Genomic DNA, 57,671 nt, shown 5'->3' on the forward strand with positions numbered 1-57,671 from the left:
TGGTTGCTATCTGCATCGGCAACTTCAACTAAATCAAACGCCGGTGTGGCGGCTATATCTTTACTGTAATAACCATTTTTACTTTGCCACTGTTCATAACGGCCGCCCAATGCCAAATCCCAGCGCTCGTTCACACCCCAATTCATTTGCACAAAGGCGGCCGCGATATTGGTTTCACCACCGGAACGACTCGCGAAACCCGCGTTGTCGGCCTGCTGCCAATTGGCGGAATTAAATACATCCAAATTGAGTTCGTAGGTTTCGTAGCGAATGCCGGAAATAAGTTCCACTGCCTCTATACCGGTAAAAACAAATTTACCTTCCGCCGTTTGCCAACCTGTGTCCTGATAATCAGTAGTTTGGCCTCGACCGTTAAACAGAGGATCTTGCAATGAATGACTGGATGCGCGCGAGTTATCCTCCAAAATCCGGAAGTCACTCAGATTGCCTTCAAAGCGCAGCTGTTCGTTTAACTCGCCTTTGATGCGCAAACCAGTGGACAAACTCCGGCGATCCAATTCGCTAGCACCCAAGCGCGCTGCAGGCACACTAATCGCAATACCATCCTGAATAAAATTGCCCGACCAGACTTTATTGCCAGCGGAATTGGTTAGATAAGTATTGGGGGTATCGCGCAGGGTGTTGCGATCTTCGTAGGCGATATTTAATAAACTCGACCAGTTACCAAAATCGTGCCCCAATTTCATTTTGAAATTATCGGTCACCGCCTGCTCTACACCGGTATCGCCAAAATAGTAGGCCGGTTTACCCAATACATCGGTATCGCTGACCATACCTGTCACAGGCGTGGCGTTATTGAGCGTGCGCTTGCTATCAAAATAATAGGATTGCGGTTGGCTTTCATTTTCCAAACGGTTGTAAGAAAAATACAAGCTGAAATCGCCCAGGTTTTCACTGCGAAAGGTTTCGCCGTAGGAGACAAAAGTTTTGTAACCCTCAAGGCGATCACTAAAACCGTAGGCAGAAAAATCTTGCGAGAAATAATCCAGATCCACATGCACTTGTCGCTCTTGCGGAATCGCGGTTTCAATCAGAATCACACCGCCCATGGCGTTGCCGCTGTATTCGGCGGAGAAAGGGCCATACAGAATTTCTACCTGCGCAATTTCACTGGCACTCACCATGGTCCAACGCGGCGCGCCGCTCCAGCGGGTTTGCAGAAAATAATGCAGGGGCACGCCGTCGGCAAACACCATCGAGCGCGGTGTGGCAAACATATTGGAACCGCGCAAACCGAGGGTGCCATTGGAATCGCCAATGTAGCGTTTGCGAATCACCAGACTCGGCTCGTATTTGACCAGATCTTCGGTGGTCGTCGCGTTGATGCTGACCATATCTTCCTGAGTCAGCACACTGGTGGGGTTGGTATAACCGGCGTGACTGGCATCGCGCGCATCACCCCACACCCGCACCTCTTCCACTTCGGCAGCCTTAGCTTGTTTGGCTTTTTTAAGCACTCGCTCATGGGCCTGCGCCACACTCGCCAAGGCCATGCCCACCGCAATCACTACCGCCCAAGAACAACACTTGCTCACCACACCACCCTTCACAAAAACGCTAGTTACAGGGTTGGCACCTTAGGCAATTTAAACGCGGCGCAACAGTGACAAATTGTCGCAGGGGCACGCAGTGAAAGGAGTTATTGCACCTTGCTAGCAGGGAAAAACCTGGCGGAGACGCCATAGGCCAGTAATGCGATGATTAAGGCGGGCAAACCTAAATACAGATCACCACCAAAACCATAGCGGTGCAGGATAAGCACCGCACAGCAAGCCAGTGCCATTAGCCACAAAGCCAGTGTTTGGGTGAAGTGTTTACCAAGGCAAAGCAACAGAATCAGTGGCACAAATGCCGCCCCCAACATGGCCCAGGATAAAACCACTAACGCAAACACCGACTGCTGATTCAGAAGTGCCCAGGCAAGCGCGGCACAGGTGGAGAGTAATGTGGCGATTTTTATGCCGAGGATATTGTTACTGCGCTGTGATGAAAACCAACGCGGCGCCAGATCCTGCGAGATAAAAGACGAGCAACTCAGCAACAGTGAGTCCGCTGTAGAAATAGTGGCGGCAAAAATACCCGCGAGTACAACACCAACCAATAACGGCGGTAATAATTCCACCGCCATTTGTGGCAGCGCTAACTCCGCATCAAAACTTGCGGATTCAGGCAAATAAATACGCGCGAGCATGCCCACCGCAGTGGCCATGCAATAAAACACCAGAAACCAACCGTAGTACCACAGGCGGGTGCGCACCAAACCACGGCCGCTATCGAGCGCCATAAAACGCACCATAATATGTGGCTGGGCGATGACAGAAAAACCAGCGAGCAGCCAGCCAATAAAAAATATACCTACACCGGCCACGCCCGGTAGGACTACCGATGCGGGCGAGAAGGACAAAAAACCGGGAATCTCATTCATGGCAGCAACACTGGCGGATACTCCACCCATGGCTTGCACAGCGATAAATAACATTAAACCCATGGCGAGCATCATCACCAATGATTGCGCCGCATCAGTCCAAATAGAGGCGCGTATACCACCGGCAATGCAATAGAGCATAACCAATACGGCGCCTATAGCGGCGCCCATCCACACCGGCCAGCCCAATAAAACCTGTAAGGCTTTACTGCCCGCCACTAATTGCGCGGCGGCATAAGATAATAAAAACATCAGCGCAATCAGCGCAGCAACAACCCTAAAACGGCGACCTGAAAAACCGGCCCAAGCGGCCAATGCGCCGATGTAACTAGTCTCACCCTGCTGTAGCGCTTGCGCGCGCAAACGCTGATGCACCCAGAGCGATGCAAGGAAATCCCCCAGAATCCAACCGATCATTAATAAACTGGCCGACAAGCCCGCCGCATAGGTATAACCAATCACACCAATAAACATGTAGCCGCTGTTATTTGTGGCCACTGCCGATAAACCTACCAGCCACGGCGGCACACTGTGACTGGCGAGGTAATAATCCTGCGCGCTGTGTTTGCGCAACCGCGCCGATGCAAGACCGACTAGCAAAAAAAGAGCGAGACAAATAACAAAACTAATCAACATGTAAAACGTCAGCCCGGTGTAAATAGTGAATTTGTGTTACACCAAATCACTGCTGCCGCGCCGCACATCCACTAATAATTCGGCAAAGGCTGGCAGGTGATGTAGAGGTTGCAGTGCGGGATCTTTGGCAAAATCATCGAGGCGTGCATCGCCATTGATCAGTGCTTTAGTCAAAAAATTGATGGCATCGTCGTAATGGCCTAGCGCTGCATGGGCGCACGCCAATTGATAAAACGCATGGGCATTGGAGGCATCCAACTGCAGTGCGCGCTGGCATAAATTAATCGCCCACTGGGGCTCGTTGGATTCCAGCGCGGCATCGGCCTTGTAGGTGAGCGCTTCACAATCTTTGGGGTTGAGCGCAAGGATTTGATCGTAGAGTGCGATTTTATTCGCAGGCGCCGACTCCTGTGCAGCGCGCAGCCAGAGCGCATGAATTTCTTTGGTGCGTTCAATGGCTTCGCGGTTTTCATCTATATAAGTGGATTTCTCGCGCAACTGTTGCTCAATTTCGCGCAGGCGGTCTTCATAGGCGCCAATTAATTTGCGCAGCTCTTTATCGGCAAGGCTGCCCATTTTTTCTTTCATCTCGCGGATGGATGTCCAACCAATAATCACCAGCACTGAACTCACGGCGGCGATGATGTAAAAAAAATTGGAGACAGTATTGGTGGCGTAACTCACGCTGCGATCCACTGCTTCAATTTGGCGATCAGTAATTTGCTGGATAAATTCCACCCGCTGCGCAGCCATGTCTGTTCGCAGCGCTTTTAATTCATCCAAAATATAACGCTCGGTAAAGGCACTGTAGAGCGGCGCATCCAGCTGCTCTACAGTCTGTTGCGCCTGCTCTGCCGCAGCACGGACTTGTTCTTCTGGTAAACTTTGCGCCTGAATACCTGCCGCAAATAATAGCGGCAGGAGCACAATGAGCAGCAGAATAAACGCGCGCTTAAATGCGGAGTCTTGCTTCATACAATCACTTCCGCGGCGAGCGCGTAGGCGCCTTCGGCGTTGTGTACCTCGCGCCCCATGAGTGGCGGGTTAAAGACACAGGCCAATTCCATTTCTTCAAACGCACGTAAAATATGCTTGTCGTGTTTGTCCAAAATATAAATAGTGCCCGGCTCTATAGTATGAATTGCACCAGTGGCAACATCTTTAATTTCACCAAAGCCGCGAATGCAATACACAGATTCGATATGGTTTTGGTAATGCATAGGTAACACCGCATCTTTAAAAATACGAGTAATGTGGAATGAAAACCCGGCGCCATCGCTTTTTAACAGCAGGCGATTACTTTCCCAACCCTCTGCTTTAATGGTTCTGCCTTGCAGGCTCGCCTCGGATAATTTTCTAACAATCATAAATACCTCTTAGCTCATTTCAGGATTCAGGCTTCCAATTTAAGATTTAAAAAGAAGTGTTACGCCGTTTTGCGGGCCGTGTAGTCGCGCATGGTGGCGGCAAAACTGAGTGCCAAGAGTTTCAGCCCTTTGCGTAAATCTTCTTCACTGATGGTGAGTGGGCAAAACACCTTAACCACTTGCCCTTGATTACCCGCGGTTTCAATTACTACACTACGCTCAAAAGCATGGGCGCAAATTGCATCGGCAATCTCGCCGCTCGCACATTCAATGCCCTGCATTAAACCGCGCCCTTTTAAACGCAGCGCCAGTGGCTGATAGGCATCAAGCATGGCTTTTAATTCCTGCTGCACAATCACGGACTTCTGCGCAATTTCACGCACAAAATAATCGTCGCGCCAGTAGGTTTGGAGTGCTGCGGTGGCAGTAATAAATGCATGGTTATTGCCGCGAAACGTACCGTTGTGTTCACCGGGCAACCATTGATCCAGTGCCGGGTTTAACAACACAATCGACAGCGGCAAACCAAAACCACTGAGAGATTTGGAGAGGGTGACAATATCCGGTTTGATACCGCTGCTTTCAAAACTGAAAAAGCTACCGGTGCGGCCGCAGCCCGCTTGAATGTCATCCACAATCAACAGCATGTCGTGTTTGCGACACAATTTTTGCAGACCTTGCAACCAAGTATCGGCGGCAACATTTAACCCGCCCTCGCCCTGCACCACTTCCACAATCACCGCTGCAGGAATATCCACACCACTGGAGGGATCAGACAGTAATTTGTCCATCATTTTTAAAGTGTCAGTATCGCGACCGTGATAACCGCAAAAGGGCATGCGCTCAATATTATTCAGTGGTACACCCGCGCCACCGCGATGATGTTGATTGCCAGTTGCCGCAACCGCACCGAGTGATACGCCGTGGAAGCCGTTGGTAAACGCAATCACACCGCTGCGACCTTTGACTTTGCGCGCAATTTTTAACGCAGCTTCTACCGCATTGGCACCGGTTGGCCCGGTGAACTGCACGCGATACTCCAAACCGCGCGGCGTTAAAATAATATCGCGCAGATTTTCCAGAAAAGTAGCTTTGGCCTGAGTGTGCATATCCAAACCATGGGCGATACCATCTTGCTCTATGTAATCCAGCAAGGCTTTTTTAATCAGCGGATTATTGTGGCCATAATTCAAAGAGCCAGCGCCAGATAAAAAATCCAAATAGGCTTTGCCCTGTTCATCAAATAAATAACTGCCGCGCGCCTGTTTAAAGATCACCGGAAAAGCGCGTGAATAAGAGCGAACTTCCGATTCCATTTGTTGAAAAATATTCATCATTGTCATCCTCTTAATGAATCTGCACCCTTGTGCTGCAGATAAAAAATTGAAAGCAAAAAAATCAAAATAAAAATAGAAAGAAAACATGAAACACAAAATCCAAGGCAAAAGTTGCCCAGGCGATGCATAAACATCGCTAATCGGATAAGGGGGTTCAGGCTAAATACGCCCAGCCCTGTTTAGGGCATAGGCGCAGCGGCTAACGCAGCATCAACCTAACCAGCGCCGATTGGAGCTGCGTAAACTGCCGCGCAGGTCATCCAAATGCAGCGCCATGGGTTTGCCGGGGCGATTAGGTAGGGGAGCAATTTGCAGCAGGTATTCGTCCGCGTGTGCGCCTGCAAAATGGCGCTGGGATTCGAACAACATACTTTTTACGGGGATGGCGCCGCAGTCGCGGGCGAAGCTTTCAAACAGCGCCCAGGAAGCGCGGTTGTCGGGGGTAATACTGGTGGTGAGGCGCTGTGCGTGCTCGGTGGCGGGTTGCTCAATCAGCCAATTCAACATGCGTTTGGCCAGACCTGAACCGCGCAACTGCTCGCTCACCACTACCTGCCAGACAAACAGGGTTTCGCTGTCGCTGGGGGGGCAGTAGGCCGAAATAAAACCGACCAATTTGCCATTTAACAGCGCGGCTACCGAGGTGTCAGCAAAATGCTGGCATTGCAGCAGGTTGCAATAAACCGAGTTGGTATCCAGCGGCGGGCTGGCGGCTACCAGTTGGTTAAGGGCGTAACCATCGGTTGGCAAGGGGTGGCGCAGTTCCAGTTTGTCCCACAAAAGATCGTTTCTGGCGTTCATAAAACCTCCATAGTGCGTCTTTGATAGCGGCAATACTATTACAACACTAATCAATTGAGAGCCGATTTATTCTGGATAATTCCGTAACAAATAGAATAAAAGGCTTTAAGAAAGGATTTAATCGAGAAAAATAACGAATAATGCCGTTATGGATGCATTTCCCGATAAAACACTCTATTTTTTATACTAAAATATACTTAGAGTACAAAGTATATTTTTATGGTACAAAAATTATCCCTCCAGGTCTAGTGATAATTTTGTGACGGCGCTGCAAACCGCCACCACAGGTGACAAGATGCGCCACCACGGGCATGCTGCCGCTTTCCTATCCGCAGTTAACGATGACAACACCCATGAACCAGATAGATCAGGTACTCACCTCGCTGCGCCGTGTGATTCGCGCCATCGACCTTCACTCCAAACAACTGGTTAAAACCGCCAGCGTCACCGGCCCACAACTGCGCCTGCTGCAACTGATTCGCAGCCAGCCAGGCGGCACAGTGAAAGAACTGGCGGACGCCATGAGCCTGAGCCAGGCCACAGTCACCAGCATCATGGATCGCCTGGAGAGCCGCGGCCTGATTGTGCGAGTGCGCTCGCAAACCGACAAACGCAAAATCCACCCACAGCTCACCGACAGCGGCAGCGCCCTGTTGGACACAGCCCCCACCCCGCTGCAAGACAGCTTTGTGCGCAAGTTCGATCAGCTCCAGAGCTGGGAGCAACACATGATTATTGCCTCGCTCCAGCGAGTCGCCGAAATGATGGACGCCGAAGCCATTGATGCCTCGCCGTTTTTGGATATTGGCTCGCTGGATAGGACGGAAGCCCTTGAGCAGCCGGAAGCAGGCGATAACAAATAAATTGACGCACCGCCCTCCAGTCACAAAAACATCACCAAATCGTCCAAATCCCGCCACAGCTCCGTAACAAAGCCCACCTAAGCTGCGCCCTGTCACCAGTTCGCCCGCACAGGGCATTTGCCAAGGGAGCGCACACCATGAGTCGATTGCGAGTTATGCAACAATCGCTGGCCTGCTTGATTGCAGCAGCGAGTTTACCCGCCAGCGCCACGCTGTATTTTTCGGAATACCTAGAGGGCAGTAGCAGCAATAAAGCGCTGGAAATTTACAACAGCAGCGCCAATAGCGTTGATCTGGCCGGCCATAAAGTAGAGATGTATTTCAACGGCAGCAACAGCGCCGCACTGACCATCAACCTCACCGGCACCATTCCCGCACAAGGCATATTTGTGCTCGCCAACAGCGGTGCCAACGCCAGCATCCTGGCGGTTGCCAACCAAACCAATGGCTCCGGCTGGTTTAACGGCGACGATGCGATTGTGCTGAAAAACGGCAACACTATTTTGGATAGCATCGGGCAAATTGGTGTTGACCCCGGTAGCGAATGGGGCACGGGTTTTACCAGCACCGCTGACAATACCCTGCGCCGCAAAACCGCCATCACCCAGGGCGATATCAACCCCTTCGATATTTTTGACCCCGCAAGCGACTGGGAGGGCTACGCGCAAGATACCTTTGACCACCTTGGCAGCTATCAGGGCAGCAGCAATGGCGGCGGTAATAACGGTGGCAGCGATGGCGGAACAAACAACCAATGCGGCGCAACCGCAACGCACATCACCAGCATTCAAGGCGCAGGCACTGCCAGTTCAATGGTCGGCAACAGCGTCAGTGTTGAAGCCATAGTGGTTGCGGATTTTCAACATGCGAATCAACTCGGCGGATTTTTTATTCAGGAAGAGGATGCCGATAGCGATGGCAACGCCAGCACATCCGAAGGTATTTATATCGCCAGCACCAGCGCCGTTGCTGTGGGCGACCGCGTGCGTGTCACCGGTACGGTTGCAGAAACCTTTCAGCTAACCCAGCTCAATAATGTCAGCGTCACTGTGTGTGCCAGCGGCCAAGCATTACCAACCCCGGCCAACATTTCTCTGCCGGTGACTTCACTCAATGCGTTTGAAAATATTGAAGGCATGTCGGTTGCGATTGCACAAACACTCACCGTGAATGAAACCTATCAACTAGGTCGCTTTGGGCAAGTGCTGCTCGCCAATGGCCGCTTGCAACAACCGACCAATGTGGTTGAACCCGGTGCCGCCGCCAATGCACTGCAAGCGCAAAATAATTTAAACAAGTTGATGATGGATGACGCGAGTAATGTGCAAAATCCTGACCCGGTTATTTTCCCCGCGCCGGGTTTATCTGCAGATAACACTCTGCGCAGTGGTGATACCGTTGCGAATCTGCAAGGTATTATCACTTACGATTTTGGTGTGTATCGCATTCTTCCTACTGCTACGCCGAATTTTGTGCACAGCAATGCGCGCCCACTGGCACCGATTACCGATGCGGCAGCGAATCTAAAAATCGCCAGCTTTAATGTGCTGAATTTTTTTAATGGCAACGGCAGCGGCGGCGGATTCCCAACCTCACGCGGCGCAAATACTGCTGCAGAATTTGCGCGGCAAAAAGCCAAAATTGTCAGCGCCTTGGTTGGCTTGAATGCCGATGTTATCGGCCTGATTGAAATCGAAAATGATGGCTACGGTAGCACCAGTGCCATCGCTGAATTAACGTATGCCTTAAATACAGCAACCGGCACCAGCGCATGGAAATACATTAATCCGGGTGTGAATAAAATCGGCAACGATGAAATTGCGGTGGGCATTATTTATCGCAGCGACAAAGCCACAGCAATCGGTACAACAGCAATTTTGGATTCCAGTGTTGATGCACAGTTTATCGACACCAAAAACCGCCCCGCGCTGGCACAAAGTTTCCGCACAAATAGCAACCGCGCCATCGCCACGGTGGTTGTCAATCACCTGAAATCCAAAGGTTCGGATTGCAATGATTTGGGCGATACCGATATTGGCGATGGCCAAGGCAATTGCAATATCACCCGCACCCAAGCCGCAAGCGCATTGGTGAATTGGCTGGGCACCAACCCAACCGGTGTAAATGACCGCGATTATTTAATCATCGGCGACTTGAATGCTTACGCGAAAGAAAACCCCATCACCACAATCATTAACGCCGGTTACACCGATTTAATTAATCGCTTTGGCGGCAGCAGTGCTTACTCCTATGTATTTGATGGCCAAGCGGGTTATTTGGATCACGGCTTGGCGAGCAACTCACTGACACCGCAAGTGCTGTTTGCTGCTGATTGGCATATCAACGCCGACGAACCTGTCAGCCTCGATTACAACACCGAATTTAAATCCGCCGCGCAAATAAACAGTTTTTATGCGCCCGATGCTTATCGCTCATCCGACCACGACCCGCTTGTGATTTCACTCAAATTAATTCTCGACCTGGATGGCGACGGCGATGTGGATAAAAACGATGTGCAAATGGTTACCAACGCACGCGGAACAACAGCCAGCGCATTCGACCAACGCGATGTGAATGGCGATGGCGTCATTAATGTTAACGATGCACGTGCACTCAGCGTGCAATGCACCCGCACCGGTTGCGCCACTAATTAACTTTAAGGAGTTTGCAATGAAAAAATTCTTCGCCAGTTTATTAGCGCTTGGGTTAAGCCTATCGCTCAATGCCAATGCCAATGCCATCAGTATCGACCTGATTGCCGATAAAACTACCGCCAATATTGGTGACAATATCGAACTGCAAGTGCGCATCAGCGGCTTGGAAGGAGCGAGCGCACTCGGCAGTTACGATGTCAATGTTCATTACGATAGCGATCTATTCAGCATCAGCAACATCATTTGGGGCGATACAGTACAAGGCAACCAATTGGATCTGTTCGGCTTTGGCAGCTTGCAAGACAACAGCAGCAACCTTGGCTGGTTAACTATGCTGGAAGTCTCTTTTGATGAAATAGCCGATTTGGAATTGCTGCAAGCGGGAGAATTTACGCTGTTTAGTTTGTTTCTCAACGCAGTCGCAAGCGGCAGTGGAAATTTTTCGCTAACCACTAATGCAATAGGCGATGCTTACGGCCAGGATTTATTTATCGACACTATTAACAGCACAAGCATCAATGTAAGCGCAGCGACTGTGTCAGAACCAGCGGGTATGCTGCTATTGCTCGGTGCCCTTGCCTTTGTTGTATTGCGCAACAGGGCATCACAACCCAAACAATAATTACAACTAATGGAAATAAAAAAAGCCTGCCGCTTTCAATAGCGACAGGCTTTACAGCATTAACCATAGACATTAGGAATCCTTGATATACCCAAGAACTTTTTCCACCTCTTCTGCAAGCTCTTTGTTATTAAATTTCATTCGACTCATGTATGCAGCCAGCGACTGGGGATTATCTTTGTAACCGGTCTTTAAGGTCCATGCATAAGAAAATGCCTTTTCTGCAACAGAAACATCGCGCAGGTTGCCATCCATAATCTCAAGTAACTTTTCTACCGGGTAGCCAGCAATAGCCATTGACTGAGTGGCCGCGCTAACCGCCTTGAACTTTAACGACGGATCTTTAATTGACGCAACAAATTCAGTCACCTTTTCACTACCATAAATGTGAATTTTACTGGCCCCGTTTACCGCGACTGACTCCGCCATCTTTTTATCATTTAGGCTATCAATGAGCTGATAGGCGTCAGTAAAATAGGCGCGGCTAAATAAATTATCTAACAAAGCATTCACCGCCCATTCATCAGCGTAACCCTGATTTTCAAGGAACAATTTTTTTGCCTCCATCGGATCAGTTTTGGCATATATAGCCAAGGCGCTATTGAGCAACGTCACATCAACCAGTCCTTGATGTTGCGTTAGCGCATAATCAATTGCCGCCACCGGATTAGCTGTCGCCACAGTCTGGGCCAATCCCATCCTGCTCCATTTATCTTGCGGACGAACACTTTCCCTCACTAGCCGTATCCCCTCCTCATAAGCCATCCACTGCCAATCAGGGAAAACTGACAATGCCTGTAACAGCACCATTTTTCTCTCAAGCTGCTGTTCTGGAGCAGGAAACATAAATACAAAATCACTTTCGTGCTGCTGCAACCATTCATACATCATTTGAGGTTGATTAAGAGCCAAATTAGCAAACAAAGTTGTTGCAAGATCTTCGCCGATGGACGACTCCATCAACATAAAAGATTGTTCAGGAAACTTTCCCGCAAAGAACCAGGCAATCTGCCCCTTAAGCTGCGCTTGGGACTCATCCAGCGATAACAGGATATCTTGAATTGCTGAAGAAGATAAAAGCTCCAGCTGTTGAAGCGCACGATACCCCTCAAACTGGCTTTTAGGTGTCTGCACACTTAGACGACGGACAACTTCGTCCGTAGAGGGGGGTGACACTACAGGACGAGACCGCGCATTATTGTTGTCAACCTGCTGAACCGACGGCACCGCAGCCTCAACAGTAGAATCCAGTTCCACTTGGGCAGTGCCCCACTCGAGCTTAAGTGGAGCATCGCCCCCCAATTGATAGCCGCACAACCCGCCCAAACCAAATACTACCGTCAGTGTTACTGCCTTGTTCATGCAATGCCTCCCTTAACATTTTTCTGCGCTCCTCTGGTATCGAAGTTTTTTGATAAAAAACAATCGAAAAAGCAGAGGTACTCATGGGTTAACTCAACACCAAGTTATCGCGATGGATTAATTCGTTATCGTCGCGGTAGCCGAGAATTTCGGCGATTTGACTGCTGGGCTTGCCGATAATTTTGCGCGCTTCGTCGGCGTGGTAATTAATTAAACCGCGTGCGATTTCTTTGCCGTTCAAATCTTCGCAAATCACCATGTCACCGCGGGTGAAATCACCGCGCACGTCTTTGACTCCCACCGGCAAAATACTTTTACCCTGCTCGCGCACCACGCGCACGGCGCCGTCATCCAACACAATGGTGCCGCGGGTTTGCAACTGGCCGGAGATCCAGCGCTTGCGCGCGGCTTGTGGCTGTTGCTCGGCCCATAAAAACGTGCCCAGGTTTTCACCTGCGGCGATACGCAATAATGCATTTTCAATTCTGCCACCGACAATCACTGTGTCTGCACCGGAGCGCGCCGCCACTCGTGCCGCGCGCACTTTGGTAATCATGCCGCCGCGCCCCAACGCACCGCCGCTGCCACCGGCCATTTGCTCCAAGCGGCTATCATCGGCAGCGATTTCACTCAGCAATTGTGCATCGGGGTTGCTGCGCGGGTCGCTGTCGTACATACCTTTTTGATCGGTGAGAATCACCAGTAAATCGGCTTCAATCAAATTGGCAACCAGCGCCCCCAAAGTATCGTTATCGCCAAAACGAATCTCATCGGTGACGACTGTGTCGTTTTCATTAATGACCGGCACCACGTTTAAACCCACCAGGGTTTTTAAGGTGGAGCGCGCATTTAAGTAGCGCTGGCGTGAAGATAAATCATCGTGATCCAGAAGCACTTGCGCCGTGAGTAAACCATAGCGCTGGAATTCCACTTCATAGGTTTGTACCAAACCCATTTGCCCGACGGCTGCAGCTGCCTGCAACTGATGAATTTCTGTCGGGCGCGCCGCCCAACCCAGGCGGCGCATACCGGCGGCGACCGCACCGGAGGACACCAGTACCAGTTCAATACCGCGCAGGCGCAGCTCGGCCATTTGTTTTACCCAGCCGGCAATGGCTTCTGCATCCAGCCCCTTGCCATCATTGGTGAGCAGCGCACTGCCAATTTTTACCACCCAACGTTTTGCCTGCGGAACAATGTCTCTTTTACTCATGACGTAAATGCGCTTATCAAAATAAATAGGGAGTTTGTAGTGATTGGCGAATCCTGCGGCGCTTAATGCAAAACGCCCGGCGCAATGTCCGGGCGTGAGATTACACTATATTTGCACCGCACTCATGTCGCGGGTTTAGTGATTCACGTAAATAACTTCAACGTCATAATCGTCTTCGTTGAAATTATCATCATCCTCTTCACCGCGCGCACGGCGCGCCTCGCGCTGACGCTCACGCAATTCTTCAATACGATCACGCGCTTCCTGTGCCATTTGGTTTTGCATTTCCAACTCGCGCTCACGCACTTCAGGGTTGGTTTTTTCCTCCTCCCAAATCTGCTCCAGCAATTCCATCGCCTTGCCGGCAAGCGGCATAGTGCCTTCGCGATTCAACGCAGAAATACGAAACACCGGGCCAGTCCAACCCAGCTCATCCACCACTGCCTGACAGCGCGCTTCAACTTCATCGGGCGGCAACAAATCAATTTTATTGAGCAGCAACCAGCGGTCGCGCTTGGCGAGCGTCGGGCTGAATTTTTCCAATTCATTGGCGATGATACGCACGTTATCCGCCGGATTGGATTCATCTACCGGCGCCATATCCACCATGTGCATCAGAATACGGCAGCGGGTCAAATGCTTGAGGAAACGCACACCAAGACCCGCGCCTTCAGCAGCGCCTTCGATAACACCGGGAATATCCGCGATCACAAAACTGCGGTGCTGCTGCACTTTGACCACACCGAGATTGGGCACCAGGGTGGTAAAGGGATAATCCGCCACTTTGGGTTTGGCCGAACTCACCGCGCGAATGAAGCTGGATTTACCGGCATTGGGCAAACCGAGCATGCCAACGTCGGCCAACACTTTTAATTCGAGTTTCAGGTTGCGCATCTCGCCCGGTGTACCCAGTGAGGTTTTGCGCGGGGTGCGGTTGGTACTGGTTTTAAAACGGGTATTACCCAAACCGTGGAAACCGCCTTGCGCGACTTTTAATTTTTGGCCGTGCTCAGTCAGATCGCCAAAGACTTCATCGGTATCAGTATCAATCACTGTGGTGCCAACGGGTACAGGCAGAAATAAATCGGCACCTTTGGCGCCGGTACAATCTTTACTGCCGCCTTTCTCGCCGTTTTCAGCGCGATACTTGGGCACGAAACGGTAATCGATCAGGGTATTCAGGTTTTCGTCGGCCACCAGATACACACTGCCGCCGTCGCCACCGTCACCGCCGTCCGGGCCACCTTTGGAAATAAACTTTTCCCTCCGGAAGCTCATGAATCCGTTGCCACCGTTACCGGCTTCAACATGTATAGGGGCTTCATCAACAAATTTCACAACACACTCCAGAGGAATAAAAATAACAAAACAAAAAATAATTCAAACTTAAATATATCGTCGCTCCTGTGCATCCATGCACTCGCGACATACCATTCGTCCTGAATATAAAAAAGCCCTGACGGAAACGGCAGGGCTTTTTTATTGTTCTTTATCGCCCACTGCAAGCAGCAAGCTTGGCTGGTTTCAGCGCAGTATTAAACAGCAGGAATGATGCTGACGTACTGACGACCAAAAGCGCCTTTGATTTCGAACTTAACAGTACCGTCCACTTTCGCGAACAGTGTGTGGTCTTTACCCAGACCTACGTTTGGACCAGCGTGGAACTTGGTACCACGTTGACGAACGATGATGCTGCCGCCAGAAATCAATTCGCCGCCGTAGGCTTTAACACCAAGGCGTTTCGCTTCTGAATCGCGACCGTTACGGGAACTACCAACCCCTTTCTTGTGAGCCATTTTCTAGCCTCCTCAATTAACCGTTGATTGCAGTGATTTTCACTTCAGTGAACCACTGACGATGACCTTGACGCTTCATGTGGTGCTTACGACGACGGAATTTGATGATTTTCACTTTGTCAGCACGACCATGGGCAACCACTTCTGCAGTGATTGTTGCGCCTTCAACAACAGGAGCGCCAATCTTGACGTCTGCACCGTTGGCAACCAGGTAAACTTTGTCGAATTGAACAACGCCACCGGTGGCGAAATCGATTTTTTCGAGTTTGAGGGTTTCACCCACAACTACGCGATGCTGTTTGCCACCGCTTTCAAAAATTGCGTATGCGCTCATTTATTGCTCCAAACTAATCACCCATTACTGGGCTTGGACGACACGAAGTAGCCGGGCGAAATGCCTTGGCGTTTGGGACTAGCGTCGTATACCTGATTTCAGGGGCGGCGATTGTATGCCTTATGATCAATTGAAGCAACTACTGAAGCGACTCGTGCCAGTACTCTGCGTGAGCAGCCAAGTAAGCCCGCACTCCCAAACGCTACTTTTCTACTCAAAAAATATTCAACATGCCTTATTGCGGCAATTTAGCTCATTATTTCCTCAAAAATTCACTTGATTTTCAGGCAACCTCCGTTTCAAATACGCAAAGCGATACGATTCGTAACACAGAGGCAGAATAAACTGCCCATATCCCCATCAACAGTGCCCTCAAATCACCAAAGCTGCCACACGAACTGCCGGCATAACAACGGCAATGGTGCATGGCCTGCAACGCACTAACACAAGGACACAGGGGAGCACCTTTCATGTATTCAGCCATTTTTAAGCCGCAACTGGCGGGATTTATTTGCACATTGATCTGCGCCTTCGCGAGCCTAGCGGTAGCTGCTGATAAGCCTGCACCTATTTACGGATTGGATCATCCACTACGCATTCCCGATCAGTATGTGGTTGTACTAAAACCCCAAGCCAATGCCCAAAACAAAGCCACACTGAATGCGCTAAAACAGGAATTGGGTGACAAAGGCTTTGTTGTGGAGCATCAGTTCAAGCGCGCCCTGCAGGGCTTCAAAATCAATATCGGCAAGAGCAGTGGCGCCAGATTGGCCATTAACTCAAATAGCCTCGACGCACTATCACGCAACCCTCAAGTAGCTTTTATTGAAGCTGACCGCTGGGTATATGCCGACCAGATTAATACCAATGTGCGAACCCAAAGCCCGGTGGTCTGGGGTTTGGATAGAATCGATCAGGAACACCTGCCGTTAAGCAATAGTTACACTTACAACCGCACAGGTGCGGGCGTAAACGTATATGTCATCGACTCGGGCATACGGGCTGACCATCAGGAATTTACCGGGCGGGTAGCCGGAGGGGTGAGCTTTGCAAACAACCCTTCCGCACTGGATGACTGCACCGGCCACGGCACCCATGTGGCGGGCACCATCGGCGGCAATATGTTCGGTGTTGCCAAGGAAGTAACACTATGGTCTGTAAGGGTTTTTGACTGTAGCAATACCACCTCATGGAGCCAAATCCTTGCGGGATTGGAATGGGTTATCGCTAATCACCAACGTCCTGCAGTAGTAAACATGAGCTTGGGCGGCAGCCGCTTTAACAGCATCAACCTGGCGGTGGACAACGCAGTTTCGGCCGGGATCAGCGTGGTAGTAGCAGCAGGCAATAGCAACGAGGATGCCTGCAACACCTCACCTGCAAGCGCCAAGAGTGCACTCACTGTAGGCGCCAGCACACTCACTGACAGCCGGGCAGACTTTTCCAACTGGGGCAGCTGCATTGATTTGTTCGCACCGGGTCAGTACATAAGCTCCAGTTGGCACACCAGCACGACTGCCATCAATTCACAGAGCGGTACATCCATGGCAGCGCCCCATGTTGCCGGCGTTGTAGCGCTCTACCTCCAGCAACAACCACAGGCAGCCCCCGCACAGGTAGCACAGGCACTTGCTGATAAGGCCAACAAGAGCAAACTCCTCAATACCGGCAGTGGCTCACCCAACCTTTTGCTATCGAGCAACATCACCGGGTTCAACGCCAACTTTGAGCAACTGACGTTTCGCGGTGATGCCAATAACTGGGCCGCCACCCCCATGACGCTGGTGGCCGACAACACCTGGGAAATCCAGATAACGCAAGCCGCAGGCACCAGCATGCAGTTCAAATTTGACCTTCTGGGTGACTGGTATCAAAACTACGGCGATAACGAGGGCGACGGCCAAGCAGAGCCTTACGGGAATAATATTAAATTGCCCTGCGGCGGCAACCATCGCATTCGCTTCGATGACCGAAACCTGCGCTATTCAATAGAAACAACCCCAGCCTGCAGTAGGGCCGACTGGAAGCGCACAGTGATTTTTATCGAGGGCATCACACAAACTAATCAGAACTTGTTCATCCGCGGCGGTATAGACCATGCGTATGCAGCCCAGCAGGGAATTAACTGTACCGCGGAAAATCAGCACTGCGCCATTCCCATCCGCCATCTAAATCTACGCAACGCCACTAGCGCGCCCTGGAAACAAGGCGATGATTTTCTGGATTGGTATGGCGCCGAGGCCACCCAGAGTAGCAGCGCCCAAGGCTCGCCACTGGATTGGACCACCAATATCTGGCCCGCCGCCTGGGGGGCTGCACGTTATGTCAGCAGCGATGGCTATGGCTTAAGCCCACTGAACTTGTGGGGCAGTCATTACTGGATGCTGGATGTGGAAATGGACTGCTCGCGCACCCGCAACGGCTGGTTTGAATTTAAATCTTTCATCAGCAACGGTGCGGGCTGGGAGGGCAACATCAGCCAGCCCGGCGCGCCCTATGCGAGCAGCAACCATTTTGCGCAGTGTGGGCGGATCTCCAGCTTCCGCCGCAATCAGGACAATCAGGTTTGGGTCGGCGACTTCTAGCTCGCCGACTGGCATAAAAACGTCAATGCTTGCTGGCAGGCGCAGGGGATAACAGGCCCAGCGCCGCCAGCCAGGATTCCAATGCCAGCGGCCAGTTGGATACCGTGCCCTGCCCTTGGATCATGCCCACACCATGAATACCTGAGTTGTAGATATGCAGCTCGGATTGTTTATTGAACTTCTGCACTTCATTAAAAAACATCAGGCTGTTGCCCACCGGCACCGCCTGATCGCCCACACCATGCAACATAAACACGGGCGGAATATCCGCTTTCACTTGTGTCTGCAGGGAGTTTTCACTGAGCAACCTAGAATCGGGGTTATCTCCTAACAGCGCCTTGCGTGAACCTGCATGGGCATCAGCACCTTCGAGGGTGATAACGGGATAACCGAGGATGGCAAAATCCGGGCGGGCGCTGATCGCCGCGAGCGGGTCATTCTCAAACCCAAAATCATGGCGCGTGGCGACACTGGCCGCCAAATGGCCACCGGCTGAAAAACCGATTACACCTATTTTGCCCGGCTCTATGCCCCATGCCCCGGCATGTTTACGCACTTGCCGCACCGCGCGCAGGCCGTCCAACAAGGGCGCCGGAAAGCCGTGCTCCTGCATTCGATACTTGACCACAAACGCCGCCACGCCCCGCGCAGCAAACCATTTGGCAATGTCGTGCCCCTCGTGATTGATCGCCAGACGCACATAACCACCACCGGGAAAAATCACCACCGCCGCGCCATTGGCCTTGGCCGCCTCTGGCCAATAGGGCGTCATTGAGGCGTTATCCACCGCATAGACTCGCTGGTCTTTGACGTGCTCACGGTCAGGGCTGACCAAAGGTTTTTCATCCCAAAGGTAAAAAGCACCAACAGGGCGCGAAGCGGAAGGCTGATCGGCAAACACGTGAGGGGTTACTCCAATACAAAAAAAGCAAAACACAGGCAGGAAAATGCGATGAATAACAGACATAGGGAGATCTCGTCAGAAACGCCGGTTAATAATGACTGACCGGTTTGACCAATGCCGACATAAGTCGTTTGAGCGGTATGCCTTTTTTAAACTACCAGGCCTTTTAAGAAGATCGCCCGGTATTGGCCGGGCGATGAAATCATAGCAGCTGCAACCAGCTTCAGTGCAAATGGGTTTCGTCGTCACCCCACCAGTGATGCAACTGCCAATCCACCCGGGTTGGGTCGGCGGCGCGCAACAGCCAATCGCCGGCAATTAACTCCCACTCATACAGCCCCAATTTTAAATCCGACCAGACACTATGCGCATCCTCGCGGATGTAGGCCTTAGCCAGATCCACCTCTTCACCCAGCATTTGCTCTGCCGTTAGCTCCAGCTTGACCAGCTCATCCACCTCTTGTTTTAACGCCCCCAGAGCCCCTGTCTCTTCCGGGCTAAAGGGCAGATCAAGCTGGTTGACGTGATAGGGATTGCCAGCCTTTTTGGGGCTCGAATTGTCAGTCGGCTTCATGGTAAATAGCTCCCGTATACGGATTAGATATTTATACCCACACAGGCAGTACAGCCTCTATAATCTCCGCCTTTCTCATAGTCTATCTATTGTATAAAACTTCACCTTCAGTATAGGCCCTAGATTCCAATGCACGAGCGCCCCATGCAAGAACAATACTCCCCCGCCGATGTAGAAGCCCAAGCCCAGCAGTACTGGGAAGCCAATAACAGCTTCAAAGTGGTTGAAGACCCCAGCAAAGAAAAATTCTATTGTCTGGCGATGTTCCCCTACCCCAGCGGCAAGCTACACATGGGGCACGTGCGCAACTACACCATTACCGATGTGATCGCCCGCTACCAGCGTATGCAGGGCAAAAACGTGCTGCATCCTATGGGCTGGGACGCCTTTGGCCTGCCGGCAGAAAACGCCGCGCTGCAGCGCCAAACTGCACCGGCTGCCTGGACTTATTCCAACACTGATCACATGCGCAACCAGCTCAAACAGCTGGGTTTCGGTTTTGATTGGTCGCGCGAGCTGACCACCTGTAAACCTGAGTACTACAAATGGGAGCAGTGGTTCTTTACCCGCTTGTACGAAAAAGGGCTGGTGTACAAACGCATGGCGACAGTGAACTGGGACCCGGTAGATCACACTGTACTGGCCAACGAGCAGGTGATTGATGGGCGCGGCTGGCGTTCAGGCGCATTGGTTGAGCGCAAAGAGATTCCGCAGTGGTTTATCAAAATCACCGCCTATGCCGAAGAACTGTTGAATGATCTGGACAAGCTGCCCAACTGGCCAGAGCAGGTCAAAACCATGCAGCGCAACTGGATCGGTAAAAGCCGCGGCTTGGAGATGCATTTTGATTTGGCATCGCCGGTGGGCGAGTTTACCGGTTTTGATATCTACACCACCCGCCCCGATACCATCATGGGCGTGACCTACGTGAGCCTTGCGGCTGAACACCCTATTTCCAAACTACTGTCAGAAAGCAATCCGGCACTGGCGCAATTTATCGCTGAGTGCAAAGTGCAATCGGTAGCGGAAGCCGATATGGCGACCATGGAAAAACGCGGCATGGATACCGGCATCAAAGCCCTGCACCCGATTACCGGCGAGCCAGTATCTGTATGGGTCGCCAACTATGTGCTTATGGACTACGGCTCAGGCGCAGTGATGGCTGTACCAGCGCACGATCAGCGCGATTACGAATTTGCCAAGAAATACAACCTGCCAATCTCTCAAGTTATTGCTCCGCAGAATGGCGAAGCCATTGACTTGGACAAAGCCGCCTTCACCGAAAAAGGTGTGCTGGTCAATTCCGGCGAATACGACGGCCTGGACTTCAACGCTGCCTTTGACGCCATCGCCAGCACCCTGGAAATGGCTGGTAAAGGTCAGGTGAAAATCAACTATCGCCTGCGCGACTGGGGTGTTTCCCGTCAGCGTTACTGGGGCGCACCTATCCCTATGTTCAACTTGCCCGACGGCGGTGAAATTCCGGTTCCGGCGCACAAGCTCCCAGTATTGCTGCCGGAAGATGTGGTGATGAACGGTGTGCACTCGCCCATCAAAGCCGACCCGGAATGGCGCAAAGCCGAGTTGGATGGCCAAGCGGTTGAACGCGAAACCGATACCTTCGATACCTTTATGGAATCCAGCTGGTACTACGCGCGCTACACCTGCCCCAACTTTGAAGGCGGCATGCTCGACAAAGCCGCGGCCGATTATTGGCTTCCAGTGGACCAATACGTTGGCGGCATCGAACACGCCATCCTCCACCTGCTCTACTCGCGCTTCTTCCACAAGTTGATGCGCGACGAAGGTCTGGTGAGCTGCGACGAGCCCTTCGAGCGTTTGCTCTGCCAAGGCATGGTACTCAAAGACGGCACCAAGATGAGCAAATCCAAAGGCAACACCGTTGACCCGGAAGAGCTGATCAACCAATACGGCGCCGATACCGTTCGTTTGTTCTCCATGTTTGCTGCACCACCAGAGCAGAGCATGGAGTGGAGCGACTCCGGCGTTGAAGGCGCCAACCGTTTCTTGCGCCGTTTGTGGAAAGCAGTGGAAGGCCATATCAACGCGGGCACACCGGGCAAGCTTGATGTCAACGCACTGCCGCAAGCGCAAAAAGACTTGCGCCGCAAAACCCATGAGACCATCCAAAAAGTCAGTGACGACTATGGCCGCCGCCAAACCTTTAACACGGCGATTGCCGCCACCATGGAATTGCTGAACGAGACCAGCAAACTCGCCGACCGCGCCAATCCACTCGGATTAGCCGTTGAACGCGAAGCGCTGGAAGCGGCGATTTTGTTGCTCGCCCCGATTGTGCCGCACATTAGCCATTCACTCTGGCAAGCGCTCGGCCATACCACTATTGCGCTCAATGAAAAATGGCCAACATTGGACGAGAGCGCTCTCACCCGCTCCACCATCGAAGTCGTTGTGCAGGTGAACGGCAAGCTGCGCGGCAAGTTGGATGCGCCGGTAGATGCCCCCAAAGAGCAACTGGAAGCACTGGCGCTGGCGCAAGAAAATGTGCAGAAGTTTTTGGAAGACATCAGCGTGCGCAAGGTGATTGTTGTGCCCAACAAACTTGTAAACATTGTTGCCAATTGATTATCAACGGCGGGTTGCCACGCGAACCCGCCCTACGGATTTTTTATGCAAAAAATTATCGCCAGTCTATTAATTCTCACCCTCTCTGCTTGCGGCTGGCATTTGCGCGGTTCAACGGCCGATGGCGACAAACTGGCAATGACCACACCGCTCAATCTGATTATCACCAGCGAGGACAACCACACCCCGCTTACCGATGCGCTGCGTCAATCGCTACAGCCATTTAATATCACCGAAATAAACAGCCCTACTGCCGATTCATTAACCTTGTCGCTGCAGGCAGAAATAATGGATAAACGCACCGCGGGTGTGGGCAGCAATGCACTGACCAGCGCCTATGAAATTATCCTGACTGTGGATTATGCGGTGAGCAATCAGGCGGGAGTGATTACTCCGCTCAATACCCGCGCACGGGTTTCACGCAGCTACGATTACAACGTGAATAACGCCAACAGTGCAGCGCGGGAAGAGGAACTGGTACTGCGGGAAATGCGTCGCGAATTGGCGCAAACTATTTTGCGCCGCACCAAAACCCTCTCTACCAAACCCGTCAAACCTGCGGCAACGAAATAGTCATGCCCAAGCTGCGCCCGGAACAATTATCCGCCGCCCTGAATAAACAGCTGGGCGCTATTTATTTGGTCTCTGGCGATGAACCTTTATTGATTCAGGAATGCTGCGACCAGATACGCGCCGCCGCGCGCAAAAATGGTTTTAGTGAGCGCGAGCTCTACCACATAGATACCCATTTTGACTGGGGGCAACTCTTAGCCGCTGCCAACAGCCTATCGCTCTTTGCTGAAAAAAAAATCATTGAAGTGCGCATGCCCAGCGGCAAACCGGGCGACAAGGGTGGGAAAATTCTGCAGGAATATGCGCAATCACCGGCACCGGATAATTTGCTACTAATCGTCACCGAAAAACTGGATGGTGCCACCCAAAAAAGTAAATGGTTCAAAGCGATTGAAGATACAGGCCAGCACATTCAAGTCTGGCCAGTCTTGCCTGCACAATTGCCGCGCTGGATCGGGGTGCGCCTGCAGCAATCCGGCCTGCAAGCCGATAGCGATGCCATAGATTTGCTCGCTTCACGTATCGAGGGCAACCTACTCGCCGCCGCGCAGGAAATTGAAAAATTAAAATTGCTCGCGACCGATAATCGCATCAGCTATGAACTGATGGCGTCAGTGGTTGCTGACAGTGCGCGCTATGATGTGTTTGGTTTGACCGATAAAGCCCTGCATGGCGATGCGCGCGCTGCAGTGCGCACCCTGCAAGGGCTAAAAACCGAAGGCACTGAACCCATCAATGTACTCTGGGCCGTCACACGCGAAATTCGCGCGCTGGTGCAAATCTCCCAAGCCGTTGCCCAGGGCAAACATTTTGAATGGGCCGCCAAACAAGCCGGAGTATGGGATAAACGCCAGCCGCTGATTCAAGCGGCACTGCGCCGTTTAAAACCGGCGCAACTACAACAGCTATTGCGCAAAGCCAACGGTATAGACAAGGCCGTAAAAGGCATGCGCAATGCCGAACCCTGGGACGAATTACTGGATCTGATTTTAAATATCGCCGGGGTACAAAGTTTAAATGTGCAAAATGAACGACTAAGCTTGAAGCAATAAAAGAACCAAAAAAACAAAAACAAAAACAAAAACAAAAACAAAAACAAAAACAAAAAAACGATTTTAAAAAAACACACAGCCTGCGCAATTAACTGCCTGACATCGCCAACAGGAGATGGTCATGCGTTTTTTAACCCAACTGCAGGAATTTTTTATGCGTTCAGGTCTCACCCGCTTTCTTTCCATCGCCAGTTTCACGCTGGCTGCTGCCACAAGCCAGTTTAGTCATGCCACCAATGTTTCGGGCGGGCTAATGCCGGCCAAACGCGCCGTAGATCACTCCTGGATGTCTATAGCCGATTGGGATCGCCTGCATGCGGAGGACGTATTGGTCGCCGCCCATGACAAGGTAGAGGTTCTTTTTATTGGCGATTCGATCACCGCTGGCTGGGATTGGCAATTGTGGGAGCAACATATTAAACCCCTCAAGGCCGCCAACTTTGGTATTGGCGGGGACGGCACCGGCAACCTGTTATGGCGCCTGCAACACGGCAGTATCGGCCAACTGCAACCTAAATTAATTGTGCTGTTGATTGGTGTAAATAATTTCGGCCTCTACAACGAAACACCCGAGCAGGTTGCCGCCGGTGTAACGGCGGTTGTCCAACAATTACAACTGGCCTGGCCGCAGAGCAAAATTTTATTAAATGCTGTTTTACCCTTTGAGGAAAAAGCCAACTCACCGAAACGCGCCATGGTAAAACAGGTCAATAACATCATCGCCAAACTAGGTGATAACCAGCTTATTTTCTTTAAGGACTATGGCACAGCACTGCTGCAAAAAGATGGCAGTATTTCGCCCGACATAATGGCCGACTTCCTCCACCCCACACCCAAGGGTTATCAAGCCTGGCTTAATGTCATGCTGCCCGACATTAAAACACTGTTGCAATAATCCTTTCGCGCTTGCGCTCTGCAAGCGCGGCTTCAACAACCCAGACCGATACACTCAATAAAAACCTGACGGTCACTCCATTACAAACAACAGAGACAAACACACCATGAACAATTTGCGCCTGTTATTTTATTTTTTTATCGCCCTCACCTTGCACGGCTGCACCAGTATGAAAACAAACGCACCCACCCATCAGCTAATTAACATAACAGCGGCCCAGGCCCCGTTGGCTATTATGGGGCGCAACTACAGCGCTGCAGACCAGAGTTATGTATTTGGTTTTCCCGGCGTCAGTTTTAGTGCTCAGGTGATTGGCAGTTCACTGAAAGCCGATCTGCAAAGTTCAAATGGCAACTCCTGGATTGATGTGCTGGTAGACGGCCAACTTCAAAGTACGCAAAAAATCAGTCAGCAATGGCAAACCATTGAACTGTTTAATTTTCCCGAGGTGAAAAGGCATAGGGTTGACATTATTCACCGCTCGGAGAATTGGCATGGCAGCGTAAAACTGGGAAAACTGGAATTAACCGGTGAAAAATTTTTACCCGCACCGGAATTGCCCGCGCGAAAAATAATGCTGTTGGGCGACTCGGTGACTTGTGGTGAAGCCATCGATAGAGTTGCTGGCGAGGAGAAAAATACACGCTGGTGGAATGCACGCGAGTCCTACGGCATGCTCATCGCCAGGAGTTTAAACGCTCAAGTCAATTTGGTTTGCTGGGGCGGACGCGGTTTGGTGCGCAGCTGGAATGGAAAAACCGATGATAAAAATCTGACTGATTTTTATGAATTTACTCTGGGTGATAGCGACCCAAAAATGCAGTGGAATCACCAAAACTATCAACCGGATGTTATTTTGATTGCCATAGGCACCAATGATTTCAGCCCCGGCATTCCCGCACGTGAAACTTATGTCAGCGCTTATGTGCAACTCATTAACAAACTGTTGCGCAACCACCCCCAAGCCCAAATAGCCTTAACCGAGGGCGCCATTTTAAACGGTGAGAAAAAAGCGGCCCTCATCGACTATTTGCGCGAAACTATTTCACGGGTGAACAACAATCGCGTCCATCAGCTGGTATCCAACCACTACCCCGGCGATGCGCAGGATGCACACCCAACCAAATTACAACATGCAGCCATGGCAAAAGATCTAACGCCGCAAATTAAAGCGCTGATGCATTGGTAGTTTAACGCGCAACAATATAGTCGCAAAAAATAAAAAGGGCGCGATAAATCGCGCCCCTGTAAAAATCAAAACAACGTCAGAAATTAAACCCAAGCGCTATTTTCCCGGCCCAAATGGTTTTATTAACAAAATTAATTTAGGCAGAAGTGTGAGCGAGCCAATCACCGCCATCAACATAGCAAACGCCGTTAACACACCAAAATAGATAGATGGAATAAATTCCGACAACATCAAAATTGAAAAGCCCACAATGATTGTGACCGAGGTGTAATACATAGCGCGGCCAATCGATGCATGGGAGCGATGCATGGCTTCCACATAATTACCATCGTGCGCAAACTCGGTGCGGAAGCGATAGAAATACTGGATGGCCTGATCGACACCAACACCAACCACAATCGCGGCAATGGTGGTAGTCATCATATCCAGCGGAATTCCCGCTAATCCCATAGCGCCCAGCACTGTACCTGCTGCAATCATATTGGGCAGTATGGCGATAAAGGCGATTTTTACCGAGCGGAACAACAGCATCATCATTAACATAATCGCTACAAACACTACGCCAATGGTGGCAATTTGTGAGGCGAATAAACTTTGCAGCATGTTGTTATAAAGCACCAACATACCGGTAAAGTTTACCTGCTCTGGCTTAAAACCACCTTCGGTGATTGCATACTGGCGAATGCGCTCAACCAGCTCGGCGCGCTTTAAATCAGGTGTGGTTTCAATCACGCGCAAAGTAATACGGGTTTGCTGCACATCATCAACAAGGTAGGGTTTGATCAGGAAGTTTTTAATATCGTCCGAGAGCATATTGCGCAGCACATTCAACTCAAAGTCGTTGAGTTTTCCTTTATTGATGTCATGCGCCAACTGATACACAGTTGCAAGTGATTGCACCTTGCCCACTTCCGGCAGGGATTCCAAATAATTGTGTAATTTTTTAATTTGATCCAAACCATTCACGCTGAACCAATAACTGGGCTGAGTTTTACTGCTGCTCTCAGAGTCGGCGAAGGCGTCTTCGTCACCCATTTCAGCAAAGGGATCTTCTTCATCGAATGCTTCAGCGCCCGGGCTATCGCTTGCAGCCTCGGCAAAGGGATCATCCTCTCCAGAATCACTGACAGCATCAGCCTCAAGTACTTCGACAGTATTTTTTTCTGCATCCAGAATAATATCCAGAGTGACTGTACCGCCTAACTGGCGATCTATCACACTGAGCCCCTGATGAATTTCACTGTCGCTTTTAAAATAATCGACAAAGCGATTTTCGACTTCCAGTTTGGTAATACCCCAGACGCTGATCAGCACCGCCAGCAATGTCACCAATAATATTTTACCGCCGTGGAATTCCGCTAAACGTGAAAACTTCACCGTCAGCGCAGCGGAGTTATCGCCGCGATCCTTAGGCTCGCCTTTAGGCAAAATCATTAACCCGGCAGGCAAGACCACAAATACCAGAATAAAACCAACCACCAAACCGATAGTCATCATCCAACCAAAATCGATAACCGGCCGAATGCCACTCATCACCAGCGACATAAATGCCACTATGGTAGTGAGTGCGGAGTAAAGACAGGGAACCGCCATGTCACGCACGGTTTGCAATACCAGATCAGCTTGATCCATATCCGGATCAATCGCGTGTAATTCGCGGTAGCGCACCACCATGTAAATGGTAAAGGCAAATACCATGATCAATAACAAGGCGACGAAGTTGGATGAAATTACCGTGAGCCGCCAATCAATCCAACTCAACCAACCGAGCATCAAAGTCACTGACATTAAACAGGCAGTGAGCGGCAGTATGACAAAACGCCATTGGCGAAATAAAAATGCCAACATAAACACCATGAATAACAACAGCGCCGAACCAAACACCACCAAATCGCTTTTGATATAGGCAATCATGTCGGAGGTAATCATGGTGACACCGCCGAGGAAAATCTGCGCGCGGTCGCGATACTTCTCCACTATGCCACGCACAATTTCCACACGTGTTGCATCCTGTGCGGCGGTCGCTGTGCGGTAGTCGAGAAACTCAGCGGTTACACGTTCCAACTCGCGCATTTCCGCTTCATTCAATTCGCCATTTTTCGCTTTAAGGCGCAGCGCATCGCGGTGACGCGCCATTTCAATATATTGGTTGTTAACTTTGAGGTTGAGCAGAATCGCCGATGTTGTGCCATCCGGGCTGAGCAACATGTCGCGGTAGATTGGGCTGGTAAGAAATTCCTGCTTCACCTGCGCGCGATCCACGCCGGGTGTAAGCAGTGTGAGGGTAGATTCCTTTTGTTCCGCCAGGGAGCGCATAGGGCTGTATAACAGCGGTACATCAATCATTGAATATACGCTGGCAACACCATCAACATTCGCCAACTCATCGCGCAATTGTTTTAGCGTGTTGATCGATTCGTCAGAAAAAATATCCGCCTTGGGCGTGTAGGTCAGTACAAGAAAATCACCGCTTTGATAGCGCTTGGAAATTTCCCGCAAGTAATCAATCGAGGTATCGTTTTCCAGGGTGAGCGAATCGGCCGAGGCATCGAGTTTGAAGTTGGTCATGCCAAAGGCAGCCAGAATGGTGAGCACCACCAAACCGGTAAATACATGATAGGGACGATTGATAACCAGAGCGCGATAAGCGCGATTCAGCGACCAATAAAAACGTTTCAATGTGTGCATGAAATAATCCGGTGGAGTTGAGTCCTTCAGAGGGTGCGACCGGGCGCCGGCCGCGAGCGGCGCCATTATGCCAGCCGCCCCGGGCTAAAACAGTAAAAAGGCCATCAAGCGATAAGCGCAAAAAGGCAAAAGTTACAAAAGTCAGCCCGCTGCTTGCGGCTCATTGCGCTGGTGTCCATCCGAGTGGCCGAGCGAGCGATCAGGACAGAGTAGATCGCGCACCCGTTGCTTTAGTTCCTTGGCCTCAGGGAACCCGCCATCGCGCACCCTGTCCCAGATAAGCTCACCGTTGAGCCAGACATGAAAAACGCCGCCGGTGCCCGGATGCAAAGTCACCTCGTCCAGCTCGCCATCAAAGGTGGTCAATAGCTCCTGGGCAAGCCAGGCGGAGCGCAACATCCAGCGACACAGGTTGCAGTAATGGATAACCACCCGGTTGCTTGCATCCGGCAGGCTTGGCACCGGGGGTAAAGTGATATCAGTCATATGTTTGCCCTTTGGGATTGGAGTTAATAGAATTCGGGTGGAGACGTCACACAGTTCAGCAATTAGGCGTCAAAAACTACAAAAGTCTGACACTTTGCCATCAAAAAAGATGACTAAGGCGACAAACGGAACCTTCGATGCTTAAACTCCATTTCAAGGATAATCGCCAGCCGCCGCTCTGGGTTGTGGAGAAAGTCTTTTTTATCGGCAGCGCGACCGACAACCATCTGGTCATTAGCGACCCCGGGGTAGCCGATCACCACGCCAAAATACTGCAAGAAAACAATAAATATTTTCTCAAGGACAACAACAGCCCGAGCGGCTGCTTTGTTAACGGACAACGTATCACCCAACGCGAAATTTTACCCGGCGATATTATTAAACTGGGCCGGAGCGAAATCATTGTGCTTGACCCCCGCAGCCTCGCCGACCGCCCGAAGGACGCCTATGCCCTACCCTGGCGCCTGATTTCAGATAGCAGCTGGCTGCCGGGCAAACAATTTATCCTGCCGCCTGAACGCAGTATGGTGATAGGACGCAGCAACCAATGTGACATTGTCATTCCCGGCACCCATCTCTCGCGCCGCCATACCGAAATCAGCATTGAAGGCAATCATCTGCGCATCAAGGATCTGGGTTCGGCCAATGGCACCTTTCTCAATGAACTGCGCATAGATAACGCCACCGCCAACAATGGCGACCGCCTGCGTTTGGATGTTTACAGCTTTCGCATAGTGGCACCCAGTCTGGATGAAACCAAACAGCGGTTGCGCAAACCTATCGATGAACTCAAACCGGTCGAACGCAAAATCCCCAGCAGCGAACCCAAGCGCTGGAAAACCCGCCCCACATCTCCCGGCAATCGCGTTGAACCCGGCCCCAGCCGGGGCCGCCAACAAGCCTGGCTGGCATTAGCAGCGGCCGGCATAGTTGCAGCGGCTATCCTGCTGTTTTTGTTGTGGTAGAATCCGCTGCCTATTTGCGCACCCGCTGCGCTATTCAAACCCAGTTCATCCATTCACGCTTTAATTCACCAGACCTCAGGAAATCACTATGAGTTTTGAACTTGTCCCTGCGGGCAAAAGCCTGCCCGACGACTTTAATGTTGTTATCGAAATCCCGATGAATTCCGGCATCAAGTACGAAATCGACAAGGACAGCAATGCACTTTTTGTTGACCGCTTGGTGAGCACCGCCATGTACTACCCCTGTAACTACGGCTATATTCCTCACACCCTGTGTGGCGATGGCGATGCCGCAGACGTGTTGGTCGTATTCCCTCAGCCAGTGCAAGCCGGATCAGTCATCCGCTGCCGTCCGCTGGGCGTGCTGAAAATGACCGATGAAGCCGGTGAAGATGCAAAAATCGTTGCCGTTCCGCACGATAAACTCACCACCATTTACAGCAATGTAAAAACCCTGCAAGACCTGCCTGAAGTTACCCTCAAACAAATCGAACACTTCTTTGAACACTACAAAGATTTGGAAAAAGGTAAGTGGGTAAAAGTAGCTGGCTGGGGCGATGTGGAAGAAGCACGCGCAGAAATTTTAAAAGCCGCTGAAACTTACAAAGCCGGCAAATAAGCTCCACCGACCTGTGCGTTTATCAGATCGTAACAATGAATTCGCAACAGGTCGGCATAAAAAATTTTTAAAAAAGAATTAACACCCAAGTAGCATCAACCGCTTGATCAGGTGAGAGAGATCACAGAGGCCACCCGGAGTGGCCTCTGTTCCAAAAGCGTTAGACACAGCTACAACCGGCAGGGATTAAGCCACCAACAAAAAACCAGAGGCAGTGAGTAACACCCATAAGCTTTCAGTAAAAAAGCGGGTTGTTGCCACCAAAAAATAACAGTAACCATATCAGGATATTTCCTATGAGTTCTGCCCCTGCGACCAAACACCCTTTACTTTGGGTGCCCTCTGGCTATTTTACGATGGCACTCACCTACAACATGCTCACCGCCGCCGCCGTCGTCATGTTCAGCAACCTTGGCATGGATAACGCCAGCGCTGCTGCCTATGCCAGCGCCCTGGGCCTGGCTTATACCATCAAGCCTTTTTTTGCCGCCTTTTTGGAAATGTATAAAACCAAAAAGTTTTTTGTATTGCTGTGCCAAATATTGCTCGGTGCAGGTTTTATTGGCGTTGCGCTGGTGATGAACCTGCCTAATTACATCACCTTGATGCTGCTATTTTTTTGGGTCCTATCCTTTATTGGCTCATCCCAAGACATCACCACCGATGGCGTTTATGTCACCGCGCTGGACGCCAAATCACAGGCGCTTTATTGCGGTTGGCAAAGTCTGAGCTGGAACCTGGGCAAACTGGCCATGATGAGTGTTATGGTGGTTTTGAGCGGGGTTTTGCACGAACATTACTTCGGCCTTGACCCCCATGTATCCGGCCCCGAGTGGATTAAGTCCTGGCAAATTGTGTTTGGATTATTGGGCGTATTAATGCTGTTGATGGCCGCCTGGCACTGGCGCGTCATGCCCGATGGCGCGCGCGCCGAAAACACCCCCAAAACTCCCGCCGAAGCCATCAAAACCCTGGTCGATGCCTTTGTTACCTTTTTCCAAAAACAAGGCATTTGGTTGATGATTGGTTTTGCCCTGTTGTTCCGCATCAGCTTCGGTTTTCTCAATGCACCCAGCATGCTGTTTATGAAGGACTCTGCAGAAAACGGTGGCCTCGCGCTGACGAACCAGGAGTTCGGCATTATTTACGGCACCTTTGGCCTGGTTGCGCTACTGATCGGCTCGCTGATTGGCGGCGCTTATGTGGCCAAAAAAGGCCTGCAAAAAGCCCTTTTCCCACTCTGCTGTTGCGTCAATATCCCCAACATAACCTTCTTGCTGATGGCGTTTTATCAACCCGAAAGTCACCTGTTAATTAGCCTTGGGGTGATTATCGAGCAATTCTTCTTCGGTATTGGCTCTGTAGGTTTCATGATTTACCTGATGCAACAATTAGCACCCGGGAAATACGCCACTACACACTACGCTTTTGGCACTGCGCTGATGGGTTTATGCATGATGTTGACCGGCATGGTCAGCGGTGTACTGCAACAGGCGATGGGTTACGTGGGCTATTTTATCTTTGTGATGGCCGCGACCATTCCGTCCTTCCTCATCTGCTGGTTTGCGCCTTTCCATCACAAACACGACTAATCAGGTGATGCAAACCCATAAAAAAAACCGGCCAAAAGGCCGGTTTTTTTATGGGTTGATACTAGCCATCAAATCAGTGAAGGTCTGGCTGATCAAACTGCGCAGAATAACGCGCAATCCACTCCATCGCCGCCTCCTCACTGCTGAGGTTGCGCCCCTTTAACGCCAAACGCTGGCGATAATCCTCAATCTGGCACACCTGCTCCACCATACGCGCACGAAAAAACTCATCGTCACTGGTAAAACGAATTCCCACCTCATAAGAATTTGGCGCCTGTTCGCGCCGCCACACAATCACCCCTGCGCCGTGGTAATCCGGCTTGGTAATGGGGATATCAAACTCCACTCTGGTACCCACCTTAACGGGCCTGTCAGTAATAAAACACAGGCCACCAGCACTCAAATTGCGCACCCGCACCTGCGCATTTTCGTCGCCGGTTGCACAAACCTGAATCGGAATTGATGTGGGATGACGAATAAACGTGCGCATAGAAACTCACCATTTCTCTTCGGTAGTTTCTACAGTGTAATTGTCACCTAGCAGTGGCATAGGACAGGATTTTCATCAAAAACGTGACGACTTAGAACAAAAAGTGCGATGAAATCCATGCTCCTACTGAGCTCGTATTATCCCCACAATAATAAATGCTTACACCGAAAAGACTCGACTCACCTGTAAATCATCCTGCGCCAAATAGTTTCTACAGGGCCAGCATGACAATAGCGCAGCCAAAAAAATGCAAAAATCATTTGGCATAACCAAACCGCCAGAATGAGCAATAACAACTGTGAAAGCGGCCACTGCCCAAACCAGCCAAGCCCATAACCATAAAACAGCCCGGTAAATATCAATGTTTGCATCAGGTAAATGGTCAGCGCCATGCGCCCCACCGCAACTAATGCTGCACGCAACCATGCACCGATGTGAGAGAGATTTCCGCACTGGGCCCAGCGGCAAATCCACAAAGCATACACAATCGCCATCAACCCACTTGCACACATTTGCAATTGTATCCCCAAGGTCAGCGCAAACTGGGACACAAAGCCTTGACTACGGTTAAGCAATACCACCAGTAACATGAGCGACGCAGCGCCGAGACTAATCCCCCATAAATTTGTAGGAGATACCAATGTACTGCCGGAAAAAACGCCGCGACGTGCAAGCACAACGCCGATCAACATCATCGACGCGGGAAACCAACCGCCAAATACTGTGGCAAGCTGCATTTCAAATGCTTTGGAGATACGTTGCGGCGTCTGTTGCCACCAGCCCTGCTGATAATGTGCCAGCTCTTGCTGCAACGCTTGCTCATTAAACATATCACTAATGCTCTGCCAAGCATCTGCCGGCATCAAAAGCAACGAACCATAGAGCAGGGTCTGTAGCGCAAACAAGCACAGCGCGACAGCGATTAACCGGTTATCGCTCCACACGCGCCAGCGCCAAACGAGAAAGCTAAACAACGCATAGGTGACCAATACATCACCATCCCACAACAGGTAAGCGTGGGCAGCGCCCAGCCCCAAGAGTGACAGACTGCGGCGGCGCTGCAACTGATTCAGCCTTGAGAGGCTGAGCGAGGCTTTATCATGCGCAAAAAACCAGAGGCTGGCGCCGAAAGCGAGGCTCAATAGCGCGATGAATTTACCGTCTGCGAAAAAATAAATGAGATACCAAAGCAACTGCTCCCTGGCGTTGTAATCCGGCAGGAACAGAGGCTCAACACGCACCATTTCAGGCAGCGCAAAAGAATAGATATTAACGAGCAAAATACCCAGCACTGCGATACCGCGCAGCAAATCCAGGCTCGGCATACGCATCCTTACGGGCTGGGCTATTTCAGCGTTGGATCGGGTCGATGAAGCATGGACAGGAATCGGGGCAGGAGTAATATCGTCGTGCATAACATCCTCTTGTTAGTATCGCCATCTGGCGGTGTCCTGGCACAGCAGCTGAGTAGAGCTAAAGGTTTGTATCCTCAGCATCCACAAGGTTGCCGCGCAATTTTATTTGCAGCCCTTTCAAAAAGTTGCGCAGTACTTGCGACTGACACTCGCGATAATTCTGGTGACCGGGCTTACGGAAAAAAGCACTTAACTCGTGTTTACTCAACGGGAATCCGGCGAGTTCCATGGTCTCCAGAATTTGCTCGTCTTTATAATCCATGGCAATTTTGAGTTTGCGGAAAATAATATTGTTATTGAGCTTTTTTTCCGGCTCTGGCTGCTCACCCTCGCGTTTACCGCGTTTTTTGTTGATCAAACCATTCAGGAAAATGGCCAGATGCACGTCACGCAGCGCCTTAAAATCCGGTTTGTCATCTGTCTTCAACCAGTCGCTCACCAACTCACGCGATGCATTAAATCCGCCAGAGGTGAACAGCGCCATCATTTGGGAATCGCTGAAATCAAAAATAAAACGCAGGCGACGCAGTATGTCGTTATTGGTCATGGTATTAACCCGGTAGTAATGCGCAACAACACCAAGCCAAAATAAAAAACCCGAAGCTCTTGCGAACTTCGGGCTCTATATATGGTGCCCAGACCCGGAATCGAACCAGGGACACGAGGATTTTCAATCCACTGCTCTACCGACTGAGCTATCTGGGCGTGTCGCTTGCGCTGTGCTGCAAGAGGCGCACATTAAAACCGCTCGGGCGAAGCGAGTCAATAGTCGACGCCAAAAATATTTATCTTTCAAACACTTGTGATTATTTTTCGCTCAATCAGTGGACAGCATTTGGTATCCGGGCTGAAAAAATCCCCCATCGATCCAGATGATAATAATGATTAATGCGCCATTTGTATTAGCCCTCGCCGGGGTATCAGGCGTATATTTGCGTGATCAGAAACTTGGAGTTGCGTTATGAGTCGCTTGGAAGATGATCCTAGTGTCTATAAAACCCTGTTGGAGTCCACTAAAGCGATTCCCTGGAAAATCGATTGGCAGACACTGACCTTTGCTTATATCGGCCCGCAGATAGAGGAATTGTTGGGCTGGGCGCCTGACTCCTGGGTCACAGTAGAGGACTGGGCAGCGCGCATGCATGAGGAGGATCGGGAGAGAGTAGTCAATTTTTGCGTCAGCCAATCCCAAGCGGGTGTTGACCATGAAGCTGATTATCGCGCCCTGACCAAAGACGGCCGCTTTGTGTGGATACGCGATGTAGTACATGTGGTGCGCAACGCACAGGGTGATGTAGAAGCCTTAATTGGTTTTATGTTTGATATCAGCGAGCGCAAACATACCGAACAGAAATTGATTGATTTGCAAAAAGAACTGGAGCAACTGTCATTTAAAGATGGCTTGACCGGTGTGGCCAACCGCCGCATGTTTGATTCGGTGATGGAATTCGAGTGGCTGAATGCAAAACGCAGTCGCCAACCACTGTCGCTGATTATGTTAGATATTGATTATTTCAAACAATACAACGACTACTACGGCCATTTGCAGGGCGATGAATGTTTAAAACGGGTTAGCCATACACTGGTGGAATGCGGCTCACGCGCCAAGGATTTCGTCGCACGATTTGGCGGCGAAGAATTTATGCTGGTACTGCCAGAGAGCGATGCCGATGCAGCAGCGGCCGTTGCCGAACGCTGCCGCAAAGCCGTTTTTAAACTGCAGATCGCTCACGCCAAATCACCGATCAGTCAGTTGCTCAGCATCAGTTTGGGGGTAGGCAGTATTACTCCCGGCGCAAACGATCAGTTGTTGGATTTTATCAATACTGTCGATCGCCGCCTTTATTTGGCTAAGCAAAACGGGCGCAACTGCATAGTGGCGCAGGATAACTGAACCTGTTCATTATTCGGTAAAGCCTGCAACATCGCTGGCGCGCGCAATGGTATCGGCAATTTCACTGCCTTTGCCCTGCAAAATTTCCTGCGGTGTCAAACCGCGCAATTCGTGGGGAAAAACCAGCCAGCGGTCAGTCGCATGGATATAAAAATCTGGCGTTATATCGGTGACATTACGCGAGGGTTTATACCAGGGGCAGGCCACTTTTATCACCTGTGGTGTATTGCGACGCGATTTGCGCTTGATTTCATCGATAATCGCTTTAATCGAACGACCTGAATCAAACACATCGTCCACAATCAACAGCTCTTGGTCGGCATCGACATTTTTGACTATGTAATCCAGTCCGTGCACGCGAATATCTTTGCTTTGTTTATCGATGCCGTAATAAGAGGAAGTGCGGATTGCAATGTGATCTGTGGGCACACCAACAAATTCCAGATACTCCTGCACCGCAATTCCCACCGGTGAACCGCCGCGCCATACACCGACAATAAAATGCGGACGAAATCCGCGCTGGTAAATCTGCTCGGCCAGCTTGAACGAATCCAACAGGAGTTCGTTTGCGGTTATAAAATGTTTATCCATGCCGACTCCAGAAATCTTGCCCGAGGTGTAACTAGCACATACCGCCGTTTACGCTGATCACTTGGCGAGTGATATAGCCCGCTGCATCAGAAACCAAAAAACTCACGGTGGCGGCAACATCTTCCACCTTGCCGAAGCGCTGCATGGGAATTAATTTCATCGCTTCATCCTGGTAAATACCCTCGATCATATCCGTTTCGATCACTCCCGGCGCAACACAATTCACGGTGATATTGCGCTTGGCCAATTCAATCGCCAAGGCTTTAGTGGCGCCGATAATTCCCGCTTTGGCGGCACTGTAATTGGTTTGGCCGCGATTGCCGATCACACCCGACACCGACGACAAGGTGACAATCCGCCCGCCTTTACGCAGGCGAATCATGGGCATCACCAGCGGGTAAAGCACGTTATAAAACGCATCGAGATTGGTGTGGATAACCGAATCCCATTGCTCACCGGTTAATGCGGGGAAAGCGTTGTCGGCTGCTATGCCCGCATTGCAAACAACACCGTAAAAAGCGCCATTGGCTTCAATATCCGCCAATAAAACTTCACTGACTTTTTCGCGCTCGCACACATCAAATTGAATCAGGCTGGCGCTGCCGCCACTTGCCATTATTTGGGCAACAACAGCTTCAGCTTCAGTTTTTCCCGAGCGGTAATGCACACACACATCAAAGCCGTCAGCAGCCAGTTTCAGCGCACAGGCTTTACCAATACCACGGCTGGCTCCGGTAACTAAAACACGCTGTTTATCCATCATTTTTTTTGTCATAGGTTGCAACCCCCGAAAGAAAAATCCAAACCAACGTATCTGCAGTGGCTTTACGACTTAACTGGTTGGCTGTGAAAAAAAGGATTGCGACTCGCCAGCATTAACGCACCTAACAAATTCAAACTGCACCCGATAAAAAGGGCAATACCAAAAGCACTGACCGCAGGCAATACACTCAATCCCAACAAACCAAAAGAAAGTAAATTTGTCATCGAAGAAATGGCTACAGCCGATAATGTCTCTACTGGATTGTCACGCATCTCGGCAATAAAAATCACATAGTCCATGCCCAGCCCTACCACTAAAAATAAAGCCATCACATGAAACAAACTCAGCGGCAGATTAAACAGCGCCAACAACAAGAAACTCATGCTTACCGCAAACACAGGAATCGCCATCAACTGCAGCATTTTTTTCCAGTGGTAACGGGTCAATAACAAGAGTGCCATCAACAGCAACGCTAATACCAACAGCTCCATTGCCGATTGGCGCAGTAACTTCATGGAAGTTTCCGAGTCCTGCATAGCACTGAAGAAAAAAGCGCCTTCAAGATCTTCCAGTCGATGATTAAGCTGGAGGGTATCCACACCTTTGGGGATCAACAAAAAAGCGGTAACCAGGTTTTCGCTCTCCAGCCACAAAGGTGGCAGCCCCAGATTGGCTTGTGCAAAAAAATCGGCCGGATTCAACCAGTCATCTTTCTGTTGTGCATAGGCATGCGCCAAATTATCGGCAGAAATTTCAGTGAGTTGCTGCTGGCTAATAAATTGTTGCACAACTTGTGCGCCGCCATAAAGCACTTGGTTTGCCTGATAATTTTTTTGTTGTTGCTGCGGCGATGGAAAAAATTGTTGCACACCTAAAAGGCTGCGCCCTGCTAACAGCGAATCTCCGTCTTTATCAACACGCGCATTTACCGCGGCAATGCGATCATAAACCTGCTGCGCAGTTTCACCTTGTACCACAATAAAACTGGCTGGCTCATAACCGGCAACCCAGTCGCTCACTTGTTTTTCCTGCTCCACCAACTGTGGATTAGCCGCAAAAAAACTGCGCGGGCTATCGCTAACCGGCAGTGAAAAACCGGTCAAATAAAAACCGACACCCAACAATAAAAAACCAATAGCAACTATGGCCTGCACTGGGACTTTAGCGGCCAAGCGCAATAAGTTGTGCAAACTATTCTGCAAAACAGAATCATAAACACGCACTTTTTTAGCCAACAACTGGCCAAAGGCGATAACCATCAGCCAGGCATAAACCAACCCTAATGCGGCAAAGGTTGCCACCTGCTGTAAAGCAGCCAAGCCAGACCAGGCCAAAGCGCTAAACCCTATTACACTGGTCAGCAGGCTTAGAAATAGCGCACGATACAAGGGCAATTGATCATGGTTGTAATTATGGTGGGCCTGAAAGTAATAAAAATGCAACGCATAATCCACCACCACACCAATCAGACTCGCACCAAACACCAGAGTTAAAATATGAATGGAGCCAAACCAAAAATGGCAGAGGCAAAACGCAAACGCCAGCCCCATCCCAATCGACAAAGCAGGCAATAAAAAGGCTCGCGGGCTGCGAAAAATCCACAAAATCAATAACAGCACACCAATCATTGATCCCGTGCTGATAGTTTCTATATCTGCCCGCGCGGACTGGGCGGCATCAGCCGCAAAAAATAAAATACCCGATGAAATAATTTTCAGCTCAGGAAATTCCGCGCGCAGTTCGGCAGTAATTGTTTGGATGCTGGCAAGTGCCTGATCCTGCTGATCCATCTCCAGTGCATCACTGCGAATTTGCAACATCTGCGGTGCAATAAAAAATTCCTTGTCACCCTGTTTTATTGTTTGGATTTCATCGCCACTGTTTAAGGCTAATCGATCCAATAAACCAATAGCGTATTCGTTAACAAAGCCAAGGGGGTCTTGCGCAATTGGCACCAGGCGCAAGGTGCCGCCACTGCCGTAAAGATTCGCCTCACCAAGCGCGAGGATTTTTTCCGCATCACCTTCGGTTAGGCGGGCCTGGGCATTATTGCCAAGGATATGGAATGAATGCTGTTTAAGCTGTGCGACATAAGTGTCCAGCAGCGCCGTTTGATCAACATAAGCAATCGGCGAAGACGGAGCCTCAATTAACTCGCGCATGCTCTCGCTGGCTTCCACTAGCCGGTCTTCATCCTCATGCACAAGCACCAGAATAAATTGCTGGGCCGCATTGGCAGACATTTTATTTAATGCCTGATTAACCGCTGGATCGAGTGTAAAAGATGGCGATAAGCTGCGCAGGTTGGTATCTATTTGCAAACCACTACGGCTAATAGTGAATGCACAATAGGCGGCAATAAGGGTAAGTATTATCAGTGCCAGCCTGCACCAACGGCGATAGACTTGCTGTGTCATAACTGGCTCGTTTGAAAATCAGGGATTAAATAATTGTTGGCAGAGATCAGCTGACCGCTCGACAGCCAACTGCTGGCTACATTCGCTGGTATTGAGCAGTTCAAATGATTGGATAGCATGAACCCGGATAGCGGTGTATTCGTCGCCGGGATGCTGCAGGCGAATACTAACGGCATCTTGCTCGCGGGCAATATCAATACGCTGTAAAAATTTCTCCATTCGCTTTTTGCGCGGCACTAATTGAATGCCCTGTTCGCTTCTGGCAATTACAAACGCCTTCTCCAAATAAGCCTTATTGCCGCCAAGCAAGTTATTGAGCATTTGCCCAAGCTGCCGCTGCACCACACCGGAAAGCTTTTGTTGGCTGCCGTCGCCGCGCACCAACTGGGTGGTGCCCTGCAAGCGATAGATCAAGGTTTCTGTGAGCGGGGCGCTTGTGTGCCAAAGCAACCCTTTGTCACAAGCGAAAGCAAAATAACCTTGGGTTTCTATCGGTTTTACCAGCCCGCGCACAGATTTTTGCTGTTGGTAGCGGCCTAGCTGGTAACAACTTTGCGGCAGATATTCTTGCAACATCACTGTGTCAGCCGCTTGTAGTGGCCAAGCTGAAACTAGTGTCAAATACAACAAACAAACTATTATTTTTTTCATCAATGTTTACCGCGGATCAAGCGAGACTTAAGCGAGCAATGCTTTTACTTTTTCTGCCAGTGGTGCGGGGCAACCAATCAGTAAGGTTTTTTGTTGTGCATCCACCGCCGCTTGCACTGTGTGCGCCTTGGTGAGTATGAGCCTGGTGCTCGCATCGCGAATGCTGTAGTGAATTTTGAGGCGATATTCCCACTCAACCAAACTCGCCGTCACTATCACCTGCTGTTCAAATACCAAGGGTTGGATGTATTTGATTTGCATATCCACAATCGGGAACATAAAACCCGACTGTTTCATATCGCTGTAGTTGTAGCCGAGTTTGTCCAGCAAATTGCAGCGCGCCACTTCCAGATATTTGCAGTAGTGGCCGTGCCACACAATGTTCATGGAATCCACATCAAAAAACGGCACAGTGATGGCGGTATCCACACTCAGCAGTGCCTTGGGTTCGCGGCGGCGCTGCATTAGTTGGCGGCCTGATCTTGGGCTAAAAACGCGAGCACCGCGTCAATTAAATCGCCAATGGTTTTCACCTGGTGAAAATTTTCCAGGGTGATTTTTTTCGCGGTGATGGATTTCAATTCAATCATCAAATTCACCGCATCAATACTGTCGATATCCAAATCTTCGCGCAGACGCGACTCCAGGGTGATGGAGCTTGGCTCCACATCAAATTGCTCGTGCAGTATGTCGGTGATACGGGTTAAGAGGCTGTCGCGAGTGTGAGTCATAGCGGGAGTCTTTTTGCCAATCCAGATGAGTAGGCGCGGGATTATACAAGCTTAAGAGCGCGCCTGCAGTTGCGCTTGCTGCGGCGATTGCAGCTGCGTTTGTAACTGATGCGAAAGCGCGCTGGTCAGTGCGGCAGTCAGCGCACGCGCCTGCAAACCGGGCGGCAGCGAGCGGTCGATCAAGGGCTCCAGCGCCATCAGTGGCAGTACCTGCACACGAAAATGCGGGCGCTGTGTGGGAATCCTATACCAGGGTTCGCCTTTGCGCAGGGTGAGCGGCTGGCAACTAATCACCACCGGCAGCAGCGGGCAGCCCGCCGCCAGCGCAATATTGGCCGCGCCGCGCTTGAGGCTGAGCAGGTCGCCCGGGGTGCGGGTGCCTTCCGGGAAAATCATCAGGGTTTCGCCCGCACGCAGCGCCGCGGCGGCTTTTTCCACCAGCTCCACCCCCACCTCATCATTGGGGATATAACCGGCCAGAGCGACAATCCAGCGGGTAAAAGGGTTGCGCGCCATCGCCGCTTTAACAATAAAGGTGGCGTTAGGCATCACCGCCATGAGCAACAGAGCATCCAATAGCGTGGGGTGATTAGCCACCACCAGCACCCCGGGCTGCTGCAGTGCCTGCTCGCCCGCAAAGCTTATGGTGAGTAGCCCCAACTTGCGCATCACCCAAAGGTAAAAGCGCACCCAGCGCTGAATCGACCGGCGCGCCAGTTGGCGGCGGCGCACCAGCGGCCAAGGCAGGAGGTAAATTAGCGGCGCGAGCAACAACCCGAGGGACAGCGCCCCCAAGGCAAAGAGCGCAAAACAGAAGCCGGTGGCGGCCAAGCGCCAGCACCAGCGCCCGTAGCCGCAGAGCGAGGCGATCATGGGGCGAGCGAGGCCAGCGCTTCAATCTCCACCAGCAGCTGACTGCGGCAGATATCGGCGTGGATAAAATTGATGCGCTCCAGCGGCAGGCGCGGCGCCAAAAAGGCTTGGGCGGCAGCCACATCCTCTGGGTGGCGCAGGTACACCCTGACCCCACTCAAGTTCGCCTCGGCCTGACCGACATGGCTGAGCAGGTGCTGGATGTTATCGAGGGTAATGGCCAGCTGCTGCTGCAAATCGCCCACCGCTTGGGTGTTGTGGCCGATGATGCTGGCCGTGCCCGAGATAAACACCTGCGGCTTGCTGCACAGCGCCAAGCTGGTCGCACGGGCAAAACTGGGGCTGCTGGGGCCGTATTCGCGGGGGTATTGATAGGCCGGCTGCTGGCGTGGATTTTCATGGTGCACGCCGGAGTTGCGCCCGGCGAGCAGGTAAATCACCGCGCCCTGAGTGTGATGCCCCAGAGCTGAGGCAGCGGGGTAGGATTGCGGCGCCACATGGTAGTCATCAAAGGCGCGCTCGCGGCCGACGCAGAATTTTTTGTACTCCTCGCGGTCGCCATCGCCGCGATTGATGTCCGGCATAAAGTTCCAGATGCGGAAGGGGTAGGGAAAACCTTTGGACTGGATCACGCGGAACAAGCGGCCGTAAGCCACCTCGGTCGCGGCTTCGATATCGCTGCAATCTTGCGGGGCAATCCAGGTAGCGACGCAGAGCACATCCTCAATCAAACTCCACTGGCAGTGCTCATCCTCGCCGCGCTCGGCGACTGAGTTGCCATAGCGAATTACTTCCCAAGGCTTATCGCACAGCGAAGGCATACCCAGCGGAATAATGCCCGGCTGGACTCCAGGTGCGCAGCTATGGTCAAAATTAACCAAGGCCAGCACCCCCGGTTCGGCGAGTAGCTGAAGGGCGTCTGGCACCGCGGTAGCGGTCAGATACTGCTGGCTAAGCATAGGCATGGTGGCGTCTTAATCCTCGGGCGTACAAATCCTGAAAAGCCGGGCAGTTTACCCAAAAACCGCCCTCAAGTTAAGGCAAAGGTTCCGCCACAGGTCAAGGCCCAGGGCTGATCGCGGGTGATTTTGAGGCTTAAAACCGCTAAACTGCGCGGCTTTTTGAGCAAACCCAATTTACGACAATAACGCCGAGGTATCTATGTCTGCGCAAACCGCTGCCCAATTGGAAATGGCCGAATTACTGGTAGAAGCACTGAATCTGGAAGATATAGCGGCTGATGAGATTGCCCCGGATGAATCCCTGTTCGGCGACGGCCTTGGTTTGGATTCTATCGATGCCTTGGAAATCGCCCTCGCCATCTCGCAAAAATACGGCGTGCAAATGCAGGCCGACGACGAAAACACCCGCAAGGCATTTACCAGCCTCGCCACCCTTACCGACTTTGTCCAGGCTAATAAAAGTAAGTAAGCACTAGCTGCCTTGCTATGGCTTGTGAAGCCTCGATAAAAAATCCAACCACCGATCAATTGCCGCTACTTGAGCGGCAATTGGATGACTGTTTTGCCCGGATCAACCAGCCCTTGTCCGCCCTTGGCGAGCTTACAGGCACGGTGAGGGTAGACGAGTTTCTTGGGCAGGTTATGCACTTGGCCGCGCGTTTGCCCGAAGCAGAAGCGGTTATCAACCTCTGCGATAACCGCTATCTGTTTACCCTGGGGTTTTGTGCGGCACTGCTGCGAGGGCAAACCAACCTGCTGCCGCAAAACCGCGCGCTCGCCACGCAGCAACAGCTGCTGGATCAGTATCCGCGCAGCTATGTGTTGCACGATGGACTGGAAACCCTGTTTGATGGCTGTACCCAGCTCAATCTGAACCAACAGGATTTGCGCGCCGTCGCGGCCACCGCGATTCCCACTATTCCCGCCGACCAGCTCGCCGCCATCGCCTTTACCTCTGGCTCAACTGGTCAGCCCAAAGCCAACCTCAAGCCCTGGCACACTTTTGTCACCAGCAGCCGGATGAACGCGCAGGCCATGCTGGACGATAACTACCGCGACCAGCTGCGCTTCGCGCTCGCCACAGTGCCCGCCCAACATATGTGGGGGCTAGAAACCTCGCTGCTACTGCCACTGTTTGCGCGCCTATGCATTAGCGATGCGCGCCCGCTGTTCCCGCAGGATGTAGCCAATGCCCTGCAACAACTACCTGCACCGCGCTTGCTCATCAGCACGCCGGTGCACTTGCGCGCCTTGGTATCCAGCGGCGTGACCATGCCGCAAGCAGCGCACTTGCTCTGCGCCACTGCGCCCTTATCCACTGAACTGGCGCAAGCGACTGAAACATTTTTTGGCGGCGAATTGATTGAGGTTTACGGCTGCAGCGAAGTCGGCTCCATGGCGCGCCGCCGCACCGCGCAAGAGGATGTGTGGCAGCTGTTTGAAGGCTTGGAATTTGCGGAGGAGTTAAGTGTGATTCGCGGTGATCACCTGCCGCAGCAACAACCGGTGCAGGATCGCATCGAAACCCATGACGGCCGCCGCTTTCGCCTGCTCGGGCGCAGTGACGATATGATTGAAATCGCCGGCAAACGCGGCTCGCTACAAGAAATGAATAAGCTTCTGTTAGCCACGCCAGGCGTAGTGGATGGTGTGGTGTTTATGCCGGAGCCTGTCACTCAGGCAGTCACCCGCCCGGTCGCCTTGGTGGTCGCAACAACCGCCAGCAAACAGGATGTGAGCGCACGTTTTGCCGCGCATTTGGACCCGGTATTTATGCCGCGCCCGCTGTTACTGGTGGATGCCCTGCCGCGCGAAGATAACGGCAAATTGCCGCGCGCTAAACTGCTGGCGTTTTACCGGCAGCTGCGCGGCCACTAGCCTCAGCCCAGAATTTTTAACCGTCAGCCTAGAATTTTTAACCGATAGTCACCCAACAACTCACTTTCGGCAGCGCTGACCTCCAGCTCTGGATTTTCTCCCAACATATCCCGCACCGCCTCGGCGACTTGTTCGACCAAGGCCATATTGCGCGCCAGCTCATCGGCCAGTGGCAGTTTGGGTTCTTCCATCAATACCTTGTTGAAGAATTGCAGGCAGGGGATTTGGTATTGATCCATAAACACGCCGCGATTGGGCAACTGCAAACGGCGTTCGGCGCGCGCACGAAACAAGGCTTGGATGGATTGGTTCAGCTGCTGGGCTTTGTGCAATTCACCCGCCAGTGGGCGGATGCGTTCAAAGTCGCAGAGCGCATCGCGGAAATACAGCAGTGAGAGCACGCCCCAGTAGTAGCTGTAATCCCACAGGAGTTTTAAGCCCATCATCACCCGGTCGCCAAAACCGCCGTATTGGCCGGTGTAGAGCGATAAAGTGTTCTGGTAGATGGAGCGCAGCAAGCGCTCGTAAACCACGGTTTGCACGCGGATGTCCTGCCCGCGCCGCTCGGCGGTGATGAGCGAGCTAATAAAACCGTTGGCGAAGGCGATAAAGTCGCTGCCCGGCGAATAAAAAGGGTCGGCAAATAAACCCGCCTCACCCGCCACCGCCCAGCGCTGGTCGCTAAACAGTTGTTTGCAGTCGTAGGAGTAATCGCGCAGCAGCACAAAATCGAGGAAGTTCGCGTCGCCAATCGCTGCGGCGCAGCGCGGTTGATGTTGCGTCAACCATGTCATGGCCGAGGTTTGGTCGCTAATCGCCGCTGCATCAAAGGCAATGTCGTCCATCACTATGCCGATGCTGGTCACACCCGAGGCGAGCGGGATAATCCACACCCAGTAACCCGGCCCCACCAAGTGATTGGTGCTCAGCCAGCGGCGCCCTTCGGGCATACAGCGGGCGCGCCATTCGGGGCCGTCGCACCAGTCATCCAAGGTGATTGTGCGATCCACCCGAAACCAGATGGCGTTGGATTTATGCTCGTTTTTGGCGGCAAGATTTAGGTGATTCTTCAACAAACTGGCGCGCCCGGCGGTATCCACCAGCCAGTGACCAAGCAAGGTTTGCTCGCCCGCGGTGGTGCGAATCAGCAATTGTTTGTCCTGCGTCGAGCCAGTTTCAGCTTGGGTGTCCAGCTGCAGGATATCGGCCTTGTCGATCAGACTGACGCCCAGTGCGCGCACCTCATCGGCGAGGTGATTTTCGATATCGCCCCGGTCGATTTGATAGGTGGGAATGCCAAAGGTTTGGCTGGCGCCCAGCTCGTCCTGTTGGGAGAAGTCTTCCGCTGGCGCACCAAAAAAAATGCGAATACCGAATTTTTTAAGGTGGTTTTCTTTGAGGTGCTGCATCAACCCCAAGTGGTGCGACAGATAGTGGGAGCCGATTTCCACCGTAGATTCGCCCACTTTGGCGATGGCGCGCGGGCGCGGAAAGCCCTGCTTTTCCACCACCACAATCGACAGCTCGGGATTCGCCTGTTTGAGCTGTTTGGCCAAACCCAGACCGGCCAAACCACCGCCCGCAATAATCACATCCCAATAAGACAGCTTTTCAGTCATCACCTAAAAACTCACCTCAAGGTTAAGCGCACGCGCCGGGCTGAGGGCAAATGCACACTGACCGGCTTGCTTCTGCGCCAATTGTTGCAGCAGACCCAGCACCTTGGCGGAGGGATTGTCGCGATAGAGCGCGGCTAACTCGGCGCAAGGCAGCTCCGGCGCAGCGACCGCCGCGCTGTTTTCAGCACTTATGGCCAAGCGCGCCAGGGGAGCCGCGGCCGTACCCGCAGGGACAATCAGCAGCGCTACCGCAAAGCTGTATTCGCAGGCAAAAATCTGGCGATAGGCATCGTGCGCGGCGGTATCAAACAGGGTCACTAGTACCGGCTCGTTATGCTGCTGGCACTGGATCATCGCCTCCAGCAGCGCCAAACCGGCAGTATTTTGGTAGGCGGCGATAGAGTTGGCGGATTTCATACAGCCGGTACTAATAGTCCAGTAACCCGCTGCGGCGTTGTGTACCGAGTTGTGGAATTTGGTGGGCGATAGCTGCTTTTCGGCGGTGGTTAATACCCGGCACATATAGTCGGTGATCTCGGTATCCCCCAAGCCCGAGCCGAATACACAGGCCACATCGCTGGATGCCAAGCCCGCTTGCTGCAGCGCCTGCCAACTCACTTCCACGGCGGCGCGTACCGGCAGCGGCGCGCGGCGGCGTTCGTTGGCGGGGATAATTTCCGGCTTTGGTGTTTGCGTCGTCCACTGCAGCTCTTCACCAATCGCAGAATTGGCCAACAGCGCTTGCAGTTCCGCCCAGTTATTGAAGGCTGGCCCCCAAACGCCTATCCCCACAAGATCTGCACCCACCAAATCGACCGTCAGGCTTGTCTTGCTCATGCTGCCACCTCCACACGGCTAAAAATCAGGCAGGCATTGTTGCCGCCAAAGCCGAAGGAGTTGCTCATGACATGGGTTAGCTCTGCGGTTTGGTTGGCAGCGCTCATACGGATGGCGATCTCAGGATCGACCTGCGCCAAGTTCAGAGTGCCCGGCACCAGACCGGAACGCAGCGCCTCCAGCGCAAAAATGGATTCGAGGATTCCGGCCGCACCCAGGGTATGCCCCGTCCAACCTTTGGTGGAGCTGGCCAGTGTGGATGATGGAAACATGGCGCCGACCAGATTGCCTTCAATATGGTCATTGGCGCGGCTGGCGGTGCCGTGCAGGTTGATATAGTCGATCTGCGCCGGGGTTAAACCCGCTTGCGCCAGCGCCTGCTCAATCGCCAAACGCGCGCCTTCACCTTCAGGGTGCGGGTGGGACATATGGTGCGCATCGGAACTTTCGCCGTAGCCACTCACTTGAATGCCAGTGTGCTCAATCGCTTCAGCATCGCTGCCGCGCACCAAGATCGCAAAACCAGCGGCCTCGCCCAGGTTGATGCCATCGCGCGCGCCATCAAAGGGGCGACAGGGTGATTCAGATACCAGCTGCAGCGAGTGGAAACCGTAAAGCACGCTTTGGCAGAGAGTATCGGCACCGCCGACTAACACCGCATCCACAATACCAGCGCGCAGCCAGCGGGCAGCGGTGGCAAACACTTTGGCGGAGGAGGAACAGGCGGTATTCACCGTCATATTCGGGCCATCCAGCCCCAGCAATTCGGCGACAAACAAACCCGGCGCATGGGGGTTTAATACCTGCTCTTGCAGGAATTGCGGCGGCAACTGACCTTGCGCATCCAGCTGGCGATAGGCCTCTTCCGAGCGGTCGATACTGGAGGTGCTGGAACCCATCACCACCCCGATGCGCGCTGAACCAAAACGCTCCACCAGTTCGGTCAGTGATTGTTGCAGAGTACCTTGCTGTAAACCCAAGGCGATCAGTGCGTTATTGCGGCTCTGCCACGCGGCCATGTCGGGCGCAAACACATAATCATCAATCGCCGTCACGCGACCAATCCAGGTGGGTAAATCACAACCGGGAAAATCATTGGGGCGCAAACCGGAACGCTGGTTTACCAGCGCCGCACGCAGCTCATCCATACCACTGCCTGCAGCGCAGGTCGCATCATAATCGACGATTAATATCGGCTCAGGGGACACAGTTCTCTCACTTTTTTGAATATAAAAGGCGATGACAAGCGCGCAGAGCCGGCCATCAAAAGACTCGGGATTATAGAGAGCGAGGCGCAAAATATCACCCTTACGGGCGATAGCTTGCGCTGGATCAGGAAAGGAGCAGGGCGTTAAAAATAGACTTAAAACCAGAAGGACAAATAAAAACGAATCACGTCGGCATCCAAACTGTACAGGGGTTCACTGCCGGCGGCGAATTCAGTGGGCGATACCCGCGCATCGCGGAAATCGTCGTAGTCGATATTGAAGTGATCCCAATAAAGATTGACCGTGCTTTTTTCAAACCAGGGAATAAAACCGGGCGGCACTTTGTAGGTCGCCCCCAAACCCAACACGGTGGATGAAAAAGGACTCAGCTCTTTATCCCGCGCCATGTAATTTTGTGCATCGCGGAAGGGAAATAAATCCGCATAAAAATCAGCGCCGGTTTGTTCGTAAATGCGGTATTTCACTTCAAACAAAAAACGTTCGCCGTAGGGATGCAAATAACGCAGCTCGGCGTTTTCCGCTTCAATGCCCCAGCTATCGGAAAACTGGCGCAACTCGGCGCGCAATGAGGCGCGGTAGGGCAAAAAATACATCAAGCGCAAACCCACCGCATCACTGTTGCGCGTGTGAGGGTAAAGTTCACTTTGGTAGGCGTAACCACCGGTGCCCGTCAGGTAACGCACTGAGCGATAGGGATTGTTTAAACAGCTTTCAGTATCCGCCAAATTCAAACACTGATCGGTGGCCGTATCAAAACTCAGCGAGGCCAACAAATTTTTGGTGATAATTTGCGAGGCGTTGATGCTGTATTTGCGCCGCTGCAAATCGCGCTGGTAATTCGGATCTGTATTTTGACCGACAACATCCTCACCAAAACTCACACCAAAACCGAGCGTGGTCAAATCGCCAAAAAAACTTTGATCAATGCCCAAACTGTAGGTAGTTGCGTCGTAGTCATTTTCTTTACTGCTGACATAACCCACTGAAATGGTTGAGCGATCAATCATGTACTGCGCGCTCAAGCCATTCTCTTTGCGCTCTTCGCTGTAGGGGCTGGCGGTGGCCTCGACATCAATCGACGCGCTGCTCACCATATCCACATAATAATTGGCGGCCACTGACACAGAGCTGCCAATACTTTTGCGCACCAGCACGGACGGGCCATCAATTTGCGCGCCGCCGCCATCGTAACCGTGGTAGAGAATATCAATACGTTCGTCCGGTAATACTGCCGCTTGGGTGATGACCGCAAAAACGCCGAGCAAAACAACCAATAATCGTTTAATTACAACCACAGCCACCTCCCGATGCACCATCGCCGCCGCGCGCGGCTTCACGCGCGTCGTATACGTGATGCAAATAACTGCCCGCCACCGGGTCGCGATCAAAACTCATGATTTCATCTGCGATTTTTTGGCGCTCGTAGGGTTTCACCCAGGGCTTGATGGGGCTACAGGCTGTGCTGCACAACAGCAGCGCAAGCAGCAGGGAGAGGCGCTTTATCATTCTTTAATCAGCTCACGGATTTGATCGCGGTATTTATTTTCATCGCCGGCTTTGTAACCGCGATTGACGTAGCGAATCTGGCCTTTTTTATCAATCAATACCGTGGTGGGCATGGCATCCACGTTGTAGAGACTGCTGGCTTTGCTTTCGGCATCCCACAAAATGGGGAAGCTGACGCCGAGTTGTTTGATGAGTTTCAGCGCATCGGTATTGTCCTCCTCCACGTTCACGCCGTAGAGCACAAAACCGGCATCGCTGTAGCGCTTGGACATGTCATCAAGCAGCGGCATTTCCTGCCGGCAAGGCCCGCACCAGGAGGCCCAGAAATTCAGCATTACCACCTGCCCGCGCTGCTCCGCCAAGCGCACATTGTCACCGCTGTTGCTGGGCAAGGTGAAATCCGGTGCTGGCTCTGCAATCGCCAGCAGCGAACACAACCCCAGTGCAAGTCCGGCGGTCATAGTTGCCAGTTTTTTGCGTAACGATTTGTGCAACAACATAATCAACTCCACATCAATTCAAAAAATTCTGGATTAGAAAAATACCGACAGACCCAAACGCGATTCCAAATTGGTAATGCGTTTGGCTTCGCCAAATAATTCGTGCTCAAAACTATGGCCGCGCATACTTAAATCCAACGCCAGCCAGTCAGTGGTGTAAAAACGCAAACCTGCACCCAGGCTCGTGGTGAAATAATCCTTGGCGGCAAATTCGGTATTGCCGGCACCTAACATCAAATAAAAGTGATTATTGAAAGTCCACTTTTCACCCATAAAGATTTGGCCGTGCAAAAAATTGTAGCCCAGCGCCAGGTTGTAATAGGTAAGGTCGCGCTGCTCTGGCGTTAATAACTCCACACCACCGCTCAATAATTCGTAACTGGTTTTTTGTGTTTTGCTGCTGCCGTAAGCGCCCTCAACAAAAAAACTTTCGGTGATGTGGTAGGCCAGGGTAAAACCAGCCACACCATTGGTGCCAAAATCTTCTACCGATAAAAATCCGTAGTACACCCCCACTTCAAAATTCTCCGTATCCAAATCATCTTCTTTGATTTGGCGGCGTTTAATATCGGGAGTGATAACTTGCTCCAACTCATCGTCATCACTCACCTCTTCTTGGGCAAATGCAGGATTGATAAGACTGGCAGCGCCCAGCAGCAAAACGCCTAGAAAAAGACGTTGAAACCGAGTTTCCATTCATTAACCTCTTCGTTGGTATTACGACTGGTGAGCACGTAATGATTGGTGTATTCCGCGCGCAAAAATAAGCGCCCGGTGAGATGTACATAAGCGCCTAAACTGGCTTGCATTAAGTTGTCTTTACGGTCTTCGGTTTCCACCAGGGTGGCGCTGGGGAAGGTTTTAATAGTACCGCTGCCCACACTAAAAAACGGCGAGGCGCGCCATTCGGGAAAAGGTTGGAATAACACCGCTGCCGCGAGAATTTGGCTGTCGGAAAATTGGCCGGTATTTTCAGCGTAGCGCAGCTCGGCGGATAAATTTTTGGTAAAGCGATAACCCAGATTCATCGTCAGGCTATCGGCGCCGGCAAAATCACCATAGGCCGCGCCCAACTCAAAGCGATCCACCAAATAATCTGCCTGTTCTGCATCGGGGAAGTCCGGTTGGCTGCCATCGGGCGACAGGGTGAGTTTCATGTCGTCGCGTTTGATCCAGCCTTTAATACCGCGTTTGGTTTCAATTTTGATCCAATCGGTGCGGCTGTATAACAGGGTGATCACCTCTTCGCGCTCAACCACATGGAAAATCGGGTAGCCACTGCCGGGGCCGGAATACACATTAATAAACGCATCGTTAATGCTGACTTGCAGCGGCGCTTCCGGCGCAAACCAATTGGCGTACCACTGCGCCTGTGCCGGCAGCGCCGCGCAGAGCAGCAGGCCGAGCAGTAACAGGCGCGCTTTCAGGAGCTTGTCGAAACGGGCAATCATGCCTTGCTTCCCGGTGTTGTGGTGATAATGGCGATGAAATTTGTGGTCATGGCTCTGCTTTTGGTTGAGTTTTTTAATTGTGTTTTTTAGCCGGGTTTTTAATTGGGTACAGCCAACTCAAATGGATTGGTGTAGTAGCGCCCGCCGGTATCCAACCACTCCGATAGGAGTTTTAATTCAGCGGCGTTCAAGAATCCCACATGGCTGCCATTGTTTTCAAATTTATTAAAAAAGCGCCCGCTGGCATTGGCGCCACCACGGCTCATAGGCGGTGGCAGGAACCCTGTAGCCTGCATGCGCGGCACCGGGTTGCCCAGCGCATCCAACTGCAACTCACCAGTTTCTTCATTGGCAATTTCAAAGGGGCAATCTGCCAAGCCTTCGCAGGTTGGAATGCCCTCTTCATCCAACAAGACTTCACACTGGGGAATAAAGTCGTAGTTATCTTCAAACTCACACACTGGCAGTAACACGGCCAGATTGTCCTCGTAAATATATTGGATCTGCCGCTGGTTGCCGTTTAACAATTGCAGGTAGGCGCGCATTTGGCTATTGGCATTTTCCTTGGTGCGCAGCAAATTCAGCTGCGCCTTGGGCACCTGCAAATTGCCCTCGGCATCGGCCGGCGAGTGGCAACCCACACAGCTATTTGACGTGGTGGCGATGGCAAGCTCCGGATCAGTCACCGTCATGGGTTCGCGTTCACGCTCCCAAAGCGATTGCAGGTGATATTCGTAATTAATAACCACCCGACAATTAGCATTCCAGCTGTTTTCCTCGCGACAGGCCGCCGGGGTTGGCACGGCGATTTGATCGGGTGTAGCACCGGGAACCAGATCGTTGTAGCGATAGGCGATACTGGCCGCAGGGTTCAACCCGGGCGCAGTCCAAAGATCGCGAAACAGTAAATCCACACTGGGGTTGCGCAGGTTTTGATCCTGAGCTGGGCCAGCCATGGGCAAACAAACCTGCCCGTTGGCAGTCTCCTCACAAAAGGTAGAGCGCGCCGCAAACTCCGCCATGGTTTCGCCCATAGCGGGGACAATTGGCACCCCCAAACGCTCGTAGCGCTGGGTATTGGGGAAGTTAATTGCACTCAACGCGCCGGGGTTGATCGACGCCGGCGAGGCGGGCAAGTCGTTGCGCCCATGCACGGCTGTTTGATTGTTGGCGGCATGGCAGCCATTACAGGTCATTTGCTCGCCTGGGCGCAGCTGCAAATAGGTGGTGTGATTGGCGCTGATTTGGCGGCCATTGCGGTCGAGGATTTCCAGTGAGAAGGCGACATCCGCCGGCACAGTCACCATCACCGAGCCATCGGCCTCCACCGGCGCGTAGCCAAGAATTTCCTGAATCCCGTTATTGGCATTCATCAGGTTGCCGTAGATGTTGTCGTCCTGATCGTCCAGGGTATCGTCATCGATGCGGGATACGGCTTTTACCAAGCGGATAAACCGCGCGGGACGCTGCTCGGCGGGGCGGGCGATCATCGCCTGCAAATCGGCAGCGCCTGAGTTCATGGCATTAAAGGCACCATCCAGATCATAGACACTGCGGATATGCAAAAGGCCGAGGTTGCGCGCGGCCAAATCCGGGTTGGTGGTGGGCTGGATAAAGCTTGGGTTATAGGCATTTTGCTCCAGCGCCAGGGCTTCACTGAACAGCTTGCCGTTTTCCGCCAGCACCACAGGCAGCTGGGTTTGATTGGTTAAATCGTAAATCCACAAACCGTAAAACGGCGGCGCTTCTTCATAGCCAGTGGCGGGAACCCCGTCCACTAACAGGGTCGGTAAACAAGGCTGCAAACGCTCGGTGGCAGTCTCCAGCAAACGGCACTGGCTCCAGCTCACCAGCAGGCGATTAGTGCCGTCGTACAAGGGAGAGAGGGAAGCAAAGCGGCCGTGCAGCGAGATCAAATCCGTTGCGATATTCACCGGTTTAACCGACAGGGACTGCAGCGCGCCCTCCAGTGCTTGCGCGCCATCCACCACAATCATGTCGCCACCCAATTGGGTTTCATTCTGGAAATAAATGGCGGCGATACGGCCATCGGGCAGTATCTGCGGGCGCAGCAGGCGTGGGATTTCGGTCATGCCCTCGGGCAGTTCGGGGTTGAGGCTCACATCGCCAAAGTAGCGCTGTACATCGGTGCCATCGGGGTTGGCGCGGTAAAAGCTCAGTCGCTCATTGTTGCCCGTTCCCGCCCAGCGCAGAAATACCAAGCGGCCATCGGGCATGACCTGCGGCTGCAGGTCGTGGCTCAGGTTGTAACTGAGCTGCTGGATATCGGTGCCGTCGTCTTTCACGCTGTGCAGCAGAAAACTGGTGATCTCATCGTCCTGTTGGGTCACTGCGCCAAACTGGGGTTTGCCCTCGTCCAACAGGATTTCCTTGCTGCGTTTTTGGCGGTCGGAGCTGAACACTATGCGGCCATCGGGCAGGTAGCGAGGGCTGACATCATGGCCTTTTTCGGCCTCGAAATCGGAGCTGATAATACGGCGCAGCTGCTTGGTGGCGAGGTGATACTCCCAGATATTCCAGGTGGGTTGATCCTCATCATCTTCATCCAAATCCGGGTTGAGCGGCGCGCGCATGGCAAACAGCAGACGGGTACCGGCCGGGTCTACCGCTAGATCTTTCACATCATAGTTGGGGGTTTCGGGGGTGTAATCCGGGTATTTTTCCGGGTTATTTTCAAACTCGGCGCGGGTGATATTGACCACTTCCGCCTGCGCCGTGGCACGCGCCTTGAGGAACAGCTCGCCACCGGCGTTGAAACTGGCGGGGTTAAAGACATCGGGGTAAACCGGCTCGCCCGCGTCATCTACCGGCAGGGGGCGCTGGATATAGGCCACGGGAATATCCACCACCACCGGGTCTGGCGCCTGCCCGCCATTGGAACCGCCGCCGGAGCTGCCACCGCCGCAGCCAACCAGAAGCAGTGCCGCTATAGCGCCGGCGAAGAGCGAAACAAAAGGTGACGAGGGATTCATAACCAGAGCCTGATAACCAAAATAAGAGATTGCTAAAGAGTCCACATCCCTGACCAGCGCCCATCCTGATAGCCATGACGCTATACCGTTAACCACTAACGACTAAAACCCGAGAGGTCTGATCTATTCAAAACCCGCGCCAATCAAGCATAGCGGCAGCTCGGGCCAGTGTTTTGCAGAATTCAATCGCCGGATGAATGTGGATTGTGACGCAGGTCGCGAATAGCAGATGCCAGCATCAAAATTTTGACTAAATGGCAAATTTGCGCGCTGACAGAGGCTGTCATGACGGGAATTAATCTGACAATTTTTGTCAGCGCATCGGGCCACCAATAATCACCAAACCCTTATGCGCCTGCGATTACAAAGCAAACGCAGGCTCTTCCACCGGCCGGCGTCAGACAATCAGATGGTTACAATCGGCGACAACCGGCAATTTAGGAGAACTGTTTCTAATTCCTGCACACTGCCCGGGCGCACGCTGGTAAACCGCCTGCGAGCGGCACAGTCACTGCATAGCGCGAATGTTTTCACTTTGTTTAATGATTGATGACGAGCAACCAAGCCGCTCCGGAGCACCTGTGAACATCACCCACTCTCCCTTCACCAGAGCAATGCACCAGCTACCGCGTCTGGGTGCCATAGCTCTGCTGTTATTTGCCGGCGCCAGCCACGCCGGTTCGCGCGAGCAAGCGCTGCAAATCCATAACCGCATTGCCGGTGTGCCGCCCAGCGAAGCGGTATTGGTGCAGATGCGCACCGCCATAGATGCCGGTCAAGTGGCCGATGCCGTGCGCATCGCCATGAGTAACGAGGCGTTTTACCGCGTCACCCTGAAAAATATGGTCACGCCTTGGACCAATCGCGACCGCACCGTATTTGCGCCGCTCAATGATTACACCGCCACGGTGATTGGCTTGGTGCGCGATGACGCCGATTTCCGCACAGTGCTCTACGATGACGTCATCTACACCAGTAACGCCAGCGGCCTGCCCGGCTATTCCAATAGCAACAACAGCCACTACGAAGCGATTGAAAATCAGGGCGTCAGCTTGAAAGACACGCTAGTCAGACGCACCCAGTCCAGCGTGACCGGCCTGCCCGCCGAGGCTACCTCCGGGGTGATTACCAGCCGCGCGGCGGCCAAGGCATTTTTTATTGCCGGCACCAATCGCGCCATGTTCCGCTTTACCCTGATCAACCACCTGTGCCGCGATTTGGAACAGGTTCACGACACCAGCCTGACGCCCGACTTTATCCGTCAGGATGTGAGCCGCAGCCCCGGTGGCGATAGCCGCGTGTTCCTCAACAACTGTATTGGCTGTCACAACGGCATGGACCCGCTCGCCAAAGCCTACGCCTACTACGATTACGAATTTGATGTGGACGCCGACCCGGAGGGCATCAACGGCAGCATCCATTACAACAGCGAGGGCACCCTCGACCCGGACACCCAAAGCCGGGTGGAAAAGAAATACCGCATTAACGCCAATACCTTCAAATACGGTTATGTGACCACCAATGACAACTGGCAGAACTACTGGCGCCAGGGCATGAACCAGCATTTGGGCTGGGATAACAGCCTGCCCGGCAGTGGTGCCGGCGCGCGCAGCATGAACATGGAGCTAGCCCACAGCCAGGCCTTTGCCAGCTGTCAGGTGGAAAAGGTGTTCCAGAATGTGTGTTTGCGCAAACCCGCCGATAGCACCGACCGCAGCAAGCTGGATGAAATAACCGCCAACTTTGCGGCCTCCGGCTACAAACTCAGCCAGGTGTTTATCGACACCGCCGATTACTGCAAGGGTGAATAAGGTGATGAAAATGCGCACAACAACAGCATTGTCACTCCTGCAGTGGCACAAATCCGGATGGCTCGCACTGGCTCTGGTCGCCGGCCTGCTCACCGGTTGCGGTGGTTCGGGTAGTGGCAGCGACGTCAAACCCAACAACCCGCCCCCGCCATCCAGCAGCGGCAGTTTTGGCTATCGCGGTGAAAAACCGGCGGCGACGGCAGACATCATCAAATTCCAGAACGAGCTGTGGATCAACATGGCGCGCGAGGATCGCTGCGGCAGCTGCCACCAAACCCAGGCGCCTACCTTTGCCCGCGGCGACGACATCAATCTCGCCTATGCCGCGGTGATTGATGAGGCATTGGTCACCCTGAGCGACCCGGCCGCCTCGCGTTTGGTGACCAAAGTCGGCGGCGGCCACAACTGCTGGCTGGCCGATGCCGGCGCCTGCGCTGACATCATGACCGGCTGGATCAACAAATGGGCCGGCCCGCGCGAGACTACCGCCAACGATGTGGTACTCAAAGCGCCCGCCGACCGCGCCATCGACAACACCAAAAGCTTCCCGGTTGATAGCAGCGGCTTTGCCGCCAGCGTCTACCCGCTGCTCACGGAATACTGCGCCGCCTGCCATTCCGAAGCCGCCACCACCCGCCAACAACCCTACTTGGGCAGCGACGATGTCGTCATTGCCTATGAAGCGGCCAAAAGCCGGATGCGCCTGGATAACCCGGCACAATCGCGCCTGGTACAACGCTTGCGCGCCGATTCCCACAACTGTTGGGACAACGACTGCGCCGCCAGCGCCAACCAAATGCAGGCCGCCATCCAAACACTGGCTAATAGCATTCCCGCTATCGAAGTTGACCCCGATTTGGTGGTGAGCAAGGCGGTTGGCTTGGGCGATGCGTTTGTGCT

The 57,671-nt window shown here is 52.2% G+C and carries 52 protein-coding genes and 1 tRNA gene (2 of these 53 cut by a window edge); 17 read left to right on the plus strand and 36 right to left on the minus strand.

What is annotated here, in order from left to right:
* From ACFODX_RS02150 to ectA, 6 genes are all read right to left on the minus strand, one after another.
* Positions 1-1,571: the 5' portion of a TonB-dependent receptor gene (locus ACFODX_RS02150; RefSeq protein ID WP_378115599.1), read on the minus strand. It extends 793 nt beyond the left edge of the window; the window shows 1,571 of its 2,364 coding nt (coding positions 1-1,571); the start codon lies at positions 1,569-1,571; the stop codon falls past the left edge of the window.
* A gap of 89 nt (positions 1,572-1,660) precedes the next feature.
* A complete protein-coding gene (locus ACFODX_RS02155; protein WP_378115601.1) occupies positions 1,661-3,082 on the minus strand; it encodes a sodium/proline symporter in 1,422 nt (473 codons plus the stop codon).
* A 36-nt stretch (positions 3,083-3,118) separates the two neighbouring features.
* On the minus strand, positions 3,119-4,057 hold the full coding sequence (locus tag ACFODX_RS02160; protein WP_378115603.1) for a TPR end-of-group domain-containing protein: 939 nt from the start codon (positions 4,055-4,057) through the stop codon (positions 3,119-3,121).
* Entirely contained in the window at positions 4,054-4,449 is a 396-nt protein-coding gene (locus tag ACFODX_RS02165) for an ectoine synthase (RefSeq protein ID WP_378115605.1), read from the minus strand. The genes ACFODX_RS02160 and ACFODX_RS02165 overlap by 4 nt, the downstream gene beginning before the upstream one ends.
* A gap of 59 nt (positions 4,450-4,508) precedes the next feature.
* Entirely contained in the window at positions 4,509-5,783 is a 1,275-nt protein-coding gene (ectB, locus tag ACFODX_RS02170; RefSeq protein WP_378116938.1) for a diaminobutyrate--2-oxoglutarate transaminase, read from the minus strand.
* 213 nt (positions 5,784-5,996) lie between these two features.
* Entirely contained in the window at positions 5,997-6,587 is a 591-nt protein-coding gene (gene ectA / locus ACFODX_RS02175) for a diaminobutyrate acetyltransferase (protein ID WP_378115607.1), read from the minus strand.
* Between the two features lie 353 nt (positions 6,588-6,940).
* Between ectA and ACFODX_RS02180 the strand changes: the two genes are divergently transcribed.
* The 3 genes from ACFODX_RS02180 to ACFODX_RS02190 all read left to right on the plus strand — a co-directional run bounded on the left by ACFODX_RS02180 (position 6,941) and on the right by ACFODX_RS02190 (position 10,726).
* Positions 6,941-7,450 carry a MarR family winged helix-turn-helix transcriptional regulator gene (locus tag ACFODX_RS02180; RefSeq protein ID WP_378116940.1) on the plus strand — a complete coding sequence of 170 codons (510 nt, stop codon included), beginning with the start codon at positions 6,941-6,943 and terminating at the stop codon, positions 7,448-7,450.
* 137 nt (positions 7,451-7,587) lie between these two features.
* On the plus strand, positions 7,588-10,104 hold the full coding sequence (locus ACFODX_RS02185) for an ExeM/NucH family extracellular endonuclease (RefSeq protein ID WP_378115609.1): 2,517 nt from the start codon (positions 7,588-7,590) through the stop codon (positions 10,102-10,104).
* Between the two features lie 16 nt (positions 10,105-10,120).
* Positions 10,121-10,726 carry a cohesin domain-containing protein gene (locus ACFODX_RS02190; RefSeq protein WP_378115611.1) on the plus strand — a complete coding sequence of 202 codons (606 nt, stop codon included), beginning with the start codon at positions 10,121-10,123 and terminating at the stop codon, positions 10,724-10,726.
* 72 nt (positions 10,727-10,798) lie between these two features.
* Here ACFODX_RS02190 and ACFODX_RS02195 read toward each other — a convergent pair whose 3' ends face one another.
* From ACFODX_RS02195 to rplU, 5 genes are all read right to left on the minus strand, one after another.
* Positions 10,799-12,088: a hypothetical protein gene (locus tag ACFODX_RS02195; RefSeq protein ID WP_378115613.1), complete on the minus strand. Its 1,290-nt coding sequence runs from the start codon at positions 12,086-12,088 to the stop codon at positions 10,799-10,801.
* 88 nt (positions 12,089-12,176) lie between these two features.
* The gene (gene proB / locus ACFODX_RS02200; protein ID WP_378115615.1) at positions 12,177-13,301 is read right to left on the minus strand and encodes a glutamate 5-kinase; all 1,125 of its coding nucleotides are present in this window, start codon (positions 13,299-13,301) and stop codon (positions 12,177-12,179) included.
* A 135-nt stretch (positions 13,302-13,436) separates the two neighbouring features.
* Positions 13,437-14,639: an Obg family GTPase CgtA gene (gene cgtA / locus ACFODX_RS02205; RefSeq protein WP_378115617.1), complete on the minus strand. Its 1,203-nt coding sequence runs from the start codon at positions 14,637-14,639 to the stop codon at positions 13,437-13,439.
* A gap of 197 nt (positions 14,640-14,836) precedes the next feature.
* On the minus strand, positions 14,837-15,097 hold the full coding sequence (gene rpmA / locus ACFODX_RS02210) for a 50S ribosomal protein L27 (protein WP_049631027.1): 261 nt from the start codon (positions 15,095-15,097) through the stop codon (positions 14,837-14,839).
* A 16-nt stretch (positions 15,098-15,113) separates the two neighbouring features.
* Positions 15,114-15,431, minus strand: coding sequence for a 50S ribosomal protein L21 (gene rplU / locus ACFODX_RS02215; RefSeq protein WP_324256872.1), 318 nt, complete (start codon positions 15,429-15,431; stop codon positions 15,114-15,116).
* Between the two features lie 470 nt (positions 15,432-15,901).
* Here rplU and ACFODX_RS02220 point away from each other — a divergent pair, with 470 nt between their 5' ends.
* Positions 15,902-18,016 (plus strand): S8 family serine peptidase, encoded by a 2,115-nt coding sequence (locus tag ACFODX_RS02220; RefSeq protein ID WP_378115620.1) that lies wholly within the window; start codon positions 15,902-15,904, stop codon positions 18,014-18,016.
* Between the two features lie 22 nt (positions 18,017-18,038).
* On the opposite strand, the gene ACFODX_RS02225 is transcribed toward ACFODX_RS02220, so the two are convergent.
* Together ACFODX_RS02225 and ACFODX_RS02230 are read right to left on the minus strand one after the other, a co-directional pair.
* Positions 18,039-18,983, minus strand: a complete 945-nt coding sequence (locus tag ACFODX_RS02225; protein WP_378115621.1) for an alpha/beta hydrolase — start codon at positions 18,981-18,983, stop codon at positions 18,039-18,041.
* Positions 18,984-19,143: 160 nt separating this feature from the next.
* Positions 19,144-19,494 carry a hypothetical protein gene (locus ACFODX_RS02230; RefSeq protein WP_378115623.1) on the minus strand — a complete coding sequence of 117 codons (351 nt, stop codon included), beginning with the start codon at positions 19,492-19,494 and terminating at the stop codon, positions 19,144-19,146.
* 144 nt (positions 19,495-19,638) lie between these two features.
* On the opposite strand from ACFODX_RS02230, the gene leuS reads away from it, so the two are divergent.
* From leuS to axe2C, 5 genes are all read left to right on the plus strand, one after another.
* A complete protein-coding gene (gene leuS / locus ACFODX_RS02235) occupies positions 19,639-22,101 on the plus strand; it encodes a leucine--tRNA ligase (protein WP_378115625.1) in 2,463 nt (820 codons plus the stop codon).
* 45 nt (positions 22,102-22,146) lie between these two features.
* Entirely contained in the window at positions 22,147-22,674 is a 528-nt protein-coding gene (locus ACFODX_RS02240) for an LPS-assembly lipoprotein LptE (protein ID WP_378115628.1), read from the plus strand.
* Positions 22,675-22,676: 2 nt separating this feature from the next.
* Positions 22,677-23,726, plus strand: a complete 1,050-nt coding sequence (gene holA / locus ACFODX_RS02245) for a DNA polymerase III subunit delta (protein WP_378115630.1) — start codon at positions 22,677-22,679, stop codon at positions 23,724-23,726.
* A 121-nt stretch (positions 23,727-23,847) separates the two neighbouring features.
* Complete coding sequence (locus ACFODX_RS02250) at positions 23,848-24,621, plus strand: GDSL-type esterase/lipase family protein (RefSeq protein ID WP_378115632.1); 774 nt, start codon at positions 23,848-23,850, stop codon at positions 24,619-24,621.
* 106 nt (positions 24,622-24,727) lie between these two features.
* On the plus strand, positions 24,728-25,810 hold the full coding sequence (gene axe2C / locus ACFODX_RS02255) for a bifunctional acetylxylan esterase/glucomannan deacetylase AxeC2 (RefSeq protein ID WP_378115634.1): 1,083 nt from the start codon (positions 24,728-24,730) through the stop codon (positions 25,808-25,810).
* 96 nt (positions 25,811-25,906) lie between these two features.
* On the opposite strand, the gene ACFODX_RS02260 is transcribed toward axe2C, so the two are convergent.
* The gene (locus ACFODX_RS02260; protein ID WP_378115636.1) at positions 25,907-28,498 is read right to left on the minus strand and encodes an efflux RND transporter permease subunit; all 2,592 of its coding nucleotides are present in this window, start codon (positions 28,496-28,498) and stop codon (positions 25,907-25,909) included.
* Positions 28,499-28,639: 141 nt separating this feature from the next.
* Complete coding sequence (locus ACFODX_RS02265) at positions 28,640-28,984, minus strand: SelT/SelW/SelH family protein (RefSeq protein WP_378115638.1); 345 nt, start codon at positions 28,982-28,984, stop codon at positions 28,640-28,642.
* A gap of 137 nt (positions 28,985-29,121) precedes the next feature.
* On the opposite strand from ACFODX_RS02265, the gene ACFODX_RS02270 reads away from it, so the two are divergent.
* The 3 genes from ACFODX_RS02270 to ACFODX_RS02280 all read left to right on the plus strand — a co-directional run bounded on the left by ACFODX_RS02270 (position 29,122) and on the right by ACFODX_RS02280 (position 32,160).
* Positions 29,122-29,949 (plus strand): FHA domain-containing protein, encoded by an 828-nt coding sequence (locus tag ACFODX_RS02270; RefSeq protein ID WP_378115640.1) that lies wholly within the window; start codon positions 29,122-29,124, stop codon positions 29,947-29,949.
* Between the two features lie 88 nt (positions 29,950-30,037).
* Positions 30,038-30,568, plus strand: coding sequence for an inorganic diphosphatase (ppa, locus tag ACFODX_RS02275; RefSeq protein ID WP_324256884.1), 531 nt, complete (start codon positions 30,038-30,040; stop codon positions 30,566-30,568).
* 296 nt (positions 30,569-30,864) lie between these two features.
* The gene (locus tag ACFODX_RS02280) at positions 30,865-32,160 is read left to right on the plus strand and encodes an MFS transporter (RefSeq protein WP_378115643.1); all 1,296 of its coding nucleotides are present in this window, start codon (positions 30,865-30,867) and stop codon (positions 32,158-32,160) included.
* Between the two features lie 73 nt (positions 32,161-32,233).
* Here ACFODX_RS02280 and ACFODX_RS02285 read toward each other — a convergent pair whose 3' ends face one another.
* From ACFODX_RS02285 to ACFODX_RS02300, 4 genes are all read right to left on the minus strand, one after another.
* Positions 32,234-32,650, minus strand: a complete 417-nt coding sequence (locus ACFODX_RS02285) for a PilZ domain-containing protein (RefSeq protein WP_378115645.1) — start codon at positions 32,648-32,650, stop codon at positions 32,234-32,236.
* Between the two features lie 179 nt (positions 32,651-32,829).
* Complete coding sequence (locus tag ACFODX_RS02290; protein ID WP_378115647.1) at positions 32,830-34,065, minus strand: DUF418 domain-containing protein; 1,236 nt, start codon at positions 34,063-34,065, stop codon at positions 32,830-32,832.
* A 58-nt stretch (positions 34,066-34,123) separates the two neighbouring features.
* Complete coding sequence (locus tag ACFODX_RS02295) at positions 34,124-34,612, minus strand: YehS family protein (protein ID WP_378115649.1); 489 nt, start codon at positions 34,610-34,612, stop codon at positions 34,124-34,126.
* 82 nt (positions 34,613-34,694) lie between these two features.
* Positions 34,695-34,770: transfer RNA gene (locus ACFODX_RS02300), tRNA-Phe, on the minus strand.
* 256 nt (positions 34,771-35,026) lie between these two features.
* Here ACFODX_RS02300 and ACFODX_RS02305 point away from each other — a divergent pair.
* On the plus strand, positions 35,027-35,959 hold the full coding sequence (locus tag ACFODX_RS02305; protein ID WP_378115651.1) for a diguanylate cyclase: 933 nt from the start codon (positions 35,027-35,029) through the stop codon (positions 35,957-35,959).
* Positions 35,960-35,968: 9 nt separating this feature from the next.
* Here ACFODX_RS02305 and ACFODX_RS02310 read toward each other — a convergent pair whose 3' ends face one another.
* The 8 genes from ACFODX_RS02310 to ACFODX_RS02345 are packed head-to-tail and all read right to left on the minus strand — an operon-like array spanning position 35,969 to position 42,950.
* Complete coding sequence (locus ACFODX_RS02310; RefSeq protein ID WP_378115653.1) at positions 35,969-36,550, minus strand: phosphoribosyltransferase; 582 nt, start codon at positions 36,548-36,550, stop codon at positions 35,969-35,971.
* A 31-nt stretch (positions 36,551-36,581) separates the two neighbouring features.
* Positions 36,582-37,325, minus strand: coding sequence for a 3-ketoacyl-ACP reductase FabG2 (locus tag ACFODX_RS02315; RefSeq protein ID WP_378115655.1), 744 nt, complete (start codon positions 37,323-37,325; stop codon positions 36,582-36,584).
* A 50-nt stretch (positions 37,326-37,375) separates the two neighbouring features.
* Entirely contained in the window at positions 37,376-39,730 is a 2,355-nt protein-coding gene (locus tag ACFODX_RS02320) for an MMPL family transporter (protein WP_378115657.1), read from the minus strand.
* Between the two features lie 18 nt (positions 39,731-39,748).
* The gene (locus ACFODX_RS02325; protein WP_378115659.1) at positions 39,749-40,381 is read right to left on the minus strand and encodes a hypothetical protein; all 633 of its coding nucleotides are present in this window, start codon (positions 40,379-40,381) and stop codon (positions 39,749-39,751) included.
* 27 nt (positions 40,382-40,408) lie between these two features.
* Positions 40,409-40,846, minus strand: coding sequence for an acyl-CoA thioesterase (locus tag ACFODX_RS02330; protein WP_378115661.1), 438 nt, complete (start codon positions 40,844-40,846; stop codon positions 40,409-40,411).
* A complete protein-coding gene (locus ACFODX_RS02335; RefSeq protein WP_378115663.1) occupies positions 40,846-41,112 on the minus strand; it encodes an acyl carrier protein in 267 nt (88 codons plus the stop codon). The genes ACFODX_RS02330 and ACFODX_RS02335 overlap by 1 nt, the downstream gene beginning before the upstream one ends.
* 51 nt (positions 41,113-41,163) lie before the next feature.
* The gene (locus ACFODX_RS02340; RefSeq protein WP_378115665.1) at positions 41,164-41,985 is read right to left on the minus strand and encodes a lysophospholipid acyltransferase family protein; all 822 of its coding nucleotides are present in this window, start codon (positions 41,983-41,985) and stop codon (positions 41,164-41,166) included.
* Positions 41,982-42,950: a chorismate transformation enzyme, FkbO/Hyg5 family gene (locus tag ACFODX_RS02345; protein ID WP_378115667.1), complete on the minus strand. Its 969-nt coding sequence runs from the start codon at positions 42,948-42,950 to the stop codon at positions 41,982-41,984. Before ACFODX_RS02345 ends, ACFODX_RS02340 begins: the two co-directional genes overlap by 4 nt.
* Before the next feature lie 196 nt (positions 42,951-43,146).
* Between ACFODX_RS02345 and ACFODX_RS02350 the strand changes: the two genes are divergently transcribed.
* Together ACFODX_RS02350 and ACFODX_RS02355 are read left to right on the plus strand one after the other, a co-directional pair.
* Positions 43,147-43,416 (plus strand): phosphopantetheine-binding protein, encoded by a 270-nt coding sequence (locus ACFODX_RS02350; RefSeq protein ID WP_378115670.1) that lies wholly within the window; start codon positions 43,147-43,149, stop codon positions 43,414-43,416.
* 17 nt (positions 43,417-43,433) lie between these two features.
* Positions 43,434-44,825, plus strand: coding sequence for an AMP-binding protein (locus tag ACFODX_RS02355; protein WP_378115672.1), 1,392 nt, complete (start codon positions 43,434-43,436; stop codon positions 44,823-44,825).
* A 23-nt stretch (positions 44,826-44,848) separates the two neighbouring features.
* On the opposite strand, the gene ACFODX_RS02360 is transcribed toward ACFODX_RS02355, so the two are convergent.
* From ACFODX_RS02360 to ACFODX_RS02400, 9 genes are all read right to left on the minus strand, one after another.
* On the minus strand, positions 44,849-46,444 hold the full coding sequence (locus ACFODX_RS02360; protein WP_378115674.1) for an NAD(P)/FAD-dependent oxidoreductase: 1,596 nt from the start codon (positions 46,442-46,444) through the stop codon (positions 44,849-44,851).
* 3 nt (positions 46,445-46,447) lie between these two features.
* Positions 46,448-47,281, minus strand: coding sequence for a beta-ketoacyl synthase chain length factor (locus tag ACFODX_RS02365; RefSeq protein WP_378115676.1), 834 nt, complete (start codon positions 47,279-47,281; stop codon positions 46,448-46,450).
* On the minus strand, positions 47,278-48,489 hold the full coding sequence (locus tag ACFODX_RS02370; RefSeq protein WP_378115678.1) for a beta-ketoacyl-[acyl-carrier-protein] synthase family protein: 1,212 nt from the start codon (positions 48,487-48,489) through the stop codon (positions 47,278-47,280). Before ACFODX_RS02370 ends, ACFODX_RS02365 begins: the two co-directional genes overlap by 4 nt.
* 155 nt (positions 48,490-48,644) lie before the next feature.
* The gene (locus ACFODX_RS02375; protein ID WP_378115680.1) at positions 48,645-49,805 is read right to left on the minus strand and encodes a DUF3570 domain-containing protein; all 1,161 of its coding nucleotides are present in this window, start codon (positions 49,803-49,805) and stop codon (positions 48,645-48,647) included.
* The gene (locus ACFODX_RS02380; protein WP_378115683.1) at positions 49,792-50,016 is read right to left on the minus strand and encodes a DUF4266 domain-containing protein; all 225 of its coding nucleotides are present in this window, start codon (positions 50,014-50,016) and stop codon (positions 49,792-49,794) included. The genes ACFODX_RS02375 and ACFODX_RS02380 overlap by 14 nt, the downstream gene beginning before the upstream one ends.
* Positions 50,013-50,516, minus strand: coding sequence for a TlpA family protein disulfide reductase (locus tag ACFODX_RS02385; protein WP_378115685.1), 504 nt, complete (start codon positions 50,514-50,516; stop codon positions 50,013-50,015). The genes ACFODX_RS02380 and ACFODX_RS02385 overlap by 4 nt, the downstream gene beginning before the upstream one ends.
* 33 nt (positions 50,517-50,549) lie before the next feature.
* On the minus strand, positions 50,550-51,212 hold the full coding sequence (locus ACFODX_RS02390; RefSeq protein ID WP_378115687.1) for an outer membrane beta-barrel domain-containing protein: 663 nt from the start codon (positions 51,210-51,212) through the stop codon (positions 50,550-50,552).
* The gene (locus ACFODX_RS02395) at positions 51,182-51,967 is read right to left on the minus strand and encodes an SH3 domain-containing protein (RefSeq protein WP_378115689.1); all 786 of its coding nucleotides are present in this window, start codon (positions 51,965-51,967) and stop codon (positions 51,182-51,184) included. The genes ACFODX_RS02390 and ACFODX_RS02395 overlap by 31 nt, the downstream gene beginning before the upstream one ends.
* A gap of 98 nt (positions 51,968-52,065) precedes the next feature.
* On the minus strand, positions 52,066-54,960 hold the full coding sequence (locus ACFODX_RS02400) for an HzsA-related protein (RefSeq protein ID WP_378115691.1): 2,895 nt from the start codon (positions 54,958-54,960) through the stop codon (positions 52,066-52,068).
* Positions 54,961-55,574: 614 nt separating this feature from the next.
* Between ACFODX_RS02400 and ACFODX_RS02405 the strand changes: the two genes are divergently transcribed.
* Positions 55,575-56,771 carry a hypothetical protein gene (locus ACFODX_RS02405; RefSeq protein ID WP_378116942.1) on the plus strand — a complete coding sequence of 399 codons (1,197 nt, stop codon included), beginning with the start codon at positions 55,575-55,577 and terminating at the stop codon, positions 56,769-56,771.
* Positions 56,772-56,781: 10 nt separating this feature from the next.
* Positions 56,782-57,671, plus strand: the start of a protein-coding gene (locus ACFODX_RS02410) for a LamG domain-containing protein (RefSeq protein ID WP_378115693.1). The gene runs 1,696 nt beyond the window's last position; 890 of the gene's 2,586 nt are visible here — the first part of the coding sequence; the start codon lies at positions 56,782-56,784; the stop codon falls past the right edge of the window.

Origin of the sequence: Cellvibrio fontiphilus, assembly GCF_042646205.1 — a bacterium.
Taxonomy (GTDB): domain Bacteria; phylum Pseudomonadota; class Gammaproteobacteria; order Pseudomonadales; family Cellvibrionaceae; genus Cellvibrio; species Cellvibrio fontiphilus_A.

Bases quoted from the DNA above. Each gene is read 5' to 3' on its own strand.
- ACFODX_RS02155 (WP_378115601.1), bottom strand. From the start codon at position 3,082: ATGTTGATTAGTTTTGTTATTTGTCTCGCTCTTTTTTTGCTAGTCGGT.
- ACFODX_RS02160 (WP_378115603.1), bottom strand. From the start codon at position 4,057: ATGAAGCAAGACTCCGCATTTAAGCGCGCGTTTATTCTGCTGCTCATT.
- ACFODX_RS02165 (WP_378115605.1), bottom strand. From the start codon at position 4,449: ATGATTGTTAGAAAATTATCCGAGGCGAGCCTGCAAGGCAGAACCATT.
- ectB (WP_378116938.1), bottom strand. From the start codon at position 5,783: ATGAATATTTTTCAACAAATGGAATCGGAAGTTCGCTCTTATTCACGC.
- ectA (WP_378115607.1), bottom strand. From the start codon at position 6,587: ATGAACGCCAGAAACGATCTTTTGTGGGACAAACTGGAACTGCGCCAC.
- ACFODX_RS02180 (WP_378116940.1), top strand. From the start codon at position 6,941: ATGAACCAGATAGATCAGGTACTCACCTCGCTGCGCCGTGTGATTCGC.
- ACFODX_RS02185 (WP_378115609.1), top strand. From the start codon at position 7,588: ATGAGTCGATTGCGAGTTATGCAACAATCGCTGGCCTGCTTGATTGCA.
- ACFODX_RS02190 (WP_378115611.1), top strand. From the start codon at position 10,121: ATGAAAAAATTCTTCGCCAGTTTATTAGCGCTTGGGTTAAGCCTATCG.
- ACFODX_RS02195 (WP_378115613.1), bottom strand. From the start codon at position 12,088: ATGAACAAGGCAGTAACACTGACGGTAGTATTTGGTTTGGGCGGGTTG.
- proB (WP_378115615.1), bottom strand. From the start codon at position 13,301: ATGAGTAAAAGAGACATTGTTCCGCAGGCAAAACGTTGGGTGGTAAAA.
- rpmA (WP_049631027.1), bottom strand. From the start codon at position 15,097: ATGGCTCACAAGAAAGGGGTTGGTAGTTCCCGTAACGGTCGCGATTCA.
- rplU (WP_324256872.1), bottom strand. From the start codon at position 15,431: ATGAGCGCATACGCAATTTTTGAAAGCGGTGGCAAACAGCATCGCGTA.
- ACFODX_RS02220 (WP_378115620.1), top strand. From the start codon at position 15,902: ATGTATTCAGCCATTTTTAAGCCGCAACTGGCGGGATTTATTTGCACA.
- ACFODX_RS02225 (WP_378115621.1), bottom strand. From the start codon at position 18,983: ATGTCTGTTATTCATCGCATTTTCCTGCCTGTGTTTTGCTTTTTTTGT.
- ACFODX_RS02230 (WP_378115623.1), bottom strand. From the start codon at position 19,494: ATGAAGCCGACTGACAATTCGAGCCCCAAAAAGGCTGGCAATCCCTAT.
- leuS (WP_378115625.1), top strand. From the start codon at position 19,639: ATGCAAGAACAATACTCCCCCGCCGATGTAGAAGCCCAAGCCCAGCAG.
- ACFODX_RS02240 (WP_378115628.1), top strand. From the start codon at position 22,147: ATGCAAAAAATTATCGCCAGTCTATTAATTCTCACCCTCTCTGCTTGC.
- holA (WP_378115630.1), top strand. From the start codon at position 22,677: ATGCCCAAGCTGCGCCCGGAACAATTATCCGCCGCCCTGAATAAACAG.
- ACFODX_RS02250 (WP_378115632.1), top strand. From the start codon at position 23,848: ATGCGTTTTTTAACCCAACTGCAGGAATTTTTTATGCGTTCAGGTCTC.
- axe2C (WP_378115634.1), top strand. From the start codon at position 24,728: ATGAACAATTTGCGCCTGTTATTTTATTTTTTTATCGCCCTCACCTTG.
- ACFODX_RS02260 (WP_378115636.1), bottom strand. From the start codon at position 28,498: ATGCACACATTGAAACGTTTTTATTGGTCGCTGAATCGCGCTTATCGC.
- ACFODX_RS02265 (WP_378115638.1), bottom strand. From the start codon at position 28,984: ATGACTGATATCACTTTACCCCCGGTGCCAAGCCTGCCGGATGCAAGC.
- ACFODX_RS02270 (WP_378115640.1), top strand. From the start codon at position 29,122: ATGCTTAAACTCCATTTCAAGGATAATCGCCAGCCGCCGCTCTGGGTT.
- ppa (WP_324256884.1), top strand. From the start codon at position 30,038: ATGAGTTTTGAACTTGTCCCTGCGGGCAAAAGCCTGCCCGACGACTTT.
- ACFODX_RS02280 (WP_378115643.1), top strand. From the start codon at position 30,865: ATGAGTTCTGCCCCTGCGACCAAACACCCTTTACTTTGGGTGCCCTCT.
- ACFODX_RS02285 (WP_378115645.1), bottom strand. From the start codon at position 32,650: ATGCGCACGTTTATTCGTCATCCCACATCAATTCCGATTCAGGTTTGT.
- ACFODX_RS02290 (WP_378115647.1), bottom strand. From the start codon at position 34,065: ATGCACGACGATATTACTCCTGCCCCGATTCCTGTCCATGCTTCATCG.
- ACFODX_RS02295 (WP_378115649.1), bottom strand. From the start codon at position 34,612: ATGACCAATAACGACATACTGCGTCGCCTGCGTTTTATTTTTGATTTC.
- ACFODX_RS02305 (WP_378115651.1), top strand. From the start codon at position 35,027: ATGAGTCGCTTGGAAGATGATCCTAGTGTCTATAAAACCCTGTTGGAG.
- ACFODX_RS02310 (WP_378115653.1), bottom strand. From the start codon at position 36,550: ATGGATAAACATTTTATAACCGCAAACGAACTCCTGTTGGATTCGTTC.
- ACFODX_RS02315 (WP_378115655.1), bottom strand. From the start codon at position 37,325: ATGACAAAAAAAATGATGGATAAACAGCGTGTTTTAGTTACCGGAGCC.
- ACFODX_RS02320 (WP_378115657.1), bottom strand. From the start codon at position 39,730: ATGACACAGCAAGTCTATCGCCGTTGGTGCAGGCTGGCACTGATAATA.
- ACFODX_RS02325 (WP_378115659.1), bottom strand. From the start codon at position 40,381: ATGAAAAAAATAATAGTTTGTTTGTTGTATTTGACACTAGTTTCAGCT.
- ACFODX_RS02330 (WP_378115661.1), bottom strand. From the start codon at position 40,846: ATGCAGCGCCGCCGCGAACCCAAGGCACTGCTGAGTGTGGATACCGCC.
- ACFODX_RS02335 (WP_378115663.1), bottom strand. From the start codon at position 41,112: ATGACTCACACTCGCGACAGCCTCTTAACCCGTATCACCGACATACTG.
- ACFODX_RS02340 (WP_378115665.1), bottom strand. From the start codon at position 41,985: ATGATCGCCTCGCTCTGCGGCTACGGGCGCTGGTGCTGGCGCTTGGCC.
- ACFODX_RS02345 (WP_378115667.1), bottom strand. From the start codon at position 42,950: ATGCCTATGCTTAGCCAGCAGTATCTGACCGCTACCGCGGTGCCAGAC.
- ACFODX_RS02350 (WP_378115670.1), top strand. From the start codon at position 43,147: ATGTCTGCGCAAACCGCTGCCCAATTGGAAATGGCCGAATTACTGGTA.
- ACFODX_RS02355 (WP_378115672.1), top strand. From the start codon at position 43,434: ATGGCTTGTGAAGCCTCGATAAAAAATCCAACCACCGATCAATTGCCG.
- ACFODX_RS02360 (WP_378115674.1), bottom strand. From the start codon at position 46,444: ATGACTGAAAAGCTGTCTTATTGGGATGTGATTATTGCGGGCGGTGGT.
- ACFODX_RS02365 (WP_378115676.1), bottom strand. From the start codon at position 47,281: ATGAGCAAGACAAGCCTGACGGTCGATTTGGTGGGTGCAGATCTTGTG.
- ACFODX_RS02380 (WP_378115683.1), bottom strand. From the start codon at position 50,016: ATGATAAAGCGCCTCTCCCTGCTGCTTGCGCTGCTGTTGTGCAGCACA.
- ACFODX_RS02385 (WP_378115685.1), bottom strand. From the start codon at position 50,516: ATGTTGTTGCACAAATCGTTACGCAAAAAACTGGCAACTATGACCGCC.
- ACFODX_RS02390 (WP_378115687.1), bottom strand. From the start codon at position 51,212: ATGGAAACTCGGTTTCAACGTCTTTTTCTAGGCGTTTTGCTGCTGGGC.
- ACFODX_RS02395 (WP_378115689.1), bottom strand. From the start codon at position 51,967: ATGATTGCCCGTTTCGACAAGCTCCTGAAAGCGCGCCTGTTACTGCTC.
- ACFODX_RS02400 (WP_378115691.1), bottom strand. From the start codon at position 54,960: ATGAATCCCTCGTCACCTTTTGTTTCGCTCTTCGCCGGCGCTATAGCG.
- ACFODX_RS02405 (WP_378116942.1), top strand. From the start codon at position 55,575: ATGCACCAGCTACCGCGTCTGGGTGCCATAGCTCTGCTGTTATTTGCC.